This is a genomic window from Pseudomonas sp. R25(2017), assembly GCF_002112565.1.
GTDB classification, from domain to species: Bacteria; Pseudomonadota; Gammaproteobacteria; order Pseudomonadales; family Pseudomonadaceae; genus Aquipseudomonas; species Aquipseudomonas ekonensis.
Genome location: NZ_NEHZ01000002.1, coordinates 1 through 57,064 on the forward strand (window position 1 = coordinate 1; position 57,064 = coordinate 57,064).

At 66.3% G+C, this 57,064-nt stretch carries 47 protein-coding genes (1 of these 47 cut by a window edge); 28 read left to right on the plus strand and 19 right to left on the minus strand.

From position 1 onward, the window contains the following. Nucleotides 1–587: 587 nt before the first annotated feature. Nucleotides 588–1,475 (plus strand): threonine/homoserine exporter RhtA, encoded by an 888-nt coding sequence (gene rhtA / locus CAG31_RS02490; protein WP_085577895.1) that lies wholly within the window; start codon nucleotides 588–590, stop codon nucleotides 1,473–1,475. A gap of 168 nt (nucleotides 1,476–1,643) precedes the next feature. Next, nucleotides 1,644–1,925, plus strand: coding sequence for a hypothetical protein (locus tag CAG31_RS02495; protein ID WP_085577896.1), 282 nt, complete (start codon nucleotides 1,644–1,646; stop codon nucleotides 1,923–1,925). An 8-nt stretch (nucleotides 1,926–1,933) separates the two neighbouring features. Here CAG31_RS02495 and CAG31_RS02500 read toward each other — a convergent pair whose 3' ends face one another. Continuing rightward, nucleotides 1,934–2,503: a TetR/AcrR family transcriptional regulator gene (locus CAG31_RS02500; protein ID WP_085577897.1), complete on the minus strand. Its 570-nt coding sequence runs from the start codon at nucleotides 2,501–2,503 to the stop codon at nucleotides 1,934–1,936. 90 nt (nucleotides 2,504–2,593) lie between these two features. Between CAG31_RS02500 and CAG31_RS02505 the strand changes: the two genes are divergently transcribed. Further along, nucleotides 2,594–3,322, plus strand: coding sequence for an SDR family oxidoreductase (locus tag CAG31_RS02505; RefSeq protein WP_085577898.1), 729 nt, complete (start codon nucleotides 2,594–2,596; stop codon nucleotides 3,320–3,322). A gap of 32 nt (nucleotides 3,323–3,354) precedes the next feature. Beyond that, nucleotides 3,355–3,945 carry a 2-hydroxychromene-2-carboxylate isomerase gene (locus CAG31_RS02510; RefSeq protein WP_085577899.1) on the plus strand — a complete coding sequence of 197 codons (591 nt, stop codon included), beginning with the start codon at nucleotides 3,355–3,357 and terminating at the stop codon, nucleotides 3,943–3,945. On the opposite strand, the gene CAG31_RS02515 is transcribed toward CAG31_RS02510, so the two are convergent. Next, nucleotides 3,942–4,937: a zinc-dependent alcohol dehydrogenase family protein gene (locus CAG31_RS02515; protein WP_085577900.1), complete on the minus strand. Its 996-nt coding sequence runs from the start codon at nucleotides 4,935–4,937 to the stop codon at nucleotides 3,942–3,944. The genes CAG31_RS02510 and CAG31_RS02515 overlap by 4 nt on opposite strands. A gap of 118 nt (nucleotides 4,938–5,055) precedes the next feature. Here CAG31_RS02515 and CAG31_RS02520 point away from each other — a divergent pair, with 118 nt between their 5' ends. After that, the gene (locus CAG31_RS02520; protein ID WP_085577901.1) at nucleotides 5,056–5,964 is read left to right on the plus strand and encodes a LysR family transcriptional regulator; all 909 of its coding nucleotides are present in this window, start codon (nucleotides 5,056–5,058) and stop codon (nucleotides 5,962–5,964) included. Here the strand turns inward: CAG31_RS02520 and CAG31_RS02525 are convergent. From CAG31_RS02525 to CAG31_RS02545, 5 genes are all read right to left on the minus strand, one after another. Continuing rightward, nucleotides 5,957–7,765 carry an aminopeptidase P family protein gene (locus CAG31_RS02525; RefSeq protein ID WP_085577902.1) on the minus strand — a complete coding sequence of 603 codons (1,809 nt, stop codon included), beginning with the start codon at nucleotides 7,763–7,765 and terminating at the stop codon, nucleotides 5,957–5,959. The two genes, CAG31_RS02520 and CAG31_RS02525, sit on opposite strands and share 8 nt — an antisense overlap. Nucleotides 7,766–7,823: 58 nt before the next feature. Further along, entirely contained in the window at nucleotides 7,824–8,993 is a 1,170-nt protein-coding gene (locus CAG31_RS02530) for a cysteine desulfurase family protein (protein WP_085577903.1), read from the minus strand. 206 nt (nucleotides 8,994–9,199) lie between these two features. Continuing rightward, nucleotides 9,200–9,814 (minus strand): LysE family translocator, encoded by a 615-nt coding sequence (locus CAG31_RS02535; protein ID WP_085577904.1) that lies wholly within the window; start codon nucleotides 9,812–9,814, stop codon nucleotides 9,200–9,202. Between the two features lie 101 nt (nucleotides 9,815–9,915). Next, the gene (locus tag CAG31_RS02540) at nucleotides 9,916–10,185 is read right to left on the minus strand and encodes a hypothetical protein (protein WP_085577905.1); all 270 of its coding nucleotides are present in this window, start codon (nucleotides 10,183–10,185) and stop codon (nucleotides 9,916–9,918) included. 201 nt (nucleotides 10,186–10,386) lie between these two features. Next, nucleotides 10,387–10,749: an antibiotic biosynthesis monooxygenase gene (locus CAG31_RS02545; RefSeq protein WP_085577906.1), complete on the minus strand. Its 363-nt coding sequence runs from the start codon at nucleotides 10,747–10,749 to the stop codon at nucleotides 10,387–10,389. Nucleotides 10,750–10,842: 93 nt separating this feature from the next. Between CAG31_RS02545 and soxR the strand changes: the two genes are divergently transcribed. From soxR to CAG31_RS02595, 10 genes are all read left to right on the plus strand, one after another. Continuing rightward, on the plus strand, nucleotides 10,843–11,310 hold the full coding sequence (gene soxR / locus CAG31_RS02550) for a redox-sensitive transcriptional activator SoxR (protein ID WP_085577907.1): 468 nt from the start codon (nucleotides 10,843–10,845) through the stop codon (nucleotides 11,308–11,310). Between the two features lie 112 nt (nucleotides 11,311–11,422). Further along, nucleotides 11,423–11,881 (plus strand): VOC family protein, encoded by a 459-nt coding sequence (locus tag CAG31_RS02555; protein WP_085577908.1) that lies wholly within the window; start codon nucleotides 11,423–11,425, stop codon nucleotides 11,879–11,881. 301 nt (nucleotides 11,882–12,182) lie between these two features. After that, the gene (locus CAG31_RS02560) at nucleotides 12,183–13,382 is read left to right on the plus strand and encodes a PepSY domain-containing protein (protein ID WP_085577909.1); all 1,200 of its coding nucleotides are present in this window, start codon (nucleotides 12,183–12,185) and stop codon (nucleotides 13,380–13,382) included. Further along, nucleotides 13,379–13,921 (plus strand): thiamine pyrophosphate-binding protein, encoded by a 543-nt coding sequence (locus CAG31_RS02565; RefSeq protein WP_085577910.1) that lies wholly within the window; start codon nucleotides 13,379–13,381, stop codon nucleotides 13,919–13,921. Before CAG31_RS02560 ends, CAG31_RS02565 begins: the two co-directional genes overlap by 4 nt. After that, complete coding sequence (locus CAG31_RS02570; RefSeq protein ID WP_085577911.1) at nucleotides 13,918–14,265, plus strand: hypothetical protein; 348 nt, start codon at nucleotides 13,918–13,920, stop codon at nucleotides 14,263–14,265. The genes CAG31_RS02565 and CAG31_RS02570 overlap by 4 nt, the downstream gene beginning before the upstream one ends. Next, the gene (locus CAG31_RS02575) at nucleotides 14,262–14,837 is read left to right on the plus strand and encodes a DUF6162 family protein (RefSeq protein WP_085577912.1); all 576 of its coding nucleotides are present in this window, start codon (nucleotides 14,262–14,264) and stop codon (nucleotides 14,835–14,837) included. Before CAG31_RS02570 ends, CAG31_RS02575 begins: the two co-directional genes overlap by 4 nt. 35 nt (nucleotides 14,838–14,872) lie before the next feature. After that, entirely contained in the window at nucleotides 14,873–15,802 is a 930-nt protein-coding gene (locus CAG31_RS02580) for a metal ABC transporter substrate-binding protein (protein WP_085577913.1), read from the plus strand. A gap of 68 nt (nucleotides 15,803–15,870) precedes the next feature. Beyond that, nucleotides 15,871–16,626 carry a metal ABC transporter ATP-binding protein gene (locus CAG31_RS02585; protein WP_170930053.1) on the plus strand — a complete coding sequence of 252 codons (756 nt, stop codon included), beginning with the start codon at nucleotides 15,871–15,873 and terminating at the stop codon, nucleotides 16,624–16,626. Beyond that, complete coding sequence (locus CAG31_RS02590) at nucleotides 16,623–17,522, plus strand: metal ABC transporter permease (RefSeq protein ID WP_085577915.1); 900 nt, start codon at nucleotides 16,623–16,625, stop codon at nucleotides 17,520–17,522. The genes CAG31_RS02585 and CAG31_RS02590 overlap by 4 nt, the downstream gene beginning before the upstream one ends. Continuing rightward, nucleotides 17,523–18,428, plus strand: a complete 906-nt coding sequence (locus CAG31_RS02595) for a metal ABC transporter solute-binding protein, Zn/Mn family (protein ID WP_085577916.1) — start codon at nucleotides 17,523–17,525, stop codon at nucleotides 18,426–18,428. A 134-nt stretch (nucleotides 18,429–18,562) separates the two neighbouring features. On the opposite strand, the gene CAG31_RS02600 is transcribed toward CAG31_RS02595, so the two are convergent. The 5 genes from CAG31_RS02600 to CAG31_RS02620 all read right to left on the minus strand — a co-directional run bounded on the left by CAG31_RS02600 (nucleotide 18,563) and on the right by CAG31_RS02620 (nucleotide 23,079). Further along, entirely contained in the window at nucleotides 18,563–18,787 is a 225-nt protein-coding gene (locus CAG31_RS02600; protein ID WP_085577917.1) for an MbtH family protein, read from the minus strand. An 83-nt stretch (nucleotides 18,788–18,870) separates the two neighbouring features. Beyond that, nucleotides 18,871–20,283 (minus strand): aspartate aminotransferase family protein, encoded by a 1,413-nt coding sequence (locus CAG31_RS02605; protein WP_085577918.1) that lies wholly within the window; start codon nucleotides 20,281–20,283, stop codon nucleotides 18,871–18,873. A gap of 142 nt (nucleotides 20,284–20,425) precedes the next feature. Further along, a complete protein-coding gene (locus CAG31_RS02610; protein ID WP_085577919.1) occupies nucleotides 20,426–20,911 on the minus strand; it encodes a GNAT family N-acetyltransferase in 486 nt (161 codons plus the stop codon). Nucleotides 20,912–21,076: 165 nt separating this feature from the next. Then, nucleotides 21,077–22,399, minus strand: a complete 1,323-nt coding sequence (locus tag CAG31_RS02615) for an ATP-binding protein (protein ID WP_085577920.1) — start codon at nucleotides 22,397–22,399, stop codon at nucleotides 21,077–21,079. Then, nucleotides 22,399–23,079, minus strand: a complete 681-nt coding sequence (locus CAG31_RS02620; protein WP_085577921.1) for a response regulator — start codon at nucleotides 23,077–23,079, stop codon at nucleotides 22,399–22,401. Before CAG31_RS02620 ends, CAG31_RS02615 begins: the two co-directional genes overlap by 1 nt. A gap of 153 nt (nucleotides 23,080–23,232) precedes the next feature. Between CAG31_RS02620 and dsbD the strand changes: the two genes are divergently transcribed. Genes dsbD through dsbG form a run of 3 tightly spaced genes read left to right on the plus strand, consistent with a single transcriptional unit; the run spans nucleotide 23,233 to nucleotide 26,587 of the window. Beyond that, entirely contained in the window at nucleotides 23,233–24,966 is a 1,734-nt protein-coding gene (gene dsbD, locus CAG31_RS02625) for a protein-disulfide reductase DsbD (RefSeq protein ID WP_085577922.1), read from the plus strand. Continuing rightward, on the plus strand, nucleotides 24,966–25,841 hold the full coding sequence (locus CAG31_RS02630; protein WP_085577923.1) for a TlpA disulfide reductase family protein: 876 nt from the start codon (nucleotides 24,966–24,968) through the stop codon (nucleotides 25,839–25,841). The genes dsbD and CAG31_RS02630 overlap by 1 nt, the downstream gene beginning before the upstream one ends. Next, nucleotides 25,817–26,587 (plus strand): thiol:disulfide interchange protein DsbG, encoded by a 771-nt coding sequence (dsbG, locus tag CAG31_RS02635; RefSeq protein ID WP_085577924.1) that lies wholly within the window; start codon nucleotides 25,817–25,819, stop codon nucleotides 26,585–26,587. The genes CAG31_RS02630 and dsbG overlap by 25 nt, the downstream gene beginning before the upstream one ends. Before the next feature lie 457 nt (nucleotides 26,588–27,044). On the opposite strand, the gene CAG31_RS02640 is transcribed toward dsbG, so the two are convergent. Together CAG31_RS02640 and CAG31_RS02645 are read right to left on the minus strand one after the other, a co-directional pair. Continuing rightward, on the minus strand, nucleotides 27,045–27,860 hold the full coding sequence (locus CAG31_RS02640; RefSeq protein WP_085577925.1) for an alpha/beta fold hydrolase: 816 nt from the start codon (nucleotides 27,858–27,860) through the stop codon (nucleotides 27,045–27,047). A 361-nt stretch (nucleotides 27,861–28,221) separates the two neighbouring features. Next, nucleotides 28,222–41,220 (minus strand): non-ribosomal peptide synthetase, encoded by a 12,999-nt coding sequence (locus CAG31_RS02645; protein ID WP_085577926.1) that lies wholly within the window; start codon nucleotides 41,218–41,220, stop codon nucleotides 28,222–28,224. 380 nt (nucleotides 41,221–41,600) lie between these two features. Here CAG31_RS02645 and CAG31_RS02650 point away from each other — a divergent pair, with 380 nt between their 5' ends. Then, nucleotides 41,601–42,149 (plus strand): RNA polymerase factor sigma-70, encoded by a 549-nt coding sequence (locus CAG31_RS02650; protein ID WP_085577927.1) that lies wholly within the window; start codon nucleotides 41,601–41,603, stop codon nucleotides 42,147–42,149. Nucleotides 42,150–42,349: 200 nt separating this feature from the next. Here CAG31_RS02650 and CAG31_RS02655 read toward each other — a convergent pair whose 3' ends face one another. The 3 genes from CAG31_RS02655 to CAG31_RS02665 form a co-directional block, all read right to left on the minus strand. Beyond that, nucleotides 42,350–43,363, minus strand: coding sequence for a GNAT family N-acetyltransferase (locus CAG31_RS02655; RefSeq protein ID WP_085577928.1), 1,014 nt, complete (start codon nucleotides 43,361–43,363; stop codon nucleotides 42,350–42,352). An 87-nt stretch (nucleotides 43,364–43,450) separates the two neighbouring features. Next, nucleotides 43,451–44,245, minus strand: a complete 795-nt coding sequence (locus tag CAG31_RS02660; RefSeq protein ID WP_085577929.1) for an ABC transporter substrate-binding protein — start codon at nucleotides 44,243–44,245, stop codon at nucleotides 43,451–43,453. Nucleotides 44,246–44,336: 91 nt separating this feature from the next. Further along, entirely contained in the window at nucleotides 44,337–44,960 is a 624-nt protein-coding gene (locus CAG31_RS02665; RefSeq protein WP_085577930.1) for a TetR/AcrR family transcriptional regulator, read from the minus strand. Nucleotides 44,961–45,144: 184 nt separating this feature from the next. On the opposite strand from CAG31_RS02665, the gene CAG31_RS02670 reads away from it, so the two are divergent. The 8 genes from CAG31_RS02670 (at nucleotide 45,145) to CAG31_RS02705 (ending at nucleotide 54,461) form a co-directional block, all read left to right on the plus strand. Further along, nucleotides 45,145–46,944, plus strand: coding sequence for an acyclic terpene utilization AtuA family protein (locus tag CAG31_RS02670; RefSeq protein ID WP_371856085.1), 1,800 nt, complete (start codon nucleotides 45,145–45,147; stop codon nucleotides 46,942–46,944). A 12-nt stretch (nucleotides 46,945–46,956) separates the two neighbouring features. Continuing rightward, on the plus strand, nucleotides 46,957–47,826 hold the full coding sequence (locus tag CAG31_RS02675; RefSeq protein WP_085577931.1) for an SDR family oxidoreductase: 870 nt from the start codon (nucleotides 46,957–46,959) through the stop codon (nucleotides 47,824–47,826). A 3-nt stretch (nucleotides 47,827–47,829) separates the two neighbouring features. Beyond that, entirely contained in the window at nucleotides 47,830–49,446 is a 1,617-nt protein-coding gene (gene atuC / locus CAG31_RS02680) for a geranyl-CoA carboxylase subunit beta (protein WP_085577932.1), read from the plus strand. Nucleotides 49,447–49,477: 31 nt separating this feature from the next. After that, complete coding sequence (gene atuD / locus CAG31_RS02685; RefSeq protein WP_085577933.1) at nucleotides 49,478–50,635, plus strand: citronellyl-CoA dehydrogenase; 1,158 nt, start codon at nucleotides 49,478–49,480, stop codon at nucleotides 50,633–50,635. Next, nucleotides 50,632–51,429, plus strand: a complete 798-nt coding sequence (locus CAG31_RS02690) for an enoyl-CoA hydratase/isomerase family protein (protein WP_085577934.1) — start codon at nucleotides 50,632–50,634, stop codon at nucleotides 51,427–51,429. Before atuD ends, CAG31_RS02690 begins: the two co-directional genes overlap by 4 nt. Nucleotides 51,430–51,532: 103 nt before the next feature. Continuing rightward, nucleotides 51,533–53,494, plus strand: coding sequence for an acetyl/propionyl/methylcrotonyl-CoA carboxylase subunit alpha (locus tag CAG31_RS02695; RefSeq protein WP_085577935.1), 1,962 nt, complete (start codon nucleotides 51,533–51,535; stop codon nucleotides 53,492–53,494). A gap of 70 nt (nucleotides 53,495–53,564) precedes the next feature. Then, entirely contained in the window at nucleotides 53,565–54,107 is a 543-nt protein-coding gene (locus tag CAG31_RS02700; RefSeq protein WP_085577936.1) for an exonuclease domain-containing protein, read from the plus strand. 69 nt (nucleotides 54,108–54,176) lie between these two features. After that, nucleotides 54,177–54,461: a pyrimidine/purine nucleoside phosphorylase gene (locus CAG31_RS02705; protein ID WP_085577937.1), complete on the plus strand. Its 285-nt coding sequence runs from the start codon at nucleotides 54,177–54,179 to the stop codon at nucleotides 54,459–54,461. Nucleotides 54,462–54,530: 69 nt separating this feature from the next. Here the strand turns inward: CAG31_RS02705 and CAG31_RS02710 are convergent, their stop codons facing one another. Beyond that, on the minus strand, nucleotides 54,531–55,337 hold the full coding sequence (locus CAG31_RS02710; RefSeq protein ID WP_085577938.1) for an MOSC domain-containing protein: 807 nt from the start codon (nucleotides 55,335–55,337) through the stop codon (nucleotides 54,531–54,533). 91 nt (nucleotides 55,338–55,428) lie between these two features. Continuing rightward, nucleotides 55,429–56,364: a chemotaxis protein CheV gene (locus CAG31_RS02715; protein WP_085577939.1), complete on the minus strand. Its 936-nt coding sequence runs from the start codon at nucleotides 56,362–56,364 to the stop codon at nucleotides 55,429–55,431. 451 nt (nucleotides 56,365–56,815) lie between these two features. Between CAG31_RS02715 and CAG31_RS02720 the strand changes: the two genes are divergently transcribed. Further along, nucleotides 56,816–57,064, plus strand: the 5' portion of a protein-coding gene (locus CAG31_RS02720) for a hypothetical protein (RefSeq protein ID WP_085577940.1). It continues 234 nt past the right edge of the window; 249 of the gene's 483 nt are visible here — the first part of the coding sequence; it begins with the start codon at nucleotides 56,816–56,818; its stop codon lies off the right edge, out of view.

Below are 57,064 nucleotides of genomic sequence, written 5' to 3' on the forward strand. Positions count from 1 at the left end.
GAGTAACTTGTGATGCTGATAATCTTTTTGACTGTCAGTCTGACCCCACAAGCACCCACACGAATTGCTTGATTCAGTTGTTAAAGAGCGGTTGGTCAAGCCTTTCGTCTCGACCGAGGCGCGCATTCTACAGCAGCCTCATTTGCTGTCAAGCGGTTATTTTCAGAAGTTTTCAAAATTTCTTTTTCAACTTCAACCACTTGCGCTTTCGATCTCTCGTCAGCGGGAGGCGAATTCTACAGCGTTGCACGCTGCTGTCAACACCTCTTTTCTCCGCTTTCGACCGGGAGGATCGAAACGCCGAAAGGGCCAAACATCACCACCCTCTTCGACTCCCTCCGGGCTTCGCTGAACTGAAGCGATCCGCTGCCTAAAACTTCGTAACTCGTTGAATCTCAAGGAGTTTTCCGTTTCGACTGCGCCGGAAGTGGGGCGAATTATAGAGAACTAAAATCTACCGTCAACCGTTAATTTCTCTTTTCTATCAACATTCTTAAAAAGGCCGCGCTGCATATAGACGCCCACACGGCGAATGCGCACTATATTGCGCAACCCAAGCCTATCTTCAACTCGGACACTGCCCAGCGATGAACGACCACTCCCGCAGCCTTGCCTCGATTCTCTTTCCGGTCGGCCTGCTGCTCATAGCCATGGCGTCGATCCAGTCCGGCGCCTCTCTCGCCAAAAGCATGTTCCCCGTGGTCGGCGCTCAAGGCACCACCACCCTGCGCCTGATTTTCGCCAGTGTCATCATGGCTCTGCTGCTGCGCCCCTGGCGAGTGAAGCTGACGGCCCAATCCCTACGCACCGTCATTGTTTACGGCATGGCATTGGGGGGCATGAATTTCCTCTTCTATATGTCGCTGCGCACCGTACCGCTCGGCATCGCCGTCGCCTTGGAGTTCACCGGCCCGCTGGCCGTCGCCATCTATGCTTCCCGCCGGGCCATCGACTTTCTCTGGATCGCACTGGCCGCCGCCGGACTTCTGCTGCTGATCCCGACCGGGGCGACAACGGCCGGCATCGATCTGATCGGTGCCGGGTACGCCCTGGGCGCCGGCGTCTGCTGGGCGCTGTACATCCTCTTCGGCCAGAAGGCCGGTGCCGACAACGGCGTGACGACCGCCGCGCTGGGCGTCATGATCGCCGCACTGTTCGTCGCCCCCATCGGAATCATCCACGCCGGGACAGCACTGCTGACCCCCTCTCTGATTCCGGTGGCGATCGGCGTGGCCATCCTGTCCACAGCCCTTCCCTACACCCTGGAGATGGTTGCCCTCACCCGCATGCCTGCCCGTACGTTCGGCACCCTGATGAGCATCGAGCCCGCGTTCGGCGCGTTGTCCGGCCTGCTCTTCCTGCAGGAGTACCTGTCGTTGTCACAATGGATGGCGATTCTGTGCATTATCCTGGCCTCCGTCGGTGCGACCATGACCATGGGCAGCACAGCCAAGCCTGCCGTTGCGGCAGATTGAGACAGGATTTGACGAAGGTCTGGCATTTGGCGCGCATTTAGGCCATGTTAAAGCGCGTAACCCAATGCCAGGCATGGATTTTTCAGACAGGGACGGCACAACGCTTCAAACGTGAGCGAATGCAGGCAGAATCGAGCACCAGACTCGGCGCCGCGATTAAGGACGTTAATGAAACAGATTTTGATACTGATCGCCGTACTCGCAATCGCGGGTTGTGCAGCCACCACGAAAACCCAGGTCAAGCATGGCAAGAAAGGCCTGCACATAAACTGTTCCGGACTCTCCTCCTCCTGGGACAAGTGCTACGCCAGCGCCGCCAACGCCTGCGCTCCCAAAGGCTACAAGGTGATCGCAAAATCAGGGGATGCCGTGGAAGAGCCCGGTGACTATCCCTTCGGCCTCAATCCCGCCGGCTATACCAGCCGCAGCATGATCGTCATCTGCAAGTAAGCGGGCACCTACTCCGCGAATTGAGCTGCGATTCGCCGACTGATTTCCTCATGACTGGCGCCCAGCACTTTCTTCTGCATGTCCGTGCTGGCCAGCATCCGCGCAACCACCAATGCGCCCACGCATTGCGACAGAATCGCCCAGGCCAGGCTCTCGCTTCCCAACGTCTGCGCCCAACTCTGCTGAAGCCTGCCGATCCACAGCTCGGCCTGCTCACGCACCCCGCTCTCGGAACGCGCGATCTCCGCGCCCAATGCCGGTATCGCACAGCCGGACTCAGGCTGTTCGACATGAGCCATGCTCAGATACTGCTTCAGGCAACGCTCAAGCCGCTTGCGATCCTGCGTACCCTGCCCGCCCAACCGCTCGAGACTTTGCCCGAGCTCACGCTCGACAATGGCCGCGAACAGCGCGTCCTTGGATGAGAAATGGCTGTAGAACGCCGCGCCGCTCAGTCCGATCGCCTTCATCAGACCGTCGACGCCCACCGTGGAAAAGCCAGACCGTTTCGCCGACAACGCACTGCTGTGCAGCAGCTTTTCCTTGGTTTCGAGCTTGTGACCGGCTGAATAACGCATTTTCGTACTCCGCGATTGACTGCCTTGACGCTGCCAGGATCCTAGCATAACGTTCGTTCACTTAACGATCGTTTAATAAAGGGGATACCCATGAACAACAAGAAGGTCGTATTGGTCGTCGGCGCAGGCGATGCCACCGGCGGCGCGATTGCCAGGCGCTTCGCCAAGGAAGGGTTCGTGGCCTGCGTCACCCGCCGCAGCGCCGACAAGCTGCAACCTTTGGTGGAAGCCATCCACGCGGAAGGCGGCCAAGCCCATGGCTTTGCCTGCGATGCGCGCAAGGAAGAAGACGTGATCGCATTGGTCGAGGACATCGAGACCCGTCTGGGCCCGATTGAAGCGTTTGTCTTCAACATCGGCGCCAATGTGCCGTGCAGCATCCTCGACGAAACCGCACGCAAGTATTTCAAGATCTGGGAAATGGCCTGTTTCTCGGGTTTCCTCAATGCCCGGGAGGTGGCCAAACGCATGGTCACCCGCCGCCGGGGCACCATACTGTTCACCGGCGCCACCGCCGGCCTGCGCGGCGCCGCCGGCTTTGCCGCGTTCGCGGGCGCCAAGCACGGCATCCGGGCCTTGGCGCAAAGCATGGCCCGAGAACTGGGCCCCTTGAACATCCATGTCGCCCACGTCGTGGTGGACGGCGCCATCGACACCGACTTCATCCGCGACAACTTCCCCGAGAAATACGCAACCAAGGAACAGGACGGGATCCTCGACCCCGAGCACATTGCCGAAAATTACTGGTATCTGCACAGCCAGCCCCGGGACGCCTGGACATTCGAGCTGGATCTGCGCCCCTGGAGCGAACGCTGGTAACGTCCATAACAACAATCAGGAGTGCCGCACCCATGAGCAAAACCGTGGAGTTCTACTTCGACCTCGGCAGCCCCGCCACTTATCTGGCCTACACGCAGCTGCCGAAGATCTGCGCCGAAACCGGCAGCCAACTGGTTTACATCCCGATGCTGCTGGGCGGCGTATTCAAGGCCACCGGCAACGCCTCCCCGGCCACGATTCCGGCCAAGGGACGCTACATGTTCGAGGATCTGGACCGTTATGCCCGACGTTACGGCGTTGCGCTGAAGTTCAACCCTCACTTCCCGATCAACACGTTGATCCTGATGCGCGCCGTCACCGGCATGCAATTGCGCCATCCGGAGCGGTTCCAGGCGTTCGTCGATTGCCTGTTCAACGCCCTCTGGGTCGAGGGCCGTTGCCTCGACGAGCCCGCAACGGTGGCGGCCGTGCTGACCGAGCACGGTTTCAACCCGGAGGATGTGCTGGCACTGACCAACGACGAGGCCGTGAAGGCTGCCCTCAAGGACAACACTGAAACCGCCGTCAAGCGAGGTGTGTTCGGTGCCCCGAGCATGTTCATCGGCAACCAGCTGTTCTTCGGTCAGGACCGGCTGGACTTTGTCACAGAGGCCTTGCGTTAGAGTTCGATCACCAAGCGTCCACGGGCCGCTTTCGATGCGAGCACCCCGTGGGCGTCTTCGGCGGTTTCCAGGGTGAACCGACGAGGGTCGACCATCGGCCGCAGACGTCCCGCTTCGATCATTTGCGCAACCTGCCGCAGGATGTCCCCGTGATGTTCACGTCCGTGGCCGGTCAACAGCGGCAGCAGGGTGAACACGCCGGAATAGGTTGCGCCCCGGAACGAAAGCGGCGCCAGGCTGTGCTGCCCCCATCCCAGGCAACTCAGCACATGCCCGTGATACACCCGCGCGGCCTTGAAGGCGGCGTCCAGCGCTTCGCCGCCCACCGTGTCATAGACGATGTCAAAGCCCTCCCCCGCCGTGTGTTCGTTCACATAACTTTCCACCGGGGTTTGTCGGTCGATGAATGTCGCGCCGACCCCTTCGATGATTGACCGCTGCCCGGCAGAACCTGTGGCGAACACATCCGCCCCGAAGGCCCGCGCCAGCTGAATGGCCACATGCCCGACCCCGCCTGCTCCCCCATGGATCAGCACTTTTTGCCCGGCGCGCACATGAGCGCGATCCACCAGCCCCTCCCACGCCGTAATGACCACCAACGGCAAACCGGCCGCCTCACGCATGGACAGGTTCGAGGGCTTGCGTGCCAGCAGTCGCGCGTCCACTGCTGCATAGTCGGCCAACGAGCCCTGGGCGCCACCAATCCCCGTGGCCATCGCATACACCTCGTCACCCGGCACCCAGCCGAGAACGCCTTCGCCTACCGCCTCGACCACACCGGCAAGGTCGATGCCCAACACCGCCGGCAGCGCCTGCCGGGCATGGGCGGCTTGGCCCGCACGGACTTTCAGGTCCAACGGATTCACGCCGCTGGCCTTGATCCGCACCAGCACTTCTCCCGGACGTGGCGTGGGACGTTGCAGCGAAACCAAGCGTAGCGAACCGTTTGGGGTTTCAACCATCAGCGCGCGCATGTGCATTGAGTCAGTCATTTCGGCATTTCCTGTCTGAAAGAGAGTGGAATCATCCTCTCGCAACCAATCCATGCCGATAAGACGCCGTATCGTTATAGTAACCATGCCAAAACAGCATGAATGAGCGCTGCCTCCCATGGACAAACTCCACGCGATGTCGATTTTCGTCCGGGTCATCGAACGCGGCAGTTTTTCCGCCGTGGCCCGTGAGCTGCAGACCACACAGCCGACCATCAGCAAAGTCCTGCGTGCGCTCGAGCGCCAGCTCGGCGGCAAGCTGATCGCCCGCAGCACGCGCAAGCTGTCGCTGACCGATGAAGGCCAGCGCTACTACAACGAATGCCGAACCATCCTGGCGGCGGTGGATGCGGCCGAGCACAGCTTTCAGTCCGGCCGGGAAACCGTTGCGGGTCCCTTGCGGATCGGCTCGTCCGTCAGCTTCGGCCGCCTGCAGATCGCACCGCGTCTGGCGGCGTTTCTGGAACACTACCCGCAGGTGCAGATCGATCTGCAACTCAGTGACCAGAACCAGGATCTGGTCAGCGAAGGCCTGGACGTCAGCCTGCGAATCGGCGCATTGAGCGACAGCAGCATGATCGCCCGCCCCATCGGCCTTACCCACCGCATCACGGTCGCCGCGCCGGCTTATCTGGAGCGACATCCCGCACCGCTTGCGCCCGCCGATCTGCGCCGGCACAACTGCCTGCAATTCAACCTGCTCAGCAGCCAGAACCTGTGGACTTACGAAAGGGACGGACAGCGCCACGAGGTGCGCATCCAGGGAAACGCCCAGAGCAACAACTCAGAGGCCATCCGTGAAATGGTGCTGGGTGGGTTGGGGATTGCGCTGTCGCCGGTCTGGCTGTTCAGCGAAGACTTGAAGGCGGGCCGGGTGGTCGCCCTGTTGCAGGACTACCGCACACAACCGCTGCCGATGCACGCGGTGTTCCCGGCGAACCGTCGCCAGTCCGCCAGGATCCACGCATTCGTCGACTTCATGGCTCAGGCGCTGGCGACAGCGCCCGAGTTGACGCCGATCAGATAGCCGCAGTGCGGGCGTTCAGCCAGGCCAGCGCCGCGCCGTCGAGCAGCGGGCTCAGGCGCTTGCGCACTTGGGCGTGGTAGGCGTTGAACCACTGTTTTTCGTCCTCGGTCAGCAAGGACGGCTCCAGGCAGCGGGTGTCGATCGGGCACAGGGTCAGGGTTTCGAACTTGAGGAATTCGCCGAACTCGCTGCTGCCTGCTTCGACGTTCATCGCCAGGTTCTCGATGCGCACGCCCCAGCGTCCCGGACGGTAGGTGCCCGGTTCGATGGAGGTGATCATCCCCGGTTGCATGGCGGTCTGCGGTGCCGGCGCCGCCTGGTAGGCGATCACCTGCGGGCCTTCATGGACGTTGAGGAAGTAACCGACGCCATGGCCGGTGCCATGACCGTACTCCACGTTGTCGGCCCAGATCGGCGCCCGGGCGATGGCGTCGAGCAGCGGCGACTGGATGCCTTTGGGGAAGTGAGCCCGCGACAACGCGATCACGCCTTTGAGCACCCGGGTGCAATCACGCTTCTGCTCGGCGTTCGGCGTACCGACCGGCACCATCCGGGTGATGTCGGTGGTGCCGCCCAGGTACTGGCCGCCGGAGTCGATCAGCAGCAGGCCGTCGCCCTCGATCACCGCATGCGCTTGCTCGGTGGCGTGGTAGTGCGGCATGGCACCGTTGGCGTTGAACGCCGCGATGGTGTTGAAGCTCAGCGACACGTAGTCCGGACGACGCGCACGGGCGGCGGTCAGTTTCTCGTCGATGGTCAGCTCGGTGATGCGCTCGCGGCCCCAGGCGGATTCCAGCCAGGCGAAGAATTCGCACAGCGCCGCGCCGTCCTGCTCCATGGCCCGGCGGATGTGTTCGGCATCGGCCTGGCTCTTCTGCGATTTGGCCAGCGTGGTCGGATTGAGGCCTTCGACCAGTGTCACACCGCCGTCGAGATTGCCCAGCAGACCGCTGGTGACCCGCGCCGGATCCACCAGCAGGCTCGCCCCGTCCGGCACCGCGCGCAAGGCATCGGCGACTTCGCTGTAATCGCGCAGGGTCACGCCGTCCTGTTCCAGCACGGCGCGCAGGTGGGCGTCGACCTTGCCCAAGGCCACGAACAGCGTGGCTTGCTGCTGGCTGATCAGGGCAAAGGAGATGAACACCGGGTTGAACGACACATCGCCGCCGCGCAGGTTGAACAGCCAGGCGATGTCGTCGAGCGTGGCGATGAAATGCCAATCGGCCCCGCGCTCCTTGAGGGTTTCGCGCAGTCGGGCGAGCTTCTCGCCACGGCTGACGGTGGCCTGCGGCGACAGGTGCTGATAGACCGGTGCGTCGGGCAGTTGCGGACGGTCGCTCCAGACTTCATCCAGCAGGTCGATGTCGGTGCGCAGACGGGCGCCGCGGGCCTCGAGCTTGCTGCCCAGGGTCCGTGCCGACGCCACCGCCATCACCGCGCCATCGACCGCCACCACGCCGCCTTCCGGCGTCTGTTCGGCCAGCCAGTCCAACGGTCCCGGCTGGCCCGGCTGCAGCTTGACCAGTTCGATGCCGCTGCCGTTGAGCTCTTGGGTCGCCTGTTCCCAATAACGGCTGTCGGCCCAGACGCCGGCGAAGTCCGTGGTGACGATCAGCGTACCGACCGAACCGTGGAACCCCGACAGCCATTGCCGGCCCTGCCAGTAGCCCGGCAGGTACTCTGACAGGTGCGGGTCGGCCGACGGCACCAGCAACGCATGGATGCCTTCGCGGCGCATCAGTTCACGGGTGTGCGCCAGGCGCTGGGGAACCGATCCGTCGGTCAAAGTCTGGGTACTCATCATGTCTCCTGCTAACCACTTCGTCGTTATTGTCCGGTGCCGGTTGTGTCCGGCACCTTTATGAAAGTCCTGTCGCCCAGAACGCCGGAGCGCCGGTGCAGGCGGCCTTGATCAGTTGCACGGCCCGGTCGATGTCGTCGGCCGTGGTGAAGCGGCCGAGGCTCAGGCGGATGGTGCGGCCCGCCAGGCGTGCGTCATGCCCCAACGCCAACAGCACGTGGGACGGGGTGTTGCTCGCCGAGTTGCAGGCCGAGGTCGCGGAAAACGCGAGCGAATGGCTCAGGGTCGCGGCGTTGAACTCGCCTTCGCCGAAGGTCAGGCTCAGGGTGTGCGGGATGCGCCGCTGCGGGCTGCCGTTGAGGCGCACGCCGGGCAGGCTCAGCACCTGTTCGAGCAGGCGCTCGCGCAGCGCAGCGATGGTGTTTTTCTCTTCATCGAACACCTGCGCCGCCAGGGCGAAGGCGGCGCCCATCGCCGCGATCTGGTGGGTCGCCAGGGTGCCGGAGCGCAAGCCGCCTTCATGCCCGCCGCCGTGGATCTGCGCCTGCAGACGCTGCTGCGCGCGCGGGCCGACGTACAGGGCGCCGATGCCCTTGGGGCCGTACAGCTTGTGCGCCGAGAAGGACATCAGATCCACCGGCCATTGCGCCAGGTCGATGGCGACCTTGCCGGCGCCCTGCGCCGCATCGACATGGAACAGCGCCTCGCGGCCGCGCACTACCTCGCCGATGGCCGGGATGTCGTTGACGGTGCCCAGTTCGTTGTTGACCAGCATCAGCGACACCAGAAAGGTGTCGTCGCGCATCGCTTCGCTGACCGCCTGCGGGGTGATCAGGCCGTCGGCGTCCGGCACCAGGTAGGTCACGGCGATGCCGGCGTCCTGCAGTTGCCGTGCGGTGTCGAGGATGGCCTTGTGTTCGATCTGGCTGGTGATGATGTGCCCGCCGGGCACGCCCCGGGCCTGGACCACACCCTTGAGGGCCAGGTTGTTGGATTCGGTGGCGCCGGAGGTCCAGACGATCTGCCCGGCCTGGGCCCCGACCAGTTCGGCGACCTGCAGGCGCGCCTGCTCGACCGTGTGCCGGGCCTGCCGGCCGAAGGCATGGGAGCTGGAGGCCGGGTTGCCGAAATTGCCGTCGAAGCCCAGACACTCGATCATCACCTGGATGACCCGCTCGTCCACCGGGGTGGTGGCGGCGTAATCGAAATACAGCGGACGTTGGTTCATAGAAAAACTCGCAGAGCGTGTTCCGGGGTCAGGAGGCTCGTGTCTGCAAACGGCAAGGCGCAGCCTTGTGGGCCGCGCCGCGGTGAGAGAGCGTCATCATTACCTGATCGGATGCCGTTAAAGAAGAACAACTTCATTTAAGAGTGCGTAGGAACGCTCCTGAAGCCGAGCTTAACAGGCATCGGGCCGGCGGTTGAAGCGATGCGTCAGGCAAAGCTTTCCAGCAGCAGCGGGTACAGCGAAATCACCAGCAGCGCCGCCATCCCCCAGTTGAACGCCCGCAGCCAGCGGCGATCCTTGAGCACGTTGCGCAACAAGGTGCCGCAGGCCGCCCACACGCCGACGCTCGGCAGGTTGATGATGGCGAACACGGCGGCGATCACCAGCACGTTGGTGAAGTAGCCTTGCATCGGCGTGTAGGTGCTGATGGCGCCGATGGCCATGATCCACGCCTTGGGGTTGACCCACTGGAACGCCGCCGCCCCCAGGTAGCTGATCGGCTTGCCTTCGCCGTCGCCGCTGTCGCCGACCGGGCCGGAGCGGGCGATTTTCCACGCCAGGTACAGCAAGTAGGCCGCGCCGACATACCGCAGGATCGTGTACAGCAAGGGATAGCGCTGAAACACCGCGCCCAGGCCGAACCCTACCGCCACGACGAGCACGAAGAAGCCGCAGGTGATGCCGAGCATGTGAGGGATGGTGCGGTTGAAGCCGAAATTCACCCCCGACGCCAACAGCATGGTGTTGTTCGGCCCCGGCGTGATCGAGGTGACAAGGGCAAACAGGGCGAAGCCCAGCAGCAGATCGAGCGAGAGGGTCATGGCAGGCATTCCGTGAGGGTCATTCAGGTGTTGACCCTATCGCACGGCACCGCGCCAGCCCATGGACAGTTGGGTGAAACTTCGAGCAGTACAGTTATCGATCAGCTTGGACGACCGTGAAGCTGTACGGCCCGTTCGGCGCTCATTTCGCCATGGCTGTCGAAGCCGACAGTCCTCTGTGGCTGGCCGAGCAGTTCGGCTTTCTTCGCGTGGTACTCGTCGAAGGACAGGCCGCGGCGGTTCAGCGCTTCGAGGGCCAGTTCGCGGGTTTCTTCCGCCGTGTAGGGGCGCAGCTCGGGCGACACGTGGCTGGCGCAACCGGCGAGCACGGAGACGGCGAGCATCAGGGAAACAGTCAGTAAGCGGTTCATCGGGAGCGTCCTGGCGAAAGGTGTTTGTCGATGGACAAAGGCTACGCCCGGGCACGCGTGCGCAGAAATCAACGCGCTCAATAGTGGCTATCAGGTTTGACGGTGAGTCCCTCAAGCACGTACGCAAGATCAGTCGGGCAGTGCCGCGACTGATCCTTCCCACACCGCACCGCCCCCGAAACGCTTGATCCGGCTGCCGATCTATCCGACCAGCTGACAATGCAGCCCTTCGTCATGGCTGCGGGCAATGCTGCTCAACACCTGGAACGAACCGAAGGTCACGGTGCGCGCCCGATGGGTGCGGATCAGGTGCCAGAAATCCTGTTCGCCGTTTTCGAAGCTGCGAAACGCCGCCTCGCCGGCCTCGCGCGAGCGCCATTGCAGAAAGCCCAGCACCCGCCGGCCGTCGTCGCTGGCCTGGACGCTGGCGCTGACGAACCCGGCGTAGCGTTCGGCCAGACGCTCGGTCTGCAATGCCAACGCGGCGACCAGCGCAGGTTGTTGTCCGGGGTCGATCTCGAATTCGATCAATTGGGTGAAGCTGCTGTTTTTCGGCGCGTGCATAACGTCCCCACTCGTCTGTCAGGCGAATCTTGCGATTCGAAGGCGTGCAGGTTAAAACCTCTAGTTAAGTAAAGGTCAAGAGGCAAACTTCAAATGGTCACCGCAGACACCCTGCACAAACAACTGACTGTCGGCGAAGTCGCGGCCCGCAGCGGCGTGGCGGTCACGGCCCTGCACTTTTACGAATCCAAGGGGTTGATCAAAAGCCAGCGCAATGCCGGCAACCAACGCCGCTACCCGAGGGAAGTGCTGCGGCGCGTGGCGTTGATCAAGGTGGCGCAGCGCCTGGGCATTCCGCTGGCGGAAATCGGCAAAGCCCTGAAGAACCTGCCGGACAACCGGGCGCCGACGGCGGCGGACTGGAAACGGCTGTCGGAGCAATGGCGCCGCGAACTGGACGAGCGGATCGGGCAACTGATGCTGTTGCGCGACCGCCTCAACGGCTGCATCGGCTGCGGGTGCCTGTCGATGGAAGCCTGCCCGCTGCGCAACTACGGGGACGTGCTCGGGGAACAGGGGCCGGGGCCGCACTTCCCGCCGTCGGCGAGCGATGCCGAATGACCGCCGACCCTTTGTCGGCGGCCCGGTCTGCGGCGCCGGCACGGACCTATAGTTGACCGACCGGACATCCGGTGAAGACTGACCGTCCACAAGAAAGAACAGGGAGAACGTCATGAGCGTCAAACCCATTCCTGAGGGGTATCACAGCATTACCCCGTATCTCGGCATCAAGAAAGCCGCCGAGGCCATCGACTTCTACAAGAAAGCCTTCGGCGCCACCGAAGTCATGCGCCTGGCCATGCCCGACGGCAACATCGGCCATGCCGAACTGCGCATCGGCGACAGCGCGATCATGCTCGGCACCCCGTGCGAAGAGGGGCCGTTCAGCAGTCCGGAGCAGTTCGTGTCGGTCGGCCTGCATCTATATGTGACCGACGTCGACAAGTCGTTCCGGCGGGCGATCGATGCCGGTGCGACCTCCGTGGAGGACGTCAAGGATCAGTTCTACGGCGACCGCAGCGGCTCCTTGCGAGATCCTTACGGGCATCTGTGGTTCCTGGCCTCGCGCAAGGAAGACCTGACCGAAGAGCAGATCCGTCAGCGGGCCATTGAGAGGTTCAAGCAAGGCTGAACGACCTCCTTGCCGAATGCCTGTAGGAGCGAGCCTGCTCGCGATTGCTGTATGTCCGTCAATGAAGCTGTCGACTGACTTGAGGCAATCGCGAGCAGGCTCGCTCCCACAGTGCGGATGCCGCTTCGGCGAAGTGCGAAACATTTACTTTCATATCACCCATCGGGAATTTCCTCGCTCATCCGTCTTATAGAGATGCGGGCCGGTCGCCCGGGCGAACGCCTCGACCGCGCCCTCCAGGGACGCCCCTGCTGCGAAGCCCGTAGCAGCCGCTCCTCCCACTGAATCAAGACGTTCAATCATGTCGAAGAAATCCCGCTCGAAACTGTGGTTCCTGGTGCATAGCTGGCTGGCCTTGCCGATCTGGTTCTTTGTCCTGATCGTCTGCGTCACCGGCACCCTGGCGGTGGTCAGCCAGGAAATCGTCTGGCTGGCCAACCCGCAGATGCGCGCCAGCCAGCCGTCCGACGACGCGACGCGGCTCAGCTACGACCAGATCCTCGCCGCCATCAAGAAAGCCGAACCGCAGACCGTGGTGCAAAGCATCAACCGTCCGGACGAATCGCACTTTGCCCTCGACGTCGACGTCAGCTACCCCGACGGTCGTGTGCAGACGGTGTACGTCAACCCGTACACCGGCGCCATCCAGGGCACGGCGCCGGACTTCAACTTCAAGGCCTTCACCCGGGCGCTGCACGGCTGGTGGCTGGTGCCGTTCACCAACGGCTTCAGCTGGGGCTGGTACCTGGTGTCGTTCCTCGGCCTGCCGATGCTGGCTTCGCTGGTGACCGGGCTTGTGGTGTACAAACGGTTCTGGAAAGGCTTCCTGCGCCCGACCCTGCGCTTCAGGCACGGCGCACGGATCTTCTGGGGCGACTTCCATCGCCTGAGCGGCATCTGGTCGATCTGGTTCATCGCGGTGATCTCCATCACCGGCACCTGGTTCCTGATCCAGGCGCTGCTGTCGGACAACCAGATCTCCATCTCCAGCGAACCGATCATCCCGGCCATGGCCCGCGAAGCCGTGCCGATGTCCGGTGACGGCACGCCGCCGCCACGGATCAGCCTGGACCGCGCCGTCGAAATCGCCCGGGAGAAAATCCCCGGCCTGGAAGCCAGCTTCGTCAGCCTGCCGGGCAACGCCTACGCCCACCTCGACATCGGCGGGCGCGGCTGGTATCCGCTGATGTTCCAGAGCGCCACGCTCAACCCCTACAGCGGCGACGTGGCGGCCACGCGCCTGCTGTCCGACCGCACTTCGCTTGAGTTCGTCACCGAATCCATGCGCCCGCTGCACACCGGCGACTTCGGCGGTCTGTGGATCAAGCTGATCTGGTTCTTCTTCGGCCTGCTGCTGAGCATGATGGTGCTGAGCGGGCTGCTGATCTGGACCAAACGCACGGCCTTGGCCACCGCCAATGCGCTCAAGCGCGAGCACAAGCAGCAGCGCGTCAAGGCACAACCGGCCCCGCGCCATGAACCGTCGGAGGCCAGCCTGTGAGCCGATCCACACCTGCACCGCAGCCTTCCCGGCTGAGCCTGTTCTGGCACAAGTGGCGTTTCCACATCAATGTCCTGCTGCTCCTGATTCCGCTGGGCTTCATGCCCAAGTACTTCGCCGACGCCGCGCTGTTCCGCGGCGACAGCGGCCTGGGCGAGCGGGAGATCGGGCAGATCCAGGTCGGCCCCTGGAGCCTGCGCCTGGCCGAGCTGCGCGACGAGGCCCCGCGCTCCGACGGCCCGGCCGGCTACCTCAAAGGCTTCAACGCCGCCCTGTGCAGCGCCTGCGTCGATCAGGTCAAGGCCACTTACCTGCGCATCGGCAAGCCCCGCAGCCTGCGCGCCGCCGGCTCGATCTTCTTCGGTACGCCGTACCGCATGGGCACCCAACTGCCGGTGCCGGACAAGACCCGCGCCGATGCCGAACTGTGGATCACCATGGAAGGCTGGGACGGCAGCATGCACCAGGCCTCGATTCCGCTGAGCCAGGCCTCCCCCGCCACTCTCGCCTGGCTGAACAAACAAGGAGCCAAACCATGAGCCGCGCCCCACGTCCTTTCCGCCCACGCCGGTGCCTGAGCGCCGCGCTGCTGGCGCTCGGTGCCGTCTTCAGCGCCGGCGCCCTGGCCCACAACCCGATGTGCGAGTGCAAGGCCATCGACGCCGAACAGATCAAATGCACCGGTGGCTTCTCCGACGGCAGCGGAGCGCCGGGGGTGACCCTCGACGTGATCGGCTATGACGAAACCATCCTGCTGCCGGGCAAGCTCGGCGCCGACTCGACCTTGACCTTCAAGAAGCCCGGCGCCGAGTTCTACGTGCTGTTCGACGCCGGCCCCGGCCACGTCGTCGAAATCGACCAGGCGGACATCGAAAGCCCATGACCACACCCACCACCCAAACCGTCCGCCCGGCCGGCGCCGGCCATGAAACCCTCAACGTGCTGCTGTTGTGCCTGCTGATCCTGGCGCTCGCCGGTTCCGTGGTGGCCTGGCGCGGCGTCTCCCACGAGCCCGAGCCGGTTTCCGGCCATCAGCTGGATGCCCGCCGCGACCTCAATGCCGCCGAGCAGGGCCTCTACGCCGACCTGCGGGTCACCCTCGACGAAATCCGCCTGCTGCGCGAAGAACAACAGGCCCTGCCGACACCGCAGGCCCTGGCCGACGAAGGCTTCGCGCCGTTCGCCCAGGACGCCAGCTCCGTCAGCCGCGGCGGTCACGCATGGCAGTTGCTGGCCGACTCGGCCTACTACGGCCAAAGCCAGGCGCCTGCCGTGGCCGGTTCGTTCCTGATGCGCACGGACGCCGACGGGCACGCCCCGCCCGACATCTGGCTTACCCGCCAGGCCGACGCCGGGGTGCCGACGGATCTTTCCGACGATGCCCTATCGGCCGCCGGCTGGAAACAGATCGTCGCGCAATACGATGCCGGGGTGACCCGCGAGCATCGCCATTGACCTCCCGCCTCCATTCCACGGAAGACCGCTTGCCCATGTCCATTTCCTCTGCCCGCCGCCCCTTCCTGCGCCTGCTCCTGGCCGGCCTGTGCGCCTGCCTGCTGAGCCCACTGGCCAGCGCCGACCCGGCCAAGCGCCTGCGCATCGGCATCACCCTGCACCCGTACTACAGCTATGTGGCCAACATCGTCGGCGACAAGGCCGACGTGGTGCCGCTGATTCCCGCCGGCTTCAACCCGCATGCCTACGAACCCCGCGCCGAAGACATCAAGCGCATCAGCGGGCTGGACGTGATCGTGCTCAACGGCGTGGGCCATGACGACTTCGCCGACCGCATGATCGCCGCCAGCGAAACCCCGGACATCAAGACCATCGAAGCCAACGAAAACGTGCCGCTGCTGGCCGCCACCGGCGTCGCCGCACGCGGCGCCGGCAAGGTGGTCAACCCGCACACGTTCCTGTCGGTCAGCGCCTCCATCGCCCAGGTCAACAACATCGCCCGGGAACTGGGCAAGCTCGACCCGGACAACGCCAAGGCCTACACCCAGAACGCCCGCGCCTACGGCAAGCGCCTGCGGCAGATGCGCGCCGACGCCCTGGCCAAGCTGACCCAGGCGCCCAACGCCGAACTGCGGGTGGCCACGGTGCATGCGGCCTACGACTACCTGCTGCGCGAATTCGGCCTGGAGGTCACCGCCGTGGTCGAACCGGCCCACGGCATCGAGCCGAGCCCGAGCCAGTTGAAGAAGACCATCGACCAGCTGCGCGAACTGGACGTGAAGGTGATCTTCTCCGAGATGGACTTCCCTTCCACCTATGTCGACACCATCCAGCGCGAATCCGGCGTGAAGCTCTATCCGCTGTCGCACATTTCCTACGGCGAATACACCGCCGACAAGTACGAAAAAGAAATGGCCGGCAACCTCAACACCGTGGTGCGGGCGATCCAGGAGTCCGGCGCATGAGTTCGACAGACATCGAATCCCCTGTGGGAGCGGGCGTGCCCGCGAAGGCGGTGAGTCATCCTGCGATGATGCCGGCCGATCCGGCGTTTTCGCGGGCAACCCCGCTCGCACTGGGGCCGACCCTGGATTTCAACGAAGTGAACCTGACGCTCGGGCGCACGACGATCCTGGACAACGTCACCTTCACGGTGCGGCCCGGCAGCGTGCACGCGCTGGTCGGCCCCAACGGCGGCGGCAAGAGTTCGCTGATCAAGACCCTGCTCGGCCAGATGCCCCACCAGGGCCGGCTCACCCTGCAGTGGCCCGGCGAGCCCGGCACCATCGGCTACGTGCCGCAGGCGCTGGAGTTCGACCGGGGCCTGCCGATGACCGTCGATGACTTCATGGCCGCCATGTGCCAGCGCCGTCCGGCGTTCCTCGGCCTGAGCCGGCACTACGCCGGGGCCATCGGCGATGCGCTGGAACGGGTCGGCATGCAGGACAAGCGCAAGCGCCGGATGGGCGCGCTGTCCGGCGGCGAACGCCAACGGGTGCTGCTGGCCCAGGGCCTGATCCCGGCGCCGCAACTGCTGGTGCTCGACGAGCCGATGTCGGCGCTGGACGAAGCCGGGATCCAGGTGTTCGAACGCCTGCTCGGCGACTGGCGCGCCGCCGGCATCACCGTGCTGTGGATCGAGCACGACCTGGAAGCGGTCGGCCGTCTGGCCGATCACGTCACCGGCCTCAGCCGCCGGGTGCTGTTCGACGCCCCGCCGCAACAGGCCCTGACCCCGGAACGCCTGCTGACCCTGTTCTCGACCCACCCACGGAGCGCTGCGCAATGAGTTACGAAGCCTTTCGGCTGATGGTCCAAGGCTGGGCCTCCTCCGGTTATCTGCCCGAGGCGCTGGCCTATGGTTTTGTGGTCAATGCCTTGCTCGCCGGCCTGCTGATCGGCCCGGTGCTGGGCGGCCTCGGCACCTTGGTTGTGGTCAAGCGCTTTGCGTTCTTCTCCGAAGCGGTCGGCCACGCCGCGTTGACCGGCGTGGCCATCGGCATCCTGCTCGGCGAGCCCTACACCGGCCCTTACGGCAGCCTGTTCGGCTACTGCCTGCTGTTCGGCATCCTGCTCAATTACCTGCGCAACCGCACCGGCCTGGCGCCGGACACCCTGATCGGCGTGTTCCTGTCGGTGTCCCTGGCCCTCGGCGCCAGCCTGCTGCTGATCCTGGCCGGCAAGATCAACGTGCACATCCTGGAGAACGTCCTGTTCGGCTCGGTGCTGACGGTCAACGGCAACGACCTGCTGGTGCTGGCCATCGTCGGTGCGCTGGTGATGGCCCTGGCCCTGCCGCTGTACAACCGGATCATGCTCGCCAGCTTCAACCCGCAACTGGCGGCGGTGCGCGGGGTGGCGGTCAAGGCGCTGGACTACCTGTTCGTGATCCTGGTGACGCTGATCACCGTCGCGGCGGTGAAGGTCATCGGCGCGATCCTGGTCGGCGCCCTGCTGGTGATCCCGGCCGCGGCCGCGCGCCTGCTGAGCCAGTCGCTCAAGGGCTTCTTCTGGTGCTCGGTGCTGATCGCCACCGTGAGCACCCTGTGCGGGATCCTGGCGCCCATCGTGTTCGACCTGCCGGTGCCGTCCGGCGCCGCGATCATCCTGGTCGCCGGCCTCGCCTTCGCCCTCGCCGCCGTCGCGCGCGGCGTCGTCCCCAGCCTGAAAGGGAACCTCGGATAAATGACTTTTGCATTGCGACGACTGACCCTGGCCCTCGCCCTGTGCGGCGCGGTCTCCACCTCCGTCATGGCCGCCGACGGCACCGGGCCGCTGCGGGTGCTGGCCTCGCTGCCGATCACCTACGGCCTGGGCGAAACGCTGCTCAAAGGCACGGCCGTCAGCCTGGAACGCGCGGCACCGGCCAACCTGCCGGGCAGCCGCCAGACCGCCTACTTCAGCGGTCGCGGCGCCCCGGCGCTGAGCAAGCTGGCGACCGGCGCCGATGCGGTGATCGGCGTGCGCTCGTTGTGGGCCGATGATCCGCTGTACCCGATGGCCCGGCGCAGCAACATCCGCATCGTCGAGGTCGACGCCGCCCGGCCCGTGGACGGCGCCCTGCCCGGCATCGCCGTGCAGCCGGGCCTCAAGGTCGACGGCCTGAACAGCCAACCGTGGCTGGCGGGCAACAACATGGGGCGCATGGCCGATGTGATGGCGGCGGACCTGGTACGCCTGGCGCCGCAGGACAAGCCGAAGATCGAAGCCAACCTGGCGGCGCTGAAACAGCGTCTGCTCAAGCTCAACGCCGACACCGAGGCGCGGCTGGCGAGCGCCGATAACCTGAGCGTGATGAGCCTGAGCGACCATTTCGGGTATCTGATCGGCAGCCTCAACCTGGAGCTGGCCGGCCAGGATGCACGGCCGGACGCCGAGTGGACGCCGGAGGATCTGAAACGGCTCACCGCCACCCTGAAGGACAACGACGTGGCGGTGGTGCTGCATCACCGCGAGCCTTCCCCGGCGCTGAAGACGGCGATTGCCGACGCGGGCAGCCGCTTGGTGGTGCTGGGCACCGACGGAGCGGATCCGGTGGCCGAGCTGGAGGGCAATGTGGATCTGCTGCTCAAGGGCTTGAGCGGCACTTAGTCTCATCCGGAACCGGGTCATCGTTCATCGCCAGCAGGCTGGCGATGAGGCCCTACCGGTCCTGACAAAAACCGCAGGCAAGAAAAAACCCGCTGACCGTCACCGGTCCAGCGGGTTTTTCTTTGGCCGACGGCTTACTGGGCAGCCGCTTGCGCTTCCATCTTCTGGCGCAGGCTCAGCGGACGCATGTCGGTCCAGACCTCTTCGATGTAGGCCAGGCACTCTTTCTTCATGCCGCTTTTGCCCACGGTGCGCCAGCCTTGCGGCACGGCCTTGTAATCCGGCCAGATCGAGTACTGCTCTTCGTGGTTCACCACGACCTGAAAGAGGATGTCCTCGCGGTCGAATACTGACGTCATGCTGTGTCTCCATCGCTGTAAGGGTGGGCTGCACGAACGGTGCAGCCGGGTATGTAGAAGGAACGTTCGGCGCGGCGAAAAATTTACAGGGCCGCAATCGCGGCGGCCAAGGCACGGCCGAAGATCCCGGCGACGCGGTCGATTTCCGCTGCGGTGATCACCAGCGGCGGCAGGAACCGCACCACCGCGCCATGGCGGCCGCCCAGCTCCAGGATCAGGCCGCGCTTGAGGCATTCGCGCTGCACCAGCGGCGCCAGACGGGCGAAGGCCGGCGGGTGGCCCAAGGCGTCCGGCGTACCGTGCGGATCGACCAGTTCGACCCCGAGCATCAGGCCGCGGCCGCGGATGTCGCCCAACTGCGGGAAGTCCCGCTGCAGCAGGCGCAAATGCTCGCTCAGGCGCTCGCCCATGGCGGCGGCATGTTCACAGACCTTGTGCTCGACCAGGTAACGCATGACCGCAGAGCCGGCGGCCATCGCCATCTGGTTGCCGCGGAACGTACCGGCGTGGGCCCCCGGCTGCCATTTGTCGAGCCACTCGCGGTAGACCACCACCGCCAGCGGCAGGCTGCCGCCGATGGCCTTGGACAGCACCACCACGTCCGGCACGATGCCGGCGTGCTCGAAGGCGAACATCTTGCCGGTGCGGGCGAAACCGCTCTGGATCTCGTCGACGATCAGCGCCACGCCGGCCTTCTCGGTGATGCGGCGCAGACCGCGCAGCCACTCGATGTCCGCCGGGATCACCCCGCCCTCGCCCTGCACCGCCTCGACGATCACCGCCGCCGGCAACTGCACGCCGGCCTCGGGGTCGTTGAGCAGGTTCTCCAGGTAGCTGAGGTTGGCGTTCACGCCGGCGGCGCCGCCGAGGCCGAACGGGCAGCGGTAGTCGTACGGGAACGGCATGAACTGCACGCCGTTGCTGAGCAGCGCGCCCAGCGGCCGCTTCGGCCCCAGGCTGCCCATCAGGCTCAGCGCGCCCTGGCTCATGCCGTGGTAGCCGCCGGCGAACGACAGCACGGTGCTGCGCCCGGTGGCGGTGCGCACCAGTTTCAGCGCGGCTTCCACGGCGTCGGTGCCGGTCGGGCCGCAGAACTGGATTTTCGCTTCCGCGGCCAATGCCTGCGGCAACAGGCCGAACAGGTCCTGGACGAACCGGTCCTTGACCGGGGTGGTCAGGTCGAGGGTGTGCAGCGGCAGCTCATCGGCCAGCACCTGCTGGATCGCCCCGATCACCACCGGGTGGTTGTGCCCCAGCGCCAGGGTGCCGGCACCGGCCAGGCAGTCGATGAAGCGACGGCCTTCGACGTCTTCGACATACAGGCCCTTGGCGCGCTTGAGCGCCAGCGGAATGCGCCGCGGGTAACTGCGGGCGTTGGACTCCTGGCGGCTCTGGCGGGCCAGCAGCGGCGACTCGTTGAACTGGTACAGCGTTTCCGCCGGTTCGTGGCCGGTTTCGGCCGGCGATGTTTCGATTTGGCTGGTGGCGACTGACATCTCTCGACCCCTCAATGCGCTATGGATAGTGACCAAAACTGCACACCACGCAGGTGCGCGTTCCGGTCATGGAGCGCACATGCAGGTTTTCCTGTTCTGGAAACGCTTAAGCGCGTCGAGGATTTACACCCTTGATCGCCGGTCAGGCCGACAACGGCAACCGTTTGTGCATCGGCAGCGCCTGCACGCCGTGGTGGAGCTGGCGCGGCGCCGACTCGCAATAGCCCAGGCGCCGGTAGAAGGCTTCACCCGCGCGGGTGCTGCGCAGTGTCGCGCGGGGCGTTCCGCGGATCCGCAGCCAGCCTTCGAGATCCCCCATCAGCGCCCGCCCGGCCCCACGGCGGAACCACTCCGGCTGCACGTGGCACAGGGTGACATCGCCGCAAGCCGCCGCCATGCCGACCCCGACCGGCTTGTCCTGCAACAGTGCGATGTTCAGGTAGTGCTCGGGATCGGCCAGCCAGGCGCGGATGTGCTCGGGCGATTGCCGACGGATCCAGTGGTCGACCAGTTGCGCGTCGTTGCGGTGGTCGAGGGCGCAACCGACCCGGATCGAGCGCTCGACGATGCGGCTGATCACGCCGGCATCGCGCAAGGTGGCCGGGCAGATGTAGATGGAGGCGTCCATGTCGCGGTTTCCTCAGTCCGTTGAGTCAGGCTGAGCAGGACGATAGCGGTGCGGCGGGCGCATCGCCAATGTGCAGGCGTTACATTTGATGTGCCCGGCGCAACACCATGCGGGAGCCAGCCTGCTGGCGATGACGTCGGTCAAGGCACCGCAAAGGTGCCTGGTTCAGGCCGGTTGCAGCGGCATGGTCAGCTCGACGCGCAGGCCGTCGGGGCGGCTGTCGAAATGCAGGGTGCAGGCGCAGCGCTGGACAATCGCCTGGACGATCGCCAGCCCCAGGCCGCAGCCGGTGCTCTGGCCGTTGCGCCAGAAGCGCTGGGTCAGGTGCTGAAGGTCGTCCGAGGCGATGCCGGGGCCGTGGTCGCGCACCACGAAACGCACGCGGTTGCCGCTGGTTTCCAGGCTCAGCTCCACCGGCCCGTCCGCCGGGGTGTGGCGCAGGGCATTGTCGAGCAGGTTGCGCAGGGCCGCGATGGACAGCACCGCCGGCATCTGCAGCGGCGCGGCCGACAACCGCTCCGGCAAGAGCAGCCGGATCCGCTGGCGCTGGTCGCTGGCCGAATCCTGGATCGCCAGTTTCGCCACTTGCTCGGCGCTGCACTGCACGCCGTCATCGAACGACAGGCTGCCCTCCACCCGGGCCAGCAACAGCAGTTGCTCCAGGGTGCGGTGCAGCCGGTCGGCGCCCTCCTCGGCCCGGGCCAATGACTGGTCGCGGGCGCTGCCGTCGGTCATGCGCGCCACTTGCAGGTGGGTCTTGATCGCCGTCAGCGGGCTGCGCAGCTCATGGGCGGCGTCGCCGGTCAGGCGGCGTTCGCGCTCGATGGTCTTGCCGATGCGCAGGAACAGCTGGTTCTGGGTTTCGAGCAGCGGTTTCAGTTCGCTGGGGAAGGCCTGGATCTGCAACGGCTCCAGCGAATCGGCGTTGCGCCGCATCAAGGCTTCGCGCAGGCGGTTGAGCGGCGTCAGCCCCTGGCCGATCCCCAGCCACAGCAGGCACAGGCAGCCCAGCAACGCCACGCCCACCGGCACCGAGGCCGCCAGCAGGATCGACATGTTCAGGGCCTCGCGCTCGATCACCCGGTCCGCCGTGGTGATCCGCACATCGCCCCGGGCCAGGGTGAAGGTGCGCCACGGCGCGCCGTCGATCATCTGGTCGTGGAAGCCCATTTTTTGCGCTTCCAGCGCCTGTTCCGGGTTGTTGTGGCTGCGGGCGAGGATCTCGCCGCGCAACGAACTGACCTGGCAGGCCATGCCGCCGGGGATGTTCAGTTGCTCGGCGCTGAAATGGGTGCCCTCGCCCTTGCCCGGCAACGCCGGCAATTGCTCCAGCAGCCCCGCGACCATCCGCGCCGACGCCACCAGGCGCTGGTCGAGAGAGAACATCATCTGGTTGCGCAGGTCGCTGAGCATCCAGGCGGCGGCCAGGGCCCAGATCAGCGCGAAGGCGGCGCCGAGGGTCAGGCTCAGGCGCAGGCGCAGGCTCATCACTTGTCGGAATCTCCGCCGTCGGCCGGGCCCAGGCGGTAGCCCAGGCCGCGCACGGTTTCCACGATGCCTTTGCCCAGTTTGCTGCGCAGGTGGTGGATGTGCACGTTGAGCGCGTTGCTTTCCAGCTCGTCGTTGAACCCGTAGACGCTGTCCTTCAACTGCTCGGTCGACAGCACCCGGCCGCGGTTGTGCAGCAGGGCCTGCAACAGCGACTGCTCGCGCCGCGACAGGTCCACCGGCCGCCCTGCGAGGGTGGTTTCGCGGCTGCTCGGGTCGTAGGTCAGCGCACCGTGCTCGATCAGATTGACGCTGCGCCCCGCCACCCGCCGCAACAGGGTCTGCAGGCGGGCGAACAGTTCGCGCAGGTCGAAAGGCTTGAGCAGGTAATCGTCGGCGCCGGCCTGCAGGCCGTCGACCCGGTCGGTGACCGAGTCCCGCGCGGTGAGGATCAGCACCGGAATCTCCAGGCCCTGCTGGCGCAACTGCTGCAACAGCTTGAGGCCGTCTTCGTCGGGCAGGCCGAGATCCAGCACCATCACGTCGAATTCCGCGACCTTGAGCATCGCCCGCGCCTTGGAGGCGGTGTTGACGTGCTCGACGGTCAGGCCTTGGGCCGTCAGCCCCGCGACGATGCCGCTGGCGATCAACTCGTCGTCTTCGCAAACCAGTACGTGCATGGTGGATCCCGTAGAAAAAGGCAGATTAGGCCGCCGGCCGATTAAGCCGACATTATGCCCCGAACGCCGCACCGACAAGGGCGCGGCGGTTAATCATCGGTTAATCGCCGCGCGCCAATGTGCACCTCAATTGCACAGGGACAAGGCTCCTCCATGCGTCATTTCTTTCTCTTTTTTGCGTTGCTGATCTCCACGCTGGCCCAGGCCGGCAATAATCCGTTCGACGCCAAGCCCGAGTTCCTGCCGGTCGACAAGGCGTTCGTGCTGACGTCCGAACGCTTGGAATCCGGCGAAACCCAGCTGTTCTGGCAGATCACCGACGGCTATTACCTGTATCAGAAACGTCTGAAATTGGATGGCCTGAGCACCGACCGGCAACCGGCCCTGCCCGAGGGCGAGTCCCACAGCGACGAGTTTTTCGGTGAGCAACCGGTGTACCGCCAGGGCCTGGAGCTGAAGATCCCGGCCGACGCCAGCGGCCAGATCAAGGTCAGCTATCAGGGCTGCGCCGACGCCGGCCTGTGCTATCCGCCACAGACCCGGATCATCGACCTCGGCGGTCAGGCGACTGCGGCCACGGGCACCGAGGCGCCGGATCAGGCCCTGGCCAGCGGCCTGCAGCAGCGGGCGCTGGGCTGGAGCCTGCTGGTGTTCTTCGGCCTCGGGCTGTTGCTGGCATTCACCCCGTGCTCGCTGCCGATGCTGCCGATCCTGGCGGGCATGATCGTCGGCAGCGGCGCCACCCCGCGACGCGGTTTTGCCCTGGCCGGCAGTTATGTGATCTGCATGGCGCTGGTCTACGCGGCGATGGGCGTGGTGGCGGCCTCGCTGGGCGCGAACCTGCAGGCGTGGTTGCAGAACCCCTGGCTGCTGGGGGCCTTCGCGGCGATTTTCGTGGTGCTGGCGCTGCCGATGTTCGGGTTCTTCGAGCTGCAGTTGCCGGTGGCGTTGCGCGACCGGCTGGAGCACGCCTCGCGCAGCCGCACCGGCGGCAGCCTGATCGGTGCCGGGGTGCTGGGGGCGTTGTCCGGCCTGCTGGTCGGCCCGTGCATGACCGCACCGCTGGCCGGCGCCCTGCTCTACATCGCCCAGAGCGGCAACGCCGTGCACGGCGGGCTGATCCTGTTCGCCCTGGGCATCGGCATCGGTGTGCCGCTGCTGGTGCTGGTGACGGTGGGCAATCGCTTCCTGCCCAAGCCCGGCGCCTGGATGAACCTGCTCAAAGGCGTGTTCGGTTTCCTGTTCCTGGCCACCGCGCTGCTGATGCTGCGTCCGGTGCTGGATCCCGTGCTGTGGCTGGGCCTGTGCGGCGCCCTGCTGCTGATCGCCGCGTACAGCGCCTGGAAACAGTCCGAAGGCTTCGGCCGCGTCGCCCATGTGTTCGGCGCCGGTTCGCTGCTGTTGGGCCTGTGGGGCAGCCTGCTGGTGGTCGGCGCGGCCGGCGGCAGCGACGATCCGTACCGGCCGTTGCAGGTCTACAGCGCCGGACGCGACGGTGCAGCGGCCCCCGACAGCCACGACGCCTTCACCACCATCAAGGATCCCGCCGCCCTGGCCCGTGAGCTGGATGCGGCAAAGGCCCGGGGCCAGTGGGCGATGCTCGACTACTACGCGGACTGGTGCGTGTCGTGCAAGGTCATGGAGAAGCAGGTGTTCGGCCAGGCCCGGGTGATGCAGGCGTTGAGCGACGTGCGCTTGCTCCGGATCGACGTCACCGCCGACAATGCCGCCAGCCGCGAACTGCTCGGCCGCTACAAAGTGCCCGGACCGCCGAGTTTCGTGTGGATCGGCGCCGACGGCGAAGAGCGGCGCAGCCGGCGCATCACCGGCGAAGTGAGCGCCGACGCCTTCCTGCAACACTGGACCATCACCCGAGACGCCCGTTAATGCTGACCTTCACCCTCGGCACCTTTGCCATCGCGCTCAACCACCTGCTGCTGATCAGTGCATTGGCGCTGGCGACGTTCGTCGGCTGGCGGGTGGCCAAGCGTGGCGGGGACAATCCCGAGTCGGCGCTGTTCAGCCTGTTCCTGCTCGGCCTGCTGGCGGCGCGCATCGCGTTCGTGGCCGTGTACTGGGGCCATTACCGCAGCGATCCCTGGCAGATCATCGACCTGCGCGACGGCGGCTTCCTCGCCTGGCCGGGGGTGATCGCGCTGCTGCTCGCCGCCCTGTACCGCGGCTGGCGCCGGCCGGGCCTGCGCCGCCCGCTGGGCTTCGGCGTGGCGAGCGGCGTGGGCTTCTGGCTGCTGGCGACCTTGGCGCTGGGCATCTATGAACAAGGCACGCGCCTGCCGCAGATCACCCTGCGCAACGCCGCCGGGGAAACCGTGGAACTGACCGACTACCGGGGCGGGCCGCTGGTGATCAACCTGTGGGCCACCTGGTGCCCGCCGTGCCGGCGGGAAATGCCGGTGCTGGAGAACGCCCAGCAGCAGCGCCCGGATCTGACGTTCCTGTTCGTCAACCAGGCCGAGAGCATGCAGAGCGTGGCCACCTTTCTTGAGACCCAGGGCCTGAGCCTGAACAACGTCCTGTTCGACCGCAGCGGGCGCCTGGGCCAGGCCGTGGGTTCCATGGCCTTGCCGACCACCTTGTTCTACAGTCCGGACGGGCGCCTGCTGGGCAGCCACCTGGGCGAACTGTCGAACGCCAGCCTGGCCCGCGCCCTGGAAAACTTCGACACCCCCGATTCGAACCCGAACGCCGCACCGGCCACCTCTGCAAGGAAACTGCCATGCCCCGCCTCCGCCACCTGCTGACGCTGACCCTGGGCGCTGCCCTGCTGCATCTGCCGTCCGTGCAGGCCGCTGAAGAACTGCCCGACGCGATCAAGAAGATCGAAGCCAAGGGCGCGAAGATCGTCGGCCGCTTCGACGCCCCGGACGGCCTGCGCGGCTATGCGGCGCAGTACCAGAACCGTGGCATGGCGCTGTACCTGACGCCCGACGGCAAGCACGTGCTGCTGGGCAACCTGTACGACGCCGACGGCAACGACCTGAGCAGCGAGCCGCTGCAGAAGCTGGTCTACGCGCCGATGGCCAAGGAGATCTGGGGCAAGTTCGAGGCGAGCAACTGGATTCAGGACGGCAACAAGGACGCCCCGCGCACCGTGTACCTGTTCAGCGATCCGAACTGCCCGTACTGCAACATGTTCTGGGAGCAGGCCCGTCCCTGGGTCAAGGCCGGCAAGGTGCAGCTGCGCCACATCATGGTCGGCATCATCCGCGAGGACAGCCCGGGCAAGTCCGCCGCATTGCTGGCGGCCAAGGATCCGGCCAAGGCCCTGGAAGACCACGAGAAGGCCGGCAAGGGCAGCTCGCTCAAGGCAATGAAGGACGTCCCGGCGGCGGTGCAGGCCAAGCTGGAGGCGAACATGCAACTGATGGACGAGCTGGAGCTGCAGGCCACCCCGGCGATCTTCTACATGGACGACAAGGGCGAGCTGCAGCAACAGCAAGGGGCGCCGGCGCCGGACAAACTGGCGAAGATCCTGGGGCCCAAGTAACGCCGGCTTTTGCAGGCAGCGCCGTTCACACATTGTTCTGCGGTGAACGCAGGCTCTGCATTCACCCGAGACTTCCTGTGGGAGCCAGCCTGCTGGCGATGGCGGTGGGTCAGGCAACGGTGATGCTGGCTGTGCCGGCCTCATCGCTGGCAAGCCAGCTCCCACAGGTTTGGCGGCGACAGGTTCTGCAGACATCCGAGATTCCCTGTGGAAGCCGGCCTGCTGGCTATGGCGGTGGGTCAGGCGATAAAGATGTCGGCTGTACCGGCCTCATCGCGGGCAAGCCCGCTCCCACAGGTTCTGGAGGCGGCCGCAGATTCCGCATACATCCGAGATTCCTTGTGTGAGCCAGCCTGCTGGCGATGGCGGTGGGTCTGCCAACGGTGATGCTGGCTGTGCCGGCCTCATCGCTTGCAGGCAAGCTCCTACAGGTTTTGGCTGCGGCACGAAACCGGGCCTAGCGGTTGCGCTCGCTCAGGAACGTGAACAGCACCTCGGTCACGAACGCCGGGTTCTCCAGGTTGGAGATGTGCCCCGCCTCCGGCACCAGCACGCACGGGCAGCCGATCAGCTCCGCCATTTCCTGTGCCTCCGTCGGCGGACGCGGTTTGTCCTGGTCGCCGCACACCACCAGCGTGGTCGCTGCATCCAGTTCCCCCAGACGCGGCAGCAGATCATCCCGCCCGAAGGTGATGCGCCCCATCGGCACGATGCTTTCGCGCAGGCGCTGCGGCGAGTAGCCCGCCAGTTTCGCGCGAAAGTCCTGGTACAGCGCCGACGCCTTGTCGATGCCCGGGCGGAAGAAGATCGGCACGACGATGTCCAGCAGTTGCTCGGAAATCGCGCCGCTCTCTTCGATCTGCTTGAACAGGGAGAAGTAGTACTGACGGGTCGGCTCCGGCTCGACGCCGACGTAGGTGTCCATCAGCACCAGGCCGTTGAGCCGCTGCGGCGCCGACAGCGCCAGGCGCACGCCCCACATGCCGCCCACCGACAGGCCGGCGAGGGTGACCCGGTCGATGTCCAGGTGATCGAGCAGCGCCAGGGCCTGGCGGGCGATGTCGTCCAGCGACGCGGTGCCTTCGGGCAAGCGCCCGGACTCGCCGTGGCCCCACAGGTCCAACGCGATCACCCGGTAGTGCGGCGACAGCGCGGCGATCTGCGGCGCCCACATGGCCTCGTCCCACAGGTAGCTGCCGGCCAGGAGCAGCGCCGGGCCCGAGCCTTGATCCGTGTAGTGCAGCGCTTGTCCGTCCACCGTGAAAAAGGGCATCCATCACCTCCGCGAGAAAAAGAGAACCGGCAGACTGAGCTGCCGGTTCGTTGTCGTCAACCTTGGAAATGTACGGCAATGTACAAGACGGTTTTGCGGTGGTTTTGCAGACGCCATCGCCAGCAGGCTGGCTCCCACAGGATTCTCAGTCGTTCGCAGGCCTAGCGGACGGCCACAATACCTGCTGGCAATGGCGGTCGCCCTGCCAACACCGAGGCTGCATGTGTCGGCCTCATCGCTGGCAAGCCGAGTCGTCGCACCGCAGCTCCCACAGGTTTTGCGGTGTCCGCCATTTCTGCACTCACCCAAGATCCCTGTGGGAGCCAGCCTGCTGGCGATGGGGCCGGCGCGGCCCCGGCGATTAAAACCCTTCCAGTTCCGCCATCAGGTCATTGAGCCGGTCCGCCTTGTCCGCGGTGATGTCGTTGGCCACCAGTCCTTCGATGTACTCGGCCAGCTCCGCCACCGTGCTGCACTCGAACATCGCCCGCAGCGGCACGTCCCGTTGCAGAGCCTTCTGCACCCGCGAGGCGATCTGCGTGGCCAGCAGCGAATGGCCGCCGAGCTCGAAGAAGTTGTCGCGTACGCCCACCCTCTCCACCTTCAGCACCTCGGCCCAGATGTCGGCCAGGGTCTGCTCCAGTTCGCTGCGCGGCGCCAGGTAGTCCTGGCTCTGCAACTGGCCGATCTCCAGCGCCGGCAAGGCCTTGCGGTCGAGCTTGCCGTTGGCGTTGAGCGGCAGGCGTTCCAGCCACAGCCAGTGCAGCGGCACCATGTACTCCGGCAGTTCGGCGCGCAGGCGCTGCTTGATCCGCTCCAGCCGTTCGGCCGGGCTGAGTGCCGAATCGGCCGCCACCAGATAACCGACCAGGTGCTTGCCGTTGGCGCCCTCCTGCACGCCGACCGCGCCGTCGCGGACTTCCGGCTGCTCGTGCAGACGCGCCTCGATCTCGCCCAGTTCGATCCGGTAGCCGCGGATCTTCACTTGATGGTCGACCCGGCCGACGTACTCCAGCACACCGTCGCTGCGACGGCGGGCCAGGTCACCGGTGCGGTACAGCCGCTCGCCCGGCGCACCGAACGGGTTCGGCACGAACACCGGTGCGGTGCGCAGCGGATCGCTGACGTAACCACGGCCGACCCCGGTGCCCGCCACGCACAGCTCGCCCACGGCACCCAACGGCACCAGGTCCAGCGCACCGTCGAGCAGGTACAGCAGGTTATTGTCGGTCGGCGTGCCGATCGGCAGGTAACTGCCGCGGGTCGAGGCCAGGTCGACCCGGAAGAACGCCACGTCGTCCGAACATTCCGCAGGACCGTAGGCGTTCACCAGACCGATGTCCGGGTAACGCAGCAGCCATTGGTGCGCCAGCTCCGGCGGCATCGCCTCGCCGGTCGGCAGCATCCAGCGCAGGCCGTCCAGGCTCAGGCGGTCCGAGGCAAGCATGCCCTGGATCAGCGACGGCACGCTTTCCAGCACGGTGATGCCCTGCTGCTGCACGTGCACCAGCAAGCCTTGCGGATCGTGGGCGATGGTGTTCGGCACAATGTCCACCCGCGCGCCGAACAGCGGCGCGGCGAGGAACTGCCAGACCGAAATGTCGAAGCTCTGCGAGGCGGTCTGGGCGATCACGTCGGCGTCGCTCAGGTTCAGGTACGGCACCTTGCTCAACTGGTTGTTGAGCATGCCGCGCTGCTCGACCATCACGCCTTTGGGCAGGCCGGTGGAGCCCGATGTGTAGATCACGTAGGCCAGGTTGTCCGGGCCGCTGTAGATGCCTGGGTCGGACGACGCTTGCGCGCCGGCCTGAACCTCTTCCCACACCAGCAGACGCGGACGGTTGGCGCAGCCGGACTCATCGAGCAAGGCTTGGGCCTGTTCGCGGCACGCCTCGCTGCACACCAGCACCGGCGTGCGGCTCAGTTCGATGATGCGGCTCAGGCGCTGGCTCGGCAGGCCCGGATCCAGCGGCAGGTAGCCGGCGCCGGCCTTGAAGCTGCCGATGATCATGCCCAGCAGGTCGAGGCTACGCTCGGCCAGCAGCGCCACCGGTTGATCCATCCGCACCCCGGCCGCGACCAGCGCGTGGCCGAGACGGTTGGCGCGCAGGTTCAGGTCGGCGTAGCTCTGGCGCTGGTCGAGGCAACTGGCGGCGATGCGCTGTGGGTGCGCCGCCACCTGCGCTTCGAACAGTTCGACGTAGCTCGTCTCCAGCGGATAGTCGTGGCCGCTCCGGTTGCAGCCGTGCAGCAGGAAGTCCTGCTCGTCGGCGCCCAGCAGCGGCAGGTCGGCCATGTCGCCATGGAAGCCGTCCACCAGCGCCAGCAGCAGGCGCTTGAACTCGCCGAGCATGCGCTCGACCGTCGATTCGTCGAAGTAGCGCTGGTCGTAGGACAGGTGCAGGCCGAGGTCGTCGCCCGGGTAGCACACCGCCGTCAGCGGGAAGTTGGTGTGGGTGCGGCCCGAGTCCGAGGTGGCGTTGAGGCTCTGCGCCCGGTCCAGCACCGAGACCTCCACCGGGGCGTTCTCGAACACGAACAGGCTGTCGAACAGCGGCTGGCCCTTGGGCAGTTCGCTCTGCTCCTGGATGTTCACCAGCGGCAGGTATTCGTACTCGCGCAGCTGCATATTGCTGTCGAGCAGGCCATTGAGCCACTGGCGCACGCCGCAGCGCTGGTCGTCCGCCGGGATCTGCACCCGCAGCGCGATGCTGTTGATGAACAGCCCCACGGTACGCTGCATCTGCGGCATCTCCACCGGGCGGCCGGCCACGGTGACGCCGAACAGCACGTCACGGTCGCCGCTCAGGCGGCGCAGCACCAGCGCCCACGCCGCCTGGGCGAAGGTGTTGACGGTCAGCTGATGGGCCTGGGCCAGTTCGCGCAGACGCGCGCCGTCCTGCACATCGAGACGGGTGTAGCGGTCGCTGACGATCATGCCGCCGCTCTCGCCGGCGTGCTCACGCAGGAACGGCCGGTCGCTCGGGATCGGCGTGGTGCGCTCGAACCCTTGCAGGTTCTGCTGCCACCACTGGCGCGCTTCGGCCAGGCTCTGGCGCTGCAGCCAGCCGATGTAGTCGCGGTAGCGCGGCGGCACGGCCAGTTGCGCCTCGCGGCCTTCACCGAGGGCGGTGTAGATCTCGAAGAAATCGTTCATCAGCAGCGAGCGGCACCAGGCATCGATCAGGATGTGGTGGTTGCTCATCATGAACCAGTAGCGCGCCGCGCCGACCTTGATCAGGCGCAGGTGGAACGGTGCCTGGTTGAGCAGGTCGAACCCGGCCTCGCGCTCGGCCTTGAGCAGCGCCTGGAGTTTCGGCTCCTGCTCGGCGTCGGCGACCGCGCTCCAGTCCAGGTACTCGATCGGCGTGCGGCCCGGGGTGTGGATCACCTGCAGCATGTCTTCGCCGACGTTCCAGCAGAACGACGCGCGCAAGGCTTCGTGACGGGCCGCCACCGCTTGCCACGCCTGGGCGAAGCGCTCGGGGTCGAGCTCGCTGTTGATGCGGTAGCGGTCCTGCATGTAGTACAGGCCGGTGCCCGGTTCGAGCAGGGTGTGCAGCAGCATGCCCTCCTGCATCGGGGTCAGCGGGTACACGTCTTCGATCTGCGCCGCCGGCACCGGCAACGCGTCGAGCTGGGCCTGGGTCAGCTGCGCCAGCGGGAAGTCGGACGGCGTCAGGCCGCCCGCGCCGTCCTGCAGGCAGTGGCCGATCAGGCTCTGCAGCTCGCCGATGTAAGCATCGGCCAGATCCTGGATGGTCTGCGGATCGTAGCGCTCGGCGCTGAAGGTCCAGCGCAGCTGCAACTCGCCGCCGGACACCTGGCCGTCGACGCTCAGCTCGTTCGGCAGCGGGGCCTGCGGATCGTGGGCGGCGCCGACCGGTTCGTCCACCGGACGGAACAGTGCGTCGTTGCCCAGGGTCTGGTCGAGCTGGCCGAGGTAGTTGAAGGTGACCGGCGCGTTCGGCAGCGCCGCCATGCTGTCGCGGCTGGCGCCGTCGGCCAGGTAGCGCAGCACGCCATAGCCCAGGCCCTTGTGCGGTACTGCGCGCAATTGCTCTTTGATCGCCTTGATCGACGCGCCCTGGCCGGCCGCCTCTTCGATGCCGTGCGGGGTCAGGCGCAACGGGTAAGCACTGGTGAACCAGCCGACGGTACGGGTCAGGTCGATGTCGTCGAACAGGGTTTCGCGGCCGTGGCCTTCCAGCTGGACGAGCGCCGACGGTTGGCCGCTCCAGCGGCACAGCACGCGGGCCAACGCAGTCAGCAGCAGGTCGTTGACCTGGGTGCGGTAGGCGCTCGGCGCCTGTTGCAGCAACTGCCGGGTGCGCTCGGCATCCAGTTGCACATTGACGGTTTGCCCGTGACGGTTCTGGCGCCCGCCCTCGGGGTTCTCGCACGGCAGCCCGGCCACAGGACCTGCCAGTTGCGCTTGCCACCAGCCCAGTTCCTCACGCAGGGATTCGCTGCCGGCGTAGGCCTGCAGACGCGCCGCCCAGTCCTTGAAGGCGCTGGTCTTGGCCGGCAGGTTCACCGACTGCCCGGCATCGAGCTGGCGGTACACGGTCTGCAGGTCGTCGAGCAGCACGCGCCATGACACCCCATCGACCACCAGGTGGTGGATGGCGATGAACAGACGCTGTTGGCCTTCCGGCCCATCGACCAGCACCGCACGCAGCAGCGGCCCGTGTTCCAGGTCGAGGCTGCGCTGGGCGTCGGCGAACAGCGAGGCGCACTTGTCCATGGACGGCACGCGCACTTGCCACAGCACGGCAGCCTCGGTCAGCGGTTGATGGTTCGCCTGCCATTCGCCATGGGCTTCGGTGAAGCGCAGGCGCAGGGCGTCGTGCTGTTCGATCACCGCCAGCAGCGCCTGCTCCAGGCGATGGGGTTCCAGCGCGGTGGCAGGTGCCAGCAGCAACGCCTGGTTCCAGTGCTGGCGCTCGGTGATTTCCGTGTCGAAGAACCAATGCTGGATCGGCGTCAGGCGCGATTCGCCCGTCACCAGCCCTTGCTCGGCGGTCACGGTTTCGCTGCGGCTCGCCACAGCGGCCAGGGTCTGCACCGTCTGGTGCTGGAACAGGTCGCGCGGGCTGAAATGGATGCCCTGCTGCCGCGCACGGCTGACCACCTGGATCGACAGGATCGAGTCCCCACCCAGTTCGAAGAAGTTGTCGTTGAGGCCGACCTGCGTAACGTTCAGAACCTCGCACCAGATCTGCGCCAGGGTCTGCTCCAGCTCGTTGCTCGGCGCCACGTAGTCCTGGCGGTTGAGCGCAGGGTCCGGTGCCGGCAAGGCGCGGCGGTCGAGCTTGCCGTTGGCGGTCAGCGGCATGCTGGCCAGCAGGATCAGGTGGGTCGGTACCATGTAGTCCGGCAGTTGCGCCTTGAGGTGCGCCTTGAGCGCTTCGCGCAGCGCGGCCTGATGCGTCTCGTCCCGTTCAGCCATGTCGGTGACGAGGTAGCCGAGCAGTTGCTTGCCGCTCGGCGCGTCCAGCGCCAGCACCACGGCTTCGCGGATCGCCTCGTGGTCCAACAGACGGGTTTCGATTTCCCCCAGTTCGATGCGGAAGCCGCGGATCTTCACCTGATGGTCGATCCGGCCCATGTACTCCACCAGACCGTCGGCGCCCTGGCGCACCAGGTCGCCGGTGCGGTACATGCGCCCGCCGTCGGCGGCGAACGGATCCGCCACGAAGCGTTCGGACGTGATGCCCGCCCGCTCGTGATAACCCACGGCCAGGCCGGCGCCGCCGACGTACAGCTCGCCCGTCGCGCCTTGCGGCACCAGCGCCAGGTCGGCGTCGAGGATGTAGGCGACGCGGTCGCCGATCACGCTGCCGATCGGCACACTGCCGGCGCCCTCCTCCAGCATCTCCGGCGCCAGGCTCGCCAGCGGCATGACCACGGTTTCGGTGGGGCCGTAGGCGTTGAAGAACACGCTCGGCTTGAACGCGGCGCGGATCCGTTGCAGGTGCTCGCCGGTCAGCGCTTCGCCGCCGGTGATGATCATCCGCACCGGCAAAGTCTGGCTTTGCGTCGCCAGCCACTGCGCCAACTGGCTACCGTAGCTTGGGGTGAAGCCGAGGATGCTGATGCGGTGCGCGCGGATCAGGCCGCAGATTTCCTCGGCGTCCCATTGCCCTTGGGCACGCAGCACCACGTGGGCGCCACTGAGCAGCGGCACCAGCAGACGCTCGGTGGCGGCGTCGAAGTTGATCGAATAGAAGTGCAGCTCGCAATCGTCCGGGCGCATGCCGAAGCGTTCGATCACGGCCTGGCAATGCATGGCGATCTCGCCGTGGGACACCACCACGCCTTTCGGCTTGCCGGTGGAGCCCGAGGTGTAGATCAGGTACGCCTGATGCTGCGGCAGGCTGATGAACGGCAGCTCGCCGGACGGCTGGCCGGCCAGCGCGGCGCTGTCGTCCTCCAGGCACCAGCGCGCCACGTTCGGCGGCAACTCGCCCAGGGCGGCGAACATCGCCCGGTCGCTGAGCAGCAGGCCGACGCCGCTGTCCTCGATCATGTAATGCAGGCGGTCGAGCGGGTATTCCGGATCCAGCGGCACATAGGCGCCGCCGGCCTTGAGGATCGCCAGCAGGCCAATGACCATCTCCAGCGACCGCTCAAGCGCCAGGCCGACCCGCACCTGCGGGCCGACGCCGCGCTCGCGCAGCGCCCAGGCCAGGCGGTTGGCGCGGGCGTCGAGCTCGGCGTAGCTCAGGGTCTGCCCGGCGAAGGTCAGGGCCGGCGCGTCTTTGCGCGCCAGCGCCTGCTCGGCGAACAGGTGATGGATGCACTGGTCGAGACGATGCTCGCCGGCCTCGACGCCGAGGCTGTCGAGCAGGCGCTGGCGCTCCGGCGCGTCCAGCAGCGGCAGTTCGCTGAGGGGCCGCTGCGGGTCGGCGATCAGCGCCTCCAGCAGGTTGCGCCAATGCCCGGCCATGCGGGCGATGGTCGGCTCATCGAACAGGTCGGTGCTGTAGGTGAGGCAGCAGCCCAGACGGTGGTCGAGGTCGGTGACTTCCAGGTTGAGGTCGAATTTGGTCGCCCGTGCGTCGTTGACCAGGTACTCGACGGTCATGCCGGCCAGGGTGCGGGTCTGCTGGAATTCCCAGCGCTGCACGTTGCACATCACCTGGAACAGCGGGTTGTAGGCGGCGCTGCGCGGTGGCTGCAACGCTTCCACCAGATGGTCGAACGGCAGATCCTGATGGGACTGGCCTTCGATCACGGTGTGGCGCACATGGTCGAACAGCTCGGCCACCGTCATCCGCCCGTCGAGCTGGCAGCGCAGCACCTGGGTGTTGAGGAATGCGCCGATCAGCCCTTCGCTTTCCGGGCGGATGCGGTTGGCCACCGGTGCGCCGATGCGCAGGTCGGTCTGGCCGCTGTAGCGGTAGAGCAAGGTGGCCAGCGCGGCGGTCATGGTCATGAACAGGGTCAGGCCGTTCTGCGCGTTGAAGGCGCGCACGCGGGCGGCCAGGTCATCGCTCAGGTCGAAGCGGAACAGTTCGCCCCGGTGGCTCTGCACCGGCGGCCGCGGACGGTCGCCCGGCAGTTCCAGCAGCGGGTGTTCGCGGCCCAGCTGGGCGGTCCAGTAGTCGAGCTGACGCTGGCGTTCGCCGGACTCCAGCCACTGGCGCTGCCAGACGCTGTAGTCGAGGTACTGCACCGGCAGCGGTTCCAGCGGCGAGTCGCGGTCGTCGACGAACGCTTCGTACAGCGCGCTGAGTTCCCGGGCGAAGATGTCCATCGCCCAGCCTTCGGTGACGATGTGGTGCAGGGTCAGGACGAAGTAGTGCTCCTGCTCGGCGGTCTTGACCAGGCAGGCGCGCAGCAGCGGACCGGTTTCCAGGTCGAACGGCCGGTGCGCCTCTTCATCGGCCAGTTGCTGGACTTTCTGCTCGCGGACTTCGGCCGGGTGCTTGGAGAAATCCTTCCAGTCCATACGCAGGCCGGTTTCGGCATGCACCTGCTGACGGGCCACGCCATCGACGCTCGGGAACGTGGTGCGCAGGGTTTCGTGACGCAGGATCAGCGCTTGCAGCGCCGCTTCGAAGCGCCCGACATCCAGCACCCCGCGCAGGCGCGCCATGCCGCCGACGTTGTACGCCGGGCTGTCCGGCTCCATCTGCCAGAGGAACCACATGCGCTGCTGCGAATAGGACAGCGGCACCGGCCGGCTGCGGTCGACCTTCTCGATCGGCGGCTGCTTGTTGGTGCGGCCGCTGGCCTGGATCAGGCGGATCTGCTCGGCGAAACCGCCGAGCTCGCTGTGCTCGAACAGCGCCCGCAGCGGCAGTTCGACGTCGCAGGCCTGGCGGGTGCGGGAAATGATTTGGGTGGCCAGCAGCGAATGACCGCCGAGGGCGAAGAAATCGTCGCGCAGGCCGACCTGCGACAGGCCCAGCACCTCTCGCCAGATCGCGGCGATCTGGCGTTCCAGTTCGCTGACCGGTTCGACGCGCTCGCGCACCTGCCACTGCGGCTCGGGCAAGGCACGGCGGTCGAGCTTGCCGCTGGGGCTCAGCGGCATTTCGTCCAGGCGCATCAGTTGCGCCGGCACCATGTATTCCGGCAGTTCGGCGGCGAGGGCGGTTTTCAGGCGGGCGATTTGCGCCTCCTGGTCCTCGCTGGCATCGCCGGCGGTGAAGTAGCCGATCAGTTGCGGGCCGGCGGCGGTGTCGCGCACCAGCACGGCAGCTTGGGCGACGCCGTCCTGCGCCAGCAGGCGCGCTTCGATCTCTTGCGGCTCGACCCGGAAGCCCCGCAGTTTGACCTGCTGATCGAGGCGGCCGAGGTATTCGATCACGCCGTCGTTCGTCCAGCGTGCCCGGTCGCCGGTGCGGTACAGGCGCGCGCCCGGCTCGCCCGACGGATCGGTCACGAAACGTTCGGCGGTCAGCGCCGGCCGCCCGAGATAACCGCGGGCCAGGCCGATGCCGCTGATGCACAGCTCACCCGGCACCCCGGCCGGCACCGGGTTGAGGTCGCTGTCGAGCACCCGGCAGATCACGTTGCCCAGCGGGCGGCCGATCGGCGAACGCTCGCCGTCGGCCTCGCTGCACTGCCAGTGGGTGACGTTGATGGCGGTTTCGGTCGGGCCGTAGCGGTTGTGCAGTTGCGCAGCCGGCAGTTGCGCCAGCACGCGGTTGCGCAGTTCCGCCGGCAGCGCTTCGCCGCCGGAGAACACCCGGCGCAGGCTGGTGCATTCGGCGCTCAGGGGTTCGTCGATGAACAGCGACAGCAGCGGCGGCACGAAGTGCAGCGTGGTCACGCCGTACTGCTGCACCAGTTCGGCGATGCGGTGCGGATCGCGGTGCTCGCCGGGGCCGGCGATCAGCAGGCGCGCGCCGGTGATCAGCGGCCAGAAGCATTCCCACACCGACACGTCGAAACTGATCGGCGCCTTCTGCATCAGCACGTCGCTGTCGTTCAGCTGATAAGTGGCCTGCATCCATTGCAGACGCTCGGCCAGGGCGCCATGGGTGTTGCCCACGCCTTTGGGCTGGCCGGTGGAGCCGGAGGTGTAGATCACGTAAGCAAGGTTGTCGCCGTGCAGGTGCAGGCCCGGCGCCTGGCTCGGCCAGGTGTCCAGGTGCAGGCTGTCCATGGCGATGACGCTGACGCCGTCGCAGGCCGGCAGGCGGTCGAGCAACGTGGTCTGGGTCAGCAGCAGCCCGACGCCGCTGTCGGCCAACATGTAGGCCAGGCGTTCGGCGGGGTAGTCCGGATCCAGCGGCACGTAGGCGCCGCCGGCCTTGATGATCGCAAGCAGGCCGATCAGCAGTTGCGGCGAACGTTCGGCGGCGATGGCCACGCAGACGTCCGGGCCGACGCCCTTGTCGCGCAGGTAATGGGCCAGGCGGTTGGCGCGGGCGTGCAGCTCGGCGAGGTCGAGGCTGCCGCCGTCCCACACCAGCGCGGTGCGCTCCGGGGTTTGCCGCATCTGCTCGTTGAGCAGCTCCGGCAGCCATTGCTGCGCGGCGGCGCACGGCGCGCTGCTCCACTCATCCTGGCGCGACAGTTCGTGGGCCGTCAGCAGTTGCAGGTCGCCGATGGCCGCTTGCGGGCGCTCGCAGGCATCGGCCAGCAGACGGGTGAAATGCTCCGCCAGGCGCTCGACGGTGGCGAGGTCGAACAGTTCGTCGGCGTAGTCGAACGACAGGGTCAGACGCCCGTTGCGGTCTTCCTCGCTGTGCAGCTGCAGGTCGAACTTGGCCTCGCGGCTGTGCCACGGCAGCTCTTCGGCGAGCAGGCCCGGCAGGCGCTTGAGGGCGCTCAGGTCGCGTTGCTGATGGTTGAACATGACCTGGAACAGGCCTTGCTCGCGGGCCTTGGGGAAGGCTTCGAGCAGTTGCTCGAACGGCAGGTCCTGGTGGGCCTGGGCGCCGAGCGCGGCCTCACGGGTGCGGGCCAGCAGTTCGCTGAACGGCAGGCGCGGCTCCACTTCGGCGCGCAGCACCTGGGTGTTGATGAAGAAGCCGATCAGGCCTTGGGTCTCCAGGCGCGGACGGTTGGCGTTGGGCACGCCGATGCGGATGTCGCGCTGGCCGCTGTAGCGGTGCAGCAGACTCTGGAACGCCGACAGCAACAGCATGAACGGTGTCGCCGCCTGAGCCTGTGCGGCGTTGCGCACCGCCTCGCTGAGGCTGACGCTCAGCCGCACGGTATGGCGGGCGGCGCTGCCGGCCTGACGGGCCGAGCGCGGGTGGTCGGTGGCCAGCTCCAGGGTCGGTTGCTCGTCTCCCAACTGCGCTTTCCAGTAGGCCAGTTGCCGCTCGCCTTCGCCCTGGGCCAGCCACTGGCGCTGCCAGCTGCCGTAGTCGGCGTAGCGGGTCGGCAGCGGCGCCAGCTCCGCCCGCTGGCCTTGGGACGCGGCGGCGTACAGGCGCGAGAACTCGTCGATCAGCACGTTCAGCGACCAGCCGTCGGCGATGATGTGGTGCAGCGTCACCAGCAGTAGGTGGTCTTCATCGTCGAGGCGGATCAGGGTCACCCACAGCAGCGGGCCCTTCTCCAGGTCGAACTGGGTGCACGCCTCGTCTTCGCGGATCTGCTGCGCACGGGCCTCGCGCTCGGCGCCCGGCAGGTCGCTGAGGTCGATCCGCTGCAGCTCGAACCCGCCGGCAGGCAGCACCTGCTGCAGGGCCACGCCGTCGCGCTCGAAGAAGCGGGTGCGCAGGGATTCGTGGCGCTCGACCAGTTGCTGGAAGCTGGCGCTCAGGGCGTCCTCATCGAGTTCGCCACGCAGGCGCAGGCCGCCGGGAATGTTGTAGGCGCTGCTGTGCGGGTCGAGTTGCCAGGTGATCCACAGACGGTTCTGCGCCAAGGACTGCGGCAACGCTTCGTGAAGCGGCAACGCGGTGATTTCGCCCTGGGCGCTGCCGCCGTCCTGTTGCTGCTGCGCCACGGCAACGGCGAACGCGCTCAGGGTCGGGGCTTCGAACAGCAGGCGCAGGTTGAGCTCCAGGCCCAGCGCTTCGCGCACCTTGGCGATCACCTGGGCGGCGGCGATGGAGTTGCCGCCGAGCAGGAAGAAATGGTCGTCGGCGTTGACCTGTTTGACATTCAAGTGTTCGGCCCAGATCTGGCCGATGCGCGCCTCAAGTTCAGAGGCCGAGGCAACCGGTGCCTGACCTTCTGCGGTCGCGGACGGGAACACCGCGTAGCTGTCGAGGCTGCCGTCGGCCAAGCGGTTACGGCATGCCGAGCGTTGCAGCTTGCCGCTGGAGGTCTTCGGCAATGCGCCCGGATTGAGCAGCACCACCACGCTCGGCGCTTCCTGATAGGCCTCGGCCACGGCCTGGCGGATCGCTTTGATCAGCGCCTCCGGCGGCAGGATTTTCTGTACGCTGCGGCTGATCTCCGCCGCGATGCCGATGCCCTCCTCGCCGTTCCGGGTGACCGCGAACGCCGCCACGCGGCCCTTGCGCACCACTTCCACTTCGTTCTCGACGGTCTTCTCGATGTCCTGCGGGTACAGGTTGTGGCCGCGCACGATCAGCATGTCTTTCAGGCGGCCGGTGATGAACAGCTCACCCTCGCGGAAAAAGCCCAGGTCGCCGGTGCGCAGCCAGGTCTGGCCGGCGTGCTGGACGAAGGTCTTGGCGGTGGCCTCGGGGTTGCGCCAGTAGCCGTGGGCGATGCTCGGCCCGGCCGCCCAGACTTCGCCGACGGCGTTGTCGGCCAGCTCTTGCAGGGTGACCGGATCGACGATCAGCACCGCGTGCTGCGGCTGGCTGATGCCGCAGCTCATCACCGGGCTGCCCTCTCCCGCTTCGGCGCGGTTTTGCGCCAGTGCCGCGTCGTCCACGCGCAGGGCCGGAATGCCCTGGCCGCGCGGCGTGCCGGCGACGAACAGGGTCGCTTCGGCCAAGCCGTAGGACGCCATGAAGCTGTCCTCGCTGAAGCCGCAGGCGGTGAATTTCTCGGCAAAACGCTCCAGGGTGTCGAGGCGGATCGGCTCGGAGCCGGAGTACGCCACGCGCCAGCGGCTCAGGTCGAGACGCTCAAGCGCCGATTCGCTGACCCGCTCGCTGCACAGCCGGTAGGCGAAGTCCGGGCCGCCGCTGATGGTGCCGCCGTATTGGCTGATCGCTTCGAGCCAGCGCAGCGGACGGCCGAGGAAATACGCCGGCGACATCAGGATGCACGGCACGCCGCTGAAGATCGGCTGCAGCAGGCCGCCGATCAGGCCCATGTCGTGGTACAGCGGCAGCCAGCTGACGATCACATCGTCCGGGTTCACGTCGATGCCGAAGCCGTGGCGGATCAGCAATTCATTGGCCACCAGGTTGCCGTGGCTGACCTGCACGCCCTTGGGCAGCGCGGTGGAGCCAGAGGTGTATTGCAGGAAGGCGATGTGGTCGCCAGGCAACGCCGGCTCGACCCAGCGTTCGGCCAGCGCGTCGTCGAGGGTGTCGACGCACAGCAGCGGCGGCGCGCCTTCGATCTGCTGCAAGGCGTCGCGCAGGCCGGCGCTGGTCAGCAGCAGGCGCGGCTCGGCGTCGGCGATGATCGACAGCAGGCGTTCCTGGTGATGGCGCTTGGCAGACTCAGGCGGATAGGCCGGCACGGCGATGACGCCGGCGTACAGGCAGCCGAAGAACGCCGCGACGTAATCCGGGCCGCTGGGAAACAACAGCACCGCACGCTCGCCGAACCCGGCCTCGGCCTGCAGCGCCGCGGCGATCGTGCGCGCACGCCGGTCGAGTTCGGCATAGCTGAGCACCACGGCCTGTTCCTCGGATTCGGCGAGAAAGCGCAAGGCCAGCCGGTCCGGCGTCAGGGCCGCCCGGCGCTGAAGGGCTTGGACCAGGGTGCTGGGGAGTTCGAACGCGTCGGTCATGAGGTTTCCTGCCTGAATTCGGCTTGCTAGTGGAATCGGGTTCTGCGTCACGCCCGGCGAGGGCGTGCAGGGCGCGGTCTGTGCCGACCGCGCAAGGCATGGGAATGCTGTGTGGCCGGGGCTGCGTGCCCGGAACCATTCACCAATGAGAACGGATGACGTCTTGAAATAATTAGTCGGCAGGCTGGAACCCCCAATGGGGCCGGGAGAGGGGCAACCGCTGCGGCGGTGTGTCGCAGTTCTCGGTTTGCACCGTCATGGATCATTAGTTCTCTTTCTCAATTGACAATCATTATCATTCAACATAATTTGTCGCTCGATGTGTAGGACGGCCCCGTCCCCAGGCGTCCCACTAACCTATTGGCAGCAAGGTGATTTCCATGACGGAACAAGTATCCACAAGCAGGTGCGATTCACCGCTACTTCAGGCCTTCGTCGACAACCGACTGATCCTGGTCAAGATTGCAGCCCGAATCACCGGCTGCCGGTCACGTGCCGAAGATGTGGTGCAGGATGCGTTCTTCCGACTGCAGTCGGCGCCGCCGATCACGTCGTCGATCAAGGCGCAATTGAGTTATCTGTTCCAGATCGTGCGCAACCTGGCCATCGACCACTACCGCAAGCAGGCGCTGGAGCAGAAGTACGCCGGCCCCGAAGAGGAAGGACTGAACGTGGTCATCCAGGGCGCTTCGCCGGAAACCTCGCACATCAACTTCTCGACCCTCGAAAACATTGCCGATGCGCTGACCGAGCTGCCCAGCCGCACCCGCTACGCCTTCGAGATGTACCGCCTGCACGGCGTGCCGCAGAAGGACATCGCCAAGGAACTGGGCGTATCGCCGACCCTGGTCAACTTCATGATCCGCGACGCCCTGGTGCACTGTCGCAAAGTGTCGGGCAGCCGTCCCGCCATGGCCGCCCGCGGCTGACCGCACAAGCCTGCCCGCGAAAGCCTGCGGCCAGGCATCGCTGCACCGGCCGCCGATCTGCCTTCAACCAAGATCCCTGCGGGAGCCAGCCTGCCGGCGATGGCGTCACCGAAAACGCCATCGCCAGCCGTTGCTTGCGCAGGGATTTCGCTCACCTGCGGCAGCGGCAAAACCAGGCCCGGGAATCCCGGGCCCGCCCCTCACGCCAACGAACACCGGTCGAAGAACCGCTCACGCCCCAGAATCATCAGCGCCGCGCGCTTGTGCGGGAAATCGAATTCCTTTTCGCAGTGGAAGCACTGGTTGTGCATGTGGCCGATCATCTTCGCGTTGTCGGCACGCGGCTCGGCGACCACCCGCTGGGTGCGCGGATCGTCCAGGAACAGGTAATGCACCAGCGCCGACAGCCAGCTCGCCACCTTGTGCGGCCCGCGGTGGTTTTCCTCGCCGACCAGCATGTGGATGCCGCGGTCGTAGTTGTCCGCATCGTAGAAAGGAGCGATCCGGTCTTCCTTGGCCCAATAGGCCTCGAAATAGGCGAACGGCTGATCGTCGAAGCAACCGATCAGGGTCAGGGTGTGCGGATCGGCATCGAGTTTGGTCAGGTACTCGCGGTGCTGTTCGAGCGTGCCCTCCTCCTGCCAGAAGCTGGCCACCCGCGGGCTGTTCTGCCAACGGTTGAAACGCGCCAGATCCTGTTCGATCTCCACGGTGCGCAAGGAAATCCACGCGCCCAGGCGCGCATCGAAACGCCGGTACACCTCGCCGCGGGGCTTGGGCGGACGAAGCGGATGGCGCTTGCCTTGGCTGATGACCATCTGCTGCGGGTAGCTGCCGGTCATCGATGCGCCCAGCCAGGGCTGCGGCAATTGCCAGAACAGCGTGCGTTCGCAGCGGTATTCGCCGGCGGTCTCGGTGGCCACCAGCAGGCCGCTGAGCAAGGCCTCGGTCGGCGGCTGCTCCAGTTGCCAGACCAGTTGCCGGCGTGCCGGGTCACGGGCGAACAGCCAATAGCAGGCCGCCCACAACGCTTGCCCCAGCGGCAGCGCAAAGCGCTCATCGATCCGGATCGGCCCCTGCAGCTCGATGTCGACGCGCAGGCGGATCAAGGGTTGTCCGTCCAGGCTCAGGCTCAGACGGCTTTCGGTGGCATCGGCTATCAATTGGCTGCCCGAAGGCAAGGCCAAGGCAACCAGATCATTCAGATTGGACATGGGTCGGGCTCACGGTAATCGTCGACAGTTCAACGATGGGACGTGAGCCGGGGCAGGAAATTTAGGCTGCAGGCAAAAACCTGCGGGTCAGGGGTGAGGCACCGGCACCACGGCGATCTTGTACGGATCGAAGATCTTCAGCATCTGCCCGTTGTCGCGCAGCCCTTGCAGCAGCTTGCCGAAGGTCTCACCGGTGATCGGCGCCACCGGTCGCAGGATGGCGTAGTGGTGGTAGATCTGGTCGATGCGCTGCGACACCAGCAGCTCGCCGCGCACCTTCTCGTTGCGCAGCAGGTAATCGCTCAGGTAGGAACGGGTGACCAGCGCGATGTCGGCGCGCCCGCGCAGCACCATCAGCAGGTTGCTGTCGTGGGAGTAGGTCAGCGTGGCGTTGTAGTTCTGCGCCAGGTACTTGGGGTCGGCATTGAAGTTGGCGAATTCGTAGTGGTAGCCGCTGTACAGCGCCAAACGCTTGCCGCCGAGGTCGGCGAAGTAGCTTTGCTGCCGCCCGGGCGCCTGCTGGGCGACGAATATCTCGGCGTCCTCCAGGCCCATGTCGACGCTGGTGTGGGGAATGTCCTTCCAGCCCCACTCGGGGTTCTCGAAGATGGCCATGTCGATCCGGCCTTGCTCGAAATCGCCGAAGCGCCGGGGAATCGACGTCGGCACCAGGACAAACTGATAGTCGCCCTGCAAGCGGTTCAGCGCCTCGACCAGTTGCGGCAGCAGGCCGGTGTCGGCCCCGTTCTCCGGGCGGATGGTGTACGGCGGAAAGTGCGCAGCGCCCACCCGCACCAATTGCGCCGCCTCAACCGGCAGCACCGAACACGCGAGCGCTGCGAGCAGAAACCCGGCGGCCTTGCGAACTGGCAAAGACTTCAAATCACCCCACTCCCCGAAAAAGAAACGTTCCCTGCATTCAAACTAGGCGTTTTCGCCCAGTTAGCCAGTTTCCCGGCCCCATAGAAAGCGCTCAGCGCTCTTCGAGCACCAGGATCAAGGCCTCTTCGGCCAACTGATCCAGGCTCAGGCCGCCGCCTTCGCGGAACCAGGTAGTGGTCCACGACAACGCCCCCGTGAGAAAACGTCGGGTCACGAACACATCGCCGCGGATGAACCCGGCCGCCTTGGCTTCGCCCAGCACCTGCAGCCAGAGGGCCTCGTAGATGTCGCGCAGGGCCAGCACCCGCGCCTGGCCTTCGTCCGACAGCGAACGCCATTCATAGACCAGCACCGCCATGGCCTCGCCGCTGCCGCCCATGATGGACTGGAGTTCGCAGCGGATCAGCGCCAGCACCCGTTCGCGCACGTTGCCGGCCTCGGCCAGCGAGGCGCGCATCAGGGCGGTGTTGTAGCGGATGGTCTCTTCCATCACCGCCCGCAGGATCTCGTCCTTGCTCTTGAAGTGATGGAAGATGCTGCCCGACTGGATGCCCACGGCACCGGCCAGGTCGCGCACGGTGGTGCGTTCGTAGCCTTTGTTGCGAAACAGGTGGGCCGCCACTTGCAGCAGCTTGCCGCGGGCGCTGTCCGGGTCGGTCAACTGGCCTGCGTCGACCAGTTCACGCATGACCCCCAGGGCTTTTTGCTCGTCCACCCGTTCTCTCCTACAGTCGATCAGTCTGCTGCGCCGGGAAACGCAGGGTTGCGCGGGCAATTTAAGCCGCCGGCCGCGCCCAAGCAAGCGCTTGGGCGGAAGATGATTCCACTGTTTACAAACCAAGCGCTTGCTTGGTAGCCTCGACGCACTTCTGTCGCAGGTTCCTGAGTCGGAGACAACGATGCCAACCGTGCCCACCGCTATCCGCATCGGATGCGCCAGCGCCTTCTGGGGCGACACCTCGACCGCCGCCGAGCAACTGGTCAAGGGCGGACGCCTGGACTACCTGGTGTTCGACTACCTGGCCGAAATCACCATGTCCATCATGGCCGGCGCCCGCCTGAAAGACCCCCAAGCCGGCTTCGCCGGCGACTTCATCGACATCCTCACTCCGCTGTTGCCGCAGTTGGCGCAGCAGCGCATCCGCGTCATCAGCAATGCCGGCGGGGTCAACCCCACCGCGTGCGCCGCCGCGCTGCAGGCCGCCTGCGACCGGGCCGGCGTGGACCTGAAGATCGCCGTGCTGCTGGGCGATGACCTGCAACCGCAGTTCAAGGGGCTCGGCACCCAAGGCATCACCGAGATGTTCAGCGGCGCCCCGCTGCCGCCCCTGTGCGTCTCGACCAACGCCTACCTCGGCGCGCCGGGCATCGTCGAGGCCCTGCGCCTGGGCGCCGACATCGTCATCACCGGGCGGGTGGTCGACAGCGCCGTGGTCAGCGCGGCGCTGGTGCACGGCTTCGGCTGGTCGTGGCACGACTACGACCGGCTGGCCCAGGCCGCCCTGGCCGGGCACATCATCGAATGCGGCGCCCAGTGCACCGGCGGCAACTTCACCGACTGGCGCGAGGTGCCGGACTACGAGCACATCGGCTTTCCGATCGTCGAAGTCGGCGCCGACGGCCAGTTCACCGTCAGCAAGCCCGAAGGCTCCGGCGGGCTGGTGACGCCGCTGACCGTGGGCGAGCAGATGCTGTACGAGATCGGCGATCCGCAGGCCTATCTGCTGCCCGATGTGATCTGCGACTTCACCCAGGTCAAACTCCAGCAGCAAGGCAAGAACGCCGTCCGCGTGCACGGCGCCAAAGGCCTGCCGCCCAGCGGCAAGTACAAGGTCAGCGCGACGTATCCGGACGGTTTCCGCTGCACCGCCAGTTGCCTGATCGCCGGCCTCGATGCGGTGGACAAGGCGCGGCGGGTCAGCCAGGCGATCATCGGCAAGACCGCGCAGATGCTGGAGCAGCGCGGCTGGGGCCCCTACAGCGAAGTCAACGTCGAATTGCTGGGCAGCGAAGCCACCTACGGCCCCCACGGCCGGCGCCGCGACAGCCGCGAAGTGGTGATCAAGCTCGCGGTGCGCCACCCGAACAAGCAGGCGCTGGTGCTGTTCTCCCGGGAAATCGCCCAGGCCGCCACCGGCATGGCGCCGGGGCTGACCGGCATCGTCGGCGGACGGCCGACGGTGTATCCGCTGATCCGGCTGTTCTCGTTCCTGATCGACAAGGACGCCTGCACCCTGCAGGTCGACATCGCCGGCGAACGCCATCCCTGCGCGTTGCCACCCCCGGACACCTTCAGCAGCGGTGACCTGCCCGTGCCCCACGAACCGCCCAAGCCCCAGGGCCGCGCCGACGCCAGCGTGCCGCTGGTGAAACTGGCCGTGGCGCGCTCCGGCGACAAGGGCGACCACAGCAACATCGGCGTGATGCCGCGCCGTCCCGAATACCTGCCGTGGATCGCCGAAGCGCTGACCCCGGCGGTGGTGGTGGACTGGATGAGCCATGTCCTCGACCCGATCCACGGGCGGGTCGAACGCTGGTACCTGCCCGGCACCCACAGCCTGAACTTTCTGCTGGAGAACGCCCTGGGCGGCGGCGGTGTGGCCAGCCTGCGGATCGACCCGCAAGGCAAGGCCTTCGCCCAGCAACTGCTGGAGATCCAGATCCCGGTGCCGCGAAGCATCGCCGAACAATTCGAATAAAAGGATGGCGCCATGGCTTACCGATCGATATTCAACGCCGGGCTGTTCGACGGCCAGACGGTCATCGTCACCGGCGGCGGCAGCGGCATCGGCCGCTGCACGGCCCATGAGCTGGCCGCCCTCGGGGCCACGGTGCTGCTGATCGGCCGCAAGCCCGAGAAGCTGCAGAAGGTCGCCGGCGAAATCACCGAGGACGGCGGCCGCGCACACTGGAAAGCCTGCGACATCCGCGACGAAGAAGCCGTGAAGGCAACGGTCGGCGAAATCATCCGCGAGCACGGGCCGATCCACGGCCTGGTCAACAACGCCGGCGGCCAGTACCCGTCGCCGCTGGCCTCGATCAATCAGAAAGGCTTCGAGACCGTGCTGCGCACCAACCTGGTCGGCGGTTTCCTGATGGCCCGGGAAGTGTTCAACCAGTCGATGGGCAAACACGGCGGCAGCATCGTCAACATGCTCGCCGACATGTGGGGCGGCATGCCCGGCATGGGTCACTCGGGCGCTGCGCGCTCGGGCATGGAGAACTTCACCAAGACTGCCGCCTTCGAATGGGGCTGCGCCGGCGTGCGGGTCAACGCCGTGGCGCCGGGCTGGATCGCCTCCAGCGGCATGGACACCTATGAAGGCGCGTTCAAGGCCGTGATCCCGACCCTGCGCGAGCACGTGCCGCTCAAACGCATCGGCACCGAATCAGAGGTCAGCGCAGCGATCGTGTTCCTGTTGAGCCCGGCCGCCGCGTTCATCAGCGGCAGCACCGTGCGCATCGACGGCGCCGCCAGCCTCGGCAACCGCGCCTGGCCGCTGCACAAGGCAAGCCACAGCGAACCGTTCAACGGCTTCCACCGCGCCTACCTGCCCGACGTGCTCAAGGACAAGGAATAAGCCATGCCGTCCATTCAGTCCCTTCTCGATCCCCACAGCGAAGCCTTCGCCCGCAACCGCGCCGCGATGCTGGCCGCCGTCGAGCACGTGCAGCAACTCGAACGCAACCTGCTGGACAAGGCCGCCGAAGCCAAGCCGAAATTCGACAAGCGCGGCCAGTTACTGCCCCGCGAACGCCTCAACCTGCTGCTCGACCCCGGCTCGCCGTTCCTCGAACTGGCCAGCCTGGCCGGCTACAAGCTGCATGACGACAAGGACGGCAGCGCCGCCGGCGGCGGCCTGATCGCCGGGATCGGCCAGGTGTCCGGTGTGCGGGTGCTGGTGGTGGCCAACAACAGCGCGATCAAGGGCGGCACCATCTCCCCTTCCGGCCTGAAGAAATCCCTGCGCCTGCAACAGATCGCCCAGGAAAACAAACTGCCGGTGATCACCCTCGCCGAAAGCGGCGGCGCCAACCTCAACTATGCGGCGGAGATTTTCGTCGAAGGCGCGCGCAGCTTCGCCAACCAGGCGCGGATGTCGGCCATGGGCCTGCCGCAGATCACCGTGGTGCACGGCTCGGCCACCGCCGGCGGCGCCTACCAGCCGGGGCTGTCGGATTACGTGGTGGTGGTGCGGGGCAAGGCCAAGCTGTTCCTCGCCGGCCCTCCGCTGCTCAAGGCGGCCACCGGCGAAGTGGCCACGGACGAAGAACTGGGCGGCGCCGAAATGCACGCGCAGGTGGCGGGCACCGCCGAATACCTGGCGGAAAACGACGCCGACGGCATCCGTCAGGTGCGCGAGATCGTCAGCCTGCTGAACTGGAACGAACACCTGCCGTGGCGGCCCGCGCCGCCGTACAAGGAACCGCTCTACCCCATCGACGAACTGCTCGGCCTGATCCCGGACGACCCGAAGAAGCCCTATGACGTGCGCGAGATCATTGCGCGGATCGCCGACGAATCGCGCTTCCTGGAATTCAAGGGCGAGTTCGACTCGCAAACGGTCTGTGGCCACCTGAAGATCCAGGGCCGGGCCTGCGGCTTCATCGGCAACAACGGCCCGATCACCCCGGACGGCGCAAGCAAGGCGGCGCAGTTCATTCAACTGTGCGACCAGAGCCGCACGCCGTTGCTGTTCTTCCACAACACCACCGGCTTCATGGTCGGCACCGAGTCGGAACAGCGCGGGGTGATCAAGCACGGTTCCAAGCTGATCCAGGCGGTGGCCAACGCGCGGGTGCCGAAGCTGACCCTGGTCGTCGGCGGCTCCTACGGCGCCGGCAACTACGCGATGTGCGGGCGCGGCCTCGACCCGCGCTTCATCTTCGCCTGGCCCAACAGCCGCACCGCCGTGATGGGCGGCGCCCAGGCCGGCAAGGTGCTGCGCATCGTCACCGAAGCCCGGCAGCTCAAGGACGGTCTGGAGCCCGACCCGAAAATGCTCGACATGCTCGAACAGGCCACCGCGCAGAAACTCGACAGCCAGTCCACCGCCCTCTACGGCAGCGCCAACCTGTGGGACGACGGCCTGATCGACCCCCGCGACACCCGCATCCTGCTCGGCTACCTGCTGGACATCTGCCACGAGGCCGATCTGCGCACGTTGCAGCCCAACAGCTTCGGCGTCAGCCGGTTCTGACCCCCAACGGATCCTGAGGAGAACAACAACAATGATCTTCACCCCGGAACACGAAGCCCTGCGCCGCACCGTGCGCCAGTTCGTCGAACACGAGATCAACCCCCACGTCGAGGAATGGGAAAGGGCCGGACGCTTCCCGATCCACGAGATCTTCCGCAAGGCCGGCGAGCTGGGCCTGCTGGGCATCTCCAAGCCGGAGAAGTTCGGCGGCATGGGGCTGGACTACAGCTATTCGATCGTCGCCGCCGAAGAGTTCGGCACCATCCATTGCGGCGGCATCCCGATGTCCATCGGCGTGCAGACCGACATGTGCACCCCGGCCCTGGCCCGCTTCGGCTCCGATGAGCTGCGCGAGCAGTTCCTGCGCCCGGCCATCAGCGGCGAACAGGTGGGCTGCATCGGCGTCTCGGAGGTCGGCGCCGGCTCCGACGTCGCCGGGCTCAAGACCACCGCCCGCAAGGACGGCGACGACTACGTGATCAACGGCAGCAAGATGTGGATCACCAACTCGCCGAGCGCCGATTTCATCTGCCTGCTGGCCAACACCTCGGACGACAAGCCTCACGTCAACAAATCCCTGATCATGGTGCCGATGGACACGCCCGGTATCAGCCTCAGCCCGAACCTGGACAAACTCGGCATGCGCAGCTCGGAGACCGCCCAGGTGTTCTTCGACGACGTGCGCGTGCCGCAGCGCAACCGCATCGGCCACGAAGGCGCCGGGTTCATGATGCAGATGCTGCAGTTCCAGGAAGAACGCCTGTTCGGCGCGGCGAACATGATCAAGGGGCTGGAGTATTGCGTCGACAGCACCATCGAGTACTGCAAGGAACGCAAGACCTTCGGCAACGCGCTGATCGACAACCAGGTGATCCACTTCCGCCTCGCTGAGCTGCAGACCGAAATCGAATGCCTGCGGGCACTGGTCTACCAGGCCACCGAACAGTACGTGAAAGGTCAGGACGTCACCCGCCTGGCGTCGATGGCCAAGCTCAAGGCCGGGCGCCTCGGGCGCGAGGTCAGCGACAGCTGCCTGCAGTACTGGGGCGGCATGGGCTACATGTGGGACAACCCGGTGGCCCGCGCCTACCGCGACGTGCGGCTGGTGTCGATCGGCGGCGGCGCCGACGAGATCATGCTGGGGATCATCTGCAAGCTGATGGGCATCCTGCCGGGGAAACGCCCATGAGCGCCCTGCCCGATTGCGCGACGCTGCTGCTGGAGCCGCACAACGGCGTGCTGCACATCACCCTCAACCGCCCCGACAGCCGCAATGCCATGAGCCTGCAGATGGTCGCCGAACTGCGCGCCGCGCTGGCGGCGGTGCGGGACGACCGCAGCGTGCGGGCGATCGTGCTCAGCGGCGCCGGCGGCCATTTCTGCGCCGGCGGCGACATCAAGGACATGGCCAACGCCCGCGCACAAGGCGGCCAAGCCTACCGCGACCTGAACCGTGCGTTCGGCGCCCTGCTGCAAGAGGCCCAGCACGTGCCGCAAGTGCTGATCACCGTGCTGCAAGGCGCCGTGCTGGGCGGCGGTTTCGGCCTGGCCTGCGTCAGCGACATCGCCATGGCCGACCATCAGGCCCAGTTCGGCCTGCCGGAAACCAGCCTCGGCCTGCTGCCGGCGCAGATCGCACCGTTCGTGGTGCAGCGCATCGGCCTCACCGAAACCCGGCGCCTGGCCCTGACCGCCGCCCGCTTCGACGGCCACCAGGCCCGGCGCATGGGGCTAGTGCACTTCGTCGAGCAGGATCCGCAAGCCCTGGCCGAGCGCCTGGATGAAGTGCTCGAGCATGTCCTGTGCTGCGCTCCGGGAGCGAACGCCATGACCAAAAAACTATTGCTGGCCAGCGCCGGGCAACCTGGCGCCGAGTTGCTGGACGAAGCGGCGCAATGGTTCAGCGAGGCGGTGACCGGCGCCGAAGGCACCGAAGGCACGTTGGCCTTCCTGCAAAAGCGCAAGCCGAAGTGGGCGACTTGAACCACGCTCCCGCCGTGCCGACCTGCACCGCAAACCCATGTGGGAGCGCGCCTGCTTGCGATGAGGCCCGCCCTTCCAACGCGACATTCCAGGGAAAACCGTCATGCCCGCCCTCCACAAGATCCTGATCGCCAACCGCGGCGAGATCGCCTGCCGGATCCAGCGCACCGCCCAGTCCCTCGGCTATCGCACGGTGGCGGTGTTCAGCGACGCCGACGCCAACGCCCTGCATGTGCAGATGGCCGACCAGGCCGTGCACATCGGTCCTGCGCCGGTGCAGCAGTCTTACCTGAACATCGCCGCGATCCTCGACGCGGCCCGGCGCAGCGGCGCCGATGCGGTGCATCCCGGCTACGGCTTCCTTTCGGAGAACGCCGACTTCGCCCGGGCCTGCGAACAGGCCGGCCTGACCTTCATCGGCCCGGACGCCGACGCCATCGAACTGATGGGCAGCAAGCGCCGCTCGAAAATCGCCATGCTCGCCGCCGGCGTCCCCTGCGTCGCCGGCTACCAAGGCGCGGAACAGGACGACGCCACGCTGCTGCGCGAAGCCGAGCGCATCGGCTATCCGCTGATGATCAAGGCCAGCGCCGGCGGCGGCGGACGCGGCATGCGCCTGGTGGAGGACGCGCAAGCGCTGCCCGCGCAACTGCGCACCGCCCGCTCCGAAGCGCTCAACGCCTTCGGCAGCGACGAGCTGATCCTGGAACAGGCGCTGGTGGAGCCGCGCCACGTCGAGTTTCAAGTGTTCGGTGACCGCCACGGCCACCTGATCCACCTGGGCGAACGCGATTGCTCGGTCCAGCGCCGCCATCAGAAGGTCATCGAAGAAGCCCCTTGCCCGGTGATGACCCCGGCCCTGCGCGAAGCCATGGGCGCGGCGGCGATCAAGGCCGCACGCGCCGTCGACTACGTGGGGGCCGGCACCGTGGAGTTTCTGCTCGACGCCCAGGGGCGCTTCTACTTTCTGGAGATGAACACCCGGTTGCAGGTCGAGCACCCGGTGACCGAACTCATCACCGGACAAGACCTGGTGGCCTGGCAATTGGCGGTCGCCGAGGGCCGGCCGCTGCCGCTGACCCAGGAACAGGTCAGGCTCGACGGCCATGCGATGGAGGTGCGCCTGTATGCCGAAGACCCGGCACAGGGCTTTCTGCCGCAGACCGGACGCGTCCTGGCCTGGGAGCCGGCGCTGGGGCACGGTGCGCGCATCGATCACGGCCTGACGGAAAACCGGCTCATCAGCCCCTTCTACGACCCGATGCTCGGCAAACTGATCGCCCATGGCGCCACGCGGGAAGAGGCGCGGCGCAAGTTGCTGCGGGCGGTGCAGGACAGTGTGCTGCTCGGCGTGCACAGCAACCAGCGCCTGCTGGCCGGCCTGCTGCAGCACCCGCAGTTCATCGACGGCCGTTTCGACACCGGGTTCATCCCCCGGCATTTCACCGATCACCCCTGCCTGCGGCCGCAGACGCCGGGCGCCGAGGAACTGGCCATCGCCACCGTGCTGTTCCATCGGCGCAGCGCCCAGGCGCATCGCCCGGCGCTGGCCGACTGGCGCAACAACACGGGCGTGGCGGTCGGCTACCGGCTCGGCCTGGAGGAACAGACCTGGAACGTGCAACTGCTGGCCGGCCCCGGCGGCCGGTTTGAGGTCGAGACGCCCGGACGCCGCCTCCAGGCGATACTCGTCGAACAGGACGAACGCCACGTGACGCTGCAGATCGACGGCCTGCGCCAGCGCCATGCCTATCGCCTGGAGGACGAGCGGCTCTGGCTGTTCACCGACGCCGGCAGCCTGTGCCTGGCGGATCGAACTCATGCGGTGATCGACAGTCAGACCAGCGTCGGTTCCGGCACGCTGAAGGCACCCATGGACGGCGCCATCGTCGACGTGCTGGTCAGCGAGGGCAGCCCGGTCAGCAAGGGGCAGCTGCTGGTGGTGCTGGAGGCGATGAAAATGGAGCACCCGCTCAAGGCCGGCATCGACGGCGTGCTCAAGCGGGTGCAGGTCAAGGTCGGCGATCAGGTGAAGAATCGTCAGGTTCTGTTGCAGGTCGAGTGAGTCGCCAGGCGCATCCGCAGGGTTTGGCTACGCTCTGAACTATCGGAACGTACACATCAGGAACCCTGCGATGCCCCATTGGCTGGTCATTGATCTGGAAGCCACCACCGACGAGGGTGGCTGGCCGGTTACGGAAATGGAGATCATCGAGATCGGCGCCACCCTGGTCGACCGCGCCGGCCGCGAGCGCGATCACTTCCAGCGCTTCGTCAAACCGCTGCGCCGGCCCTTGCTGACGCCGTTCTGCCGCGAACTCACCCACATCACCCAGGCCAACATCGATTCGGCGCAGACCTTGAGCGAGGTCTGGCCGGCCTTCGAACGCTGGCTCGGCCAGCACCGCACGCGTCTGGAAGGCTGGGCCAGCTGGGGCGACTACGACCGCAAGCAGCTGCTCCAGGAATGGCAGCGCCTGCAGCTCGACAGCGCCCTGAGCCAGGTGCCGCACATGAACCTCAAGCAGCGCTTCGCCAAGGCCCGGCGCCTGGAACGGCCCCTGGGGCTCAACGGCGCCCTGCAACTGGCCGGCCTGCAGTTCAGCGGCCAGCAGCACCGGGCCCTGGAAGACGCCCGCAACACCGCCCGTTTGCTGCCGCTGGTGCTGCCGCTTTAGACAGATGACGGCGTAGGATGCCTTGTGCATACTGGCCGGCCCTTTTTGACCCTTTTCGAGGAATCGCCCATGTTCAAAGTCAACGAGTACTTCGACGGCACCGTCAAATCGATCGCGTTCGGCACCGCTGAAGGCCCCGCGACCATCGGCGTCATGGCTCCGGGCGAGTACGAATTCGGCACGGCCCAGCGCGAAATCATGCACGTGGTGTCGGGTGCGCTGACCGTCAAGCTGCCGGACAGCAACGAGTGGGAAACCTTCGCCGCCGGCAGCCAGTTCAATGTACCGGCCAACAGCAAGTTCCAGCTGAAAGTGGCCGTCGACACCGCTTACCTCTGCGAATACCGCGGCTGATCCGACGGATCGCGCCACAAACAAAAATGCCCGTGTCCAAGGACACGGGCATTTTTGTTCAGGAACCGGTTACTCGAGGATCTCCACCGGCATGCCGACTTCCAGCCGGCCGTTGCCGTCGTTCACCAGGTTCTGCCCGAACATCGCGCCGTCGGCCTGGGCGCGGGTCTTCTGCAGGGTCGCCAGCGGTTCGCGGTCGGCGCTGCGCTCGCCGGTCTTGGGGTCGATCGTCGTCAGGATGCAGCGCGAGCAGGACTTGACCACGCGCAACTCCACCTCACCGATGCGGATCCGCTTCCAGCCGTCCTCGGCATAGGCCTCGCTGCCTTCGATCACCAGGTTGGGCCGAAAGCGCAGCATTTCCAGGGGACGCCCGACTACTTGCGACAGATGCTGCAAGGACGCTTCACCGATCAGCAACAGCGGAAAGCCGTCGGCGAACGCCACCTGGTCATCATCCTTGCCGTAGCCGGCCTGGGTGATGCGGGCACGGTTCAGGGGCACCTGCACCAGCCGCGTCGGTTTGCCGATGAAGTCGCTGACCCACCGGGCCGCCTCGTCGCCGGCATCCGGCACGCGCAGGGTGTCGCGCCAGATGGTCACGCCGCGCAGGTCGGCCGCGTCGCCGGGCACCGCGACATCGATGGCCCCGTGGCCCGCAGCGCTGAGGGTCAGCCCGCCTGCGGGATTCCACAGCGCCGACAGCTGGCTCATCTTCGCTTCGGCACGCTGGGTGAGGAAACGCCCGCTGGGCTCGTCCACCAGCATCCAGCGTCGGTCCCCTTCAAGCCCCAGCTTGTCCAGGCCGATCCCTTGCAGGACCTCGGCCTTGCCGGATTTCAACGGGTAACGGTAAAGCGCGCTCAGACGCAGCATGGCCAACTCCCTGGAGGGTAAAGAACGCCACCCTATACGAGCCGGCCGTTGAATCAAAGCCCCAATGCGGCGACGCAGAACCCGCCCGTGATCAGGCCGGCACTTCGTCGAGCATCAGCCGTTGGCGCACCACGTCGACCAGCTTGTCCGGCTGGAACTTGGAGAGGAAGTTGTCGCAGCCCACCTTCTTCACCATCGAGTCGTTGAAGCTGCCGGACAGCGAGGTGTGCAGCACCACATACAGGCCACGCAGGCGCGGGTCGTTGCGGATTTCGGTGGTCAGGCGGTAGCCGTCCATTTCCGGCATTTCCGCGTCGGTGAAGACCATCAGCAGTTTGTCGGTCATGTTCGCGCCGCTGTCGGCCCAGGACTTGAGCAGGTTCAGGGCCTTGAGGCCGTCGCTGGCGATGTGCATCTTCACGCCCAGCTGGCCGAGGGTGTCGCGCAGCTGCGACAGGGCGACGTTGGAGTCGTCCACCAGCAGTACTTCGCGGCCCCGGGCACGTTCCAGCACCGGATCGTCAAGCTTGTCCCGCGACACTTTGGCGTTGTAGGGCACGATTTCGGCCAGCACCTTTTCGACGTCGATGATTTCCACCAGTTGATCGTCGACCTTGCTGATCGCGGTCAGGTAATGCTGGCGGCCGGCGCTGGTCGGCGGCGGCAGGATGGCTTCCCAGTTCATGTTGACGATGCGGTCCACGCCGCCCACCAGGAACGCCTGCACCGAACGGTTGTATTCGGTGACGATGATGGTGCTGTTCGGGCCCGGCACCAGCGGGCGCATGCCGATGGCCTGGGACAGGTCGATCACCGGCAGGGTCTGGCCGCGCAGGTTGACCACGCCGCAGACGAACGGGTGACGCTGGGGCATCAGGGTCAGCTTGGGCAGTTGCAGGACTTCCTGCACCTTGAATACGTTGATCGCGAACAGTTGGCGCCCGGCCAGCCGAAACATGAGAATTTCCAGGCGATTCTCACCCACCAGTTGCGTGCGTTGGTCTACCGTGTCGAGAATGCCGGCCATCAATGACTCCTGGGCTTGTTCTGATGAATTCACTAAAAGGGGTTATCGGCTGCACGGGCCGGATCTTGATCCCCGGCCGCAAGACTGCAAAATGCCACGTCAAAGCATTGATGTCACATTAACATCATGGTTTACTGGCCCCGTGTTTTCATCTGCTGAACTCCCACAGGCGCGACCTCGATTTTCGCGCCAGGTTCCCGTGCCTAAGGGAATCCCCTAGTAACAATCAGGCCCAACCTGATGTTCGCAGTATCCAATAGCCATTAATGTGACGCCATTCTCATTGCATGAACGGAGTCAGGCTTTTGTGTGCGATCGCAGGTCAGTGGTTCACCACCCTCCCAAAGTCCCCAGCCCCTGCCCGGGCGCACCGGGGTGCGGCCACTCGACGGTGCATGATCGGCGGCACACACGACATTCGCTCATCCGACACGACGTTGCGGAGATAAGCATGCCGATCGACCGTAAAGAGTGGGCGCAGCGGTTCCCCGAATTTCTTGTCGAAGCCGAAACGCTCCTGGCCAAGTCCGAAGAATGCCTCAGCCATCTGCAACTGATCAGCAACGACCGGGACGCCATCGACTGCATGCTCGGCACGCTCCTCAAGCTGGCGCACAAGGCCAACGACCTGGCGCTCAAGGCGATCTCCGAGTTTTCGTTGACCCTTCACCGGCTGCTCAACCAGGCGCTGGAACAGGTG

What these genes read in the sequence shown, in the direction of transcription:
- CAG31_RS02500 (WP_085577897.1), bottom strand. Translation starts at nt 2,503, where the DNA reads ATGCGTTATTCAGCCGGTCACAAGCTCGAAACCAAGGAAAAGCTGCTG.
- CAG31_RS02630 (WP_085577923.1), top strand. Translation starts at nt 24,966, where the DNA reads ATGCTGACCTTCACCCTCGGCACCTTTGCCATCGCGCTCAACCACCTG.
- CAG31_RS02530 (WP_085577903.1), bottom strand. Translation starts at nt 8,993, where the DNA reads ATGAACCAACGTCCGCTGTATTTCGATTACGCCGCCACCACCCCGGTG.
- CAG31_RS02520 (WP_085577901.1), top strand. Translation starts at nt 5,056, where the DNA reads ATGGACAAACTCCACGCGATGTCGATTTTCGTCCGGGTCATCGAACGC.
- CAG31_RS02710 (WP_085577938.1), bottom strand. Translation starts at nt 55,337, where the DNA reads ATGCTGCGTCTGAGCGCGCTTTACCGTTACCCGTTGAAATCCGGCAAG.
- CAG31_RS02695 (WP_085577935.1), top strand. Translation starts at nt 51,533, where the DNA reads ATGCCCGCCCTCCACAAGATCCTGATCGCCAACCGCGGCGAGATCGCC.
- CAG31_RS02620 (WP_085577921.1), bottom strand. Translation starts at nt 23,079, where the DNA reads ATGCACGTACTGGTTTGCGAAGACGACGAGTTGATCGCCAGCGGCATC.
- CAG31_RS02580 (WP_085577913.1), top strand. Translation starts at nt 14,873, where the DNA reads ATGTCCATTTCCTCTGCCCGCCGCCCCTTCCTGCGCCTGCTCCTGGCC.
- CAG31_RS02655 (WP_085577928.1), bottom strand. Translation starts at nt 43,363, where the DNA reads ATGTCCAATCTGAATGATCTGGTTGCCTTGGCCTTGCCTTCGGGCAGC.
- CAG31_RS02495 (WP_085577896.1), top strand. Translation starts at nt 1,644, where the DNA reads ATGAAACAGATTTTGATACTGATCGCCGTACTCGCAATCGCGGGTTGT.
- CAG31_RS02545 (WP_085577906.1), bottom strand. Translation starts at nt 10,749, where the DNA reads ATGCACGCGCCGAAAAACAGCAGCTTCACCCAATTGATCGAATTCGAG.
- soxR (WP_085577907.1), top strand. Translation starts at nt 10,843, where the DNA reads ATGGTCACCGCAGACACCCTGCACAAACAACTGACTGTCGGCGAAGTC.
- CAG31_RS02535 (WP_085577904.1), bottom strand. Translation starts at nt 9,814, where the DNA reads ATGACCCTCTCGCTCGATCTGCTGCTGGGCTTCGCCCTGTTTGCCCTT.
- CAG31_RS02715 (WP_085577939.1), bottom strand. Translation starts at nt 56,364, where the DNA reads ATGGCCGGCATTCTCGACACGGTAGACCAACGCACGCAACTGGTGGGT.
- CAG31_RS02585 (WP_170930053.1), top strand. Translation starts at nt 15,871, where the DNA reads ATGCCGGCCGATCCGGCGTTTTCGCGGGCAACCCCGCTCGCACTGGGG.
- CAG31_RS02650 (WP_085577927.1), top strand. Translation starts at nt 41,601, where the DNA reads ATGACGGAACAAGTATCCACAAGCAGGTGCGATTCACCGCTACTTCAG.
- CAG31_RS02675 (WP_085577931.1), top strand. Translation starts at nt 46,957, where the DNA reads ATGGCTTACCGATCGATATTCAACGCCGGGCTGTTCGACGGCCAGACG.
- CAG31_RS02595 (WP_085577916.1), top strand. Translation starts at nt 17,523, where the DNA reads ATGACTTTTGCATTGCGACGACTGACCCTGGCCCTCGCCCTGTGCGGC.
- CAG31_RS02555 (WP_085577908.1), top strand. Translation starts at nt 11,423, where the DNA reads ATGAGCGTCAAACCCATTCCTGAGGGGTATCACAGCATTACCCCGTAT.
- CAG31_RS02510 (WP_085577899.1), top strand. Translation starts at nt 3,355, where the DNA reads ATGAGCAAAACCGTGGAGTTCTACTTCGACCTCGGCAGCCCCGCCACT.
- CAG31_RS02570 (WP_085577911.1), top strand. Translation starts at nt 13,918, where the DNA reads ATGAGCCGCGCCCCACGTCCTTTCCGCCCACGCCGGTGCCTGAGCGCC.
- dsbG (WP_085577924.1), top strand. Translation starts at nt 25,817, where the DNA reads ATGCCCCGCCTCCGCCACCTGCTGACGCTGACCCTGGGCGCTGCCCTG.
- CAG31_RS02575 (WP_085577912.1), top strand. Translation starts at nt 14,262, where the DNA reads ATGACCACACCCACCACCCAAACCGTCCGCCCGGCCGGCGCCGGCCAT.
- CAG31_RS02705 (WP_085577937.1), top strand. Translation starts at nt 54,177, where the DNA reads ATGTTCAAAGTCAACGAGTACTTCGACGGCACCGTCAAATCGATCGCG.
- atuD (WP_085577933.1), top strand. Translation starts at nt 49,478, where the DNA reads ATGATCTTCACCCCGGAACACGAAGCCCTGCGCCGCACCGTGCGCCAG.
- CAG31_RS02590 (WP_085577915.1), top strand. Translation starts at nt 16,623, where the DNA reads ATGAGTTACGAAGCCTTTCGGCTGATGGTCCAAGGCTGGGCCTCCTCC.
- CAG31_RS02525 (WP_085577902.1), bottom strand. Translation starts at nt 7,765, where the DNA reads ATGAGTACCCAGACTTTGACCGACGGATCGGTTCCCCAGCGCCTGGCG.
- dsbD (WP_085577922.1), top strand. Translation starts at nt 23,233, where the DNA reads ATGCGTCATTTCTTTCTCTTTTTTGCGTTGCTGATCTCCACGCTGGCC.
- CAG31_RS02560 (WP_085577909.1), top strand. Translation starts at nt 12,183, where the DNA reads ATGTCGAAGAAATCCCGCTCGAAACTGTGGTTCCTGGTGCATAGCTGG.
- CAG31_RS02505 (WP_085577898.1), top strand. Translation starts at nt 2,594, where the DNA reads ATGAACAACAAGAAGGTCGTATTGGTCGTCGGCGCAGGCGATGCCACC.
- CAG31_RS02640 (WP_085577925.1), bottom strand. Translation starts at nt 27,860, where the DNA reads ATGCCCTTTTTCACGGTGGACGGACAAGCGCTGCACTACACGGATCAA.
- CAG31_RS02605 (WP_085577918.1), bottom strand. Translation starts at nt 20,283, where the DNA reads ATGTCAGTCGCCACCAGCCAAATCGAAACATCGCCGGCCGAAACCGGC.
- CAG31_RS02670 (WP_371856085.1), top strand. Translation starts at nt 45,145, where the DNA reads ATGCCAACCGTGCCCACCGCTATCCGCATCGGATGCGCCAGCGCCTTC.
- CAG31_RS02610 (WP_085577919.1), bottom strand. Translation starts at nt 20,911, where the DNA reads ATGGACGCCTCCATCTACATCTGCCCGGCCACCTTGCGCGATGCCGGC.
- CAG31_RS02700 (WP_085577936.1), top strand. Translation starts at nt 53,565, where the DNA reads ATGCCCCATTGGCTGGTCATTGATCTGGAAGCCACCACCGACGAGGGT.
- CAG31_RS02615 (WP_085577920.1), bottom strand. Translation starts at nt 22,399, where the DNA reads ATGAGCCTGCGCCTGCGCCTGAGCCTGACCCTCGGCGCCGCCTTCGCG.
- CAG31_RS02540 (WP_085577905.1), bottom strand. Translation starts at nt 10,185, where the DNA reads ATGAACCGCTTACTGACTGTTTCCCTGATGCTCGCCGTCTCCGTGCTC.
- CAG31_RS02515 (WP_085577900.1), bottom strand. Translation starts at nt 4,937, where the DNA reads ATGACTGACTCAATGCACATGCGCGCGCTGATGGTTGAAACCCCAAAC.
- CAG31_RS02690 (WP_085577934.1), top strand. Translation starts at nt 50,632, where the DNA reads ATGAGCGCCCTGCCCGATTGCGCGACGCTGCTGCTGGAGCCGCACAAC.
- CAG31_RS02645 (WP_085577926.1), bottom strand. Translation starts at nt 41,220, where the DNA reads ATGACCGACGCGTTCGAACTCCCCAGCACCCTGGTCCAAGCCCTTCAG.
- CAG31_RS02600 (WP_085577917.1), bottom strand. Translation starts at nt 18,787, where the DNA reads ATGACGTCAGTATTCGACCGCGAGGACATCCTCTTTCAGGTCGTGGTG.
- rhtA (WP_085577895.1), top strand. Translation starts at nt 588, where the DNA reads ATGAACGACCACTCCCGCAGCCTTGCCTCGATTCTCTTTCCGGTCGGC.
- atuC (WP_085577932.1), top strand. Translation starts at nt 47,830, where the DNA reads ATGCCGTCCATTCAGTCCCTTCTCGATCCCCACAGCGAAGCCTTCGCC.